The sequence below is a fragment of the Petrotoga sp. 8T1HF07.NaAc.6.1 genome, from assembly GCF_016772115.1.
Taxonomy (GTDB): domain Bacteria; phylum Thermotogota; class Thermotogae; order Petrotogales; family Petrotogaceae; genus Petrotoga; species Petrotoga mobilis.
Window position 1 is genome coordinate 1 of the sequence record NZ_AUPG01000006.1, and the last position, 57,671, is coordinate 57,671.

57 protein-coding genes, 1 pseudogene and 1 riboswitch (1 of these 59 running past the window's edge) are annotated in these 57,671 nt (G+C 33.0%); of the genes and pseudogenes, 37 read left to right on the forward strand and 21 right to left on the reverse strand.

The genetic code is table 11. The features are described 5' to 3' along the window. The 19 genes from NAAC61_RS05110 to purD form a co-directional block, all read left to right on the forward strand. A partial coding sequence (locus NAAC61_RS05110; RefSeq protein WP_273542573.1) for a transketolase C-terminal domain-containing protein occupies positions 1-640 on the forward strand: 640 nt, incomplete at its 5' end. Then, positions 637-1,398 carry a ribonuclease III gene (gene rnc / locus NAAC61_RS05115; RefSeq protein WP_012209731.1) on the forward strand — a complete coding sequence of 254 codons (762 nt, stop codon included), beginning with the start codon at positions 637-639 and terminating at the stop codon, positions 1,396-1,398. The genes NAAC61_RS05110 and rnc, both read left to right, overlap by 4 nt. Continuing rightward, a complete protein-coding gene (locus tag NAAC61_RS05120; protein ID WP_202695482.1) occupies positions 1,385-2,251 on the forward strand; it encodes a radical SAM protein in 867 nt (288 codons plus the stop codon). Before rnc ends, NAAC61_RS05120 begins: the two co-directional genes overlap by 14 nt. 50 nt (positions 2,252-2,301) lie before the next feature. Next, the gene (locus tag NAAC61_RS05125) at positions 2,302-3,264 is read left to right on the forward strand and encodes a radical SAM protein (protein WP_103064825.1); all 963 of its coding nucleotides are present in this window, start codon (positions 2,302-2,304) and stop codon (positions 3,262-3,264) included. Positions 3,265-3,293: 29 nt separating this feature from the next. Next, a complete protein-coding gene (locus NAAC61_RS05130; RefSeq protein WP_202695427.1) occupies positions 3,294-4,931 on the forward strand; it encodes a sigma-54 interaction domain-containing protein in 1,638 nt (545 codons plus the stop codon). 28 nt (positions 4,932-4,959) lie between these two features. After that, positions 4,960-5,412 (forward strand): flagellar export protein FliJ, encoded by a 453-nt coding sequence (fliJ, locus tag NAAC61_RS05135; protein WP_012209736.1) that lies wholly within the window; start codon positions 4,960-4,962, stop codon positions 5,410-5,412. Then, positions 5,405-5,857 carry an arsenate reductase ArsC gene (locus NAAC61_RS05140; protein ID WP_012209737.1) on the forward strand — a complete coding sequence of 151 codons (453 nt, stop codon included), beginning with the start codon at positions 5,405-5,407 and terminating at the stop codon, positions 5,855-5,857. The genes fliJ and NAAC61_RS05140 overlap by 8 nt, the downstream gene beginning before the upstream one ends. Before the next feature lie 83 nt (positions 5,858-5,940). After that, a riboswitch (purine riboswitch) is annotated at positions 5,941-6,042 on the forward strand. 81 nt (positions 6,043-6,123) lie between these two features. Then, a complete protein-coding gene (locus NAAC61_RS05145; RefSeq protein ID WP_121515450.1) occupies positions 6,124-6,543 on the forward strand; it encodes a 5-(carboxyamino)imidazole ribonucleotide mutase in 420 nt (139 codons plus the stop codon). Beyond that, positions 6,533-7,249 carry a phosphoribosylaminoimidazolesuccinocarboxamide synthase gene (purC, locus tag NAAC61_RS05150; RefSeq protein WP_202695428.1) on the forward strand — a complete coding sequence of 239 codons (717 nt, stop codon included), beginning with the start codon at positions 6,533-6,535 and terminating at the stop codon, positions 7,247-7,249. The genes NAAC61_RS05145 and purC overlap by 11 nt, the downstream gene beginning before the upstream one ends. Next, a complete protein-coding gene (gene purS, locus NAAC61_RS05155; RefSeq protein ID WP_012209740.1) occupies positions 7,246-7,518 on the forward strand; it encodes a phosphoribosylformylglycinamidine synthase subunit PurS in 273 nt (90 codons plus the stop codon). The genes purC and purS overlap by 4 nt, the downstream gene beginning before the upstream one ends. A gap of 14 nt (positions 7,519-7,532) precedes the next feature. Continuing rightward, the gene (gene purQ / locus NAAC61_RS05160; RefSeq protein ID WP_443146885.1) at positions 7,533-8,207 is read left to right on the forward strand and encodes a phosphoribosylformylglycinamidine synthase subunit PurQ; all 675 of its coding nucleotides are present in this window, start codon (positions 7,533-7,535) and stop codon (positions 8,205-8,207) included. Beyond that, positions 8,185-8,499 (forward strand): hypothetical protein, encoded by a 315-nt coding sequence (locus NAAC61_RS10675; protein ID WP_337919743.1) that lies wholly within the window; start codon positions 8,185-8,187, stop codon positions 8,497-8,499. Before purQ ends, NAAC61_RS10675 begins: the two co-directional genes overlap by 23 nt. Positions 8,500-8,516: 17 nt before the next feature. After that, positions 8,517-10,367, forward strand: coding sequence for a phosphoribosylformylglycinamidine synthase subunit PurL (gene purL, locus NAAC61_RS05165; protein WP_237729781.1), 1,851 nt, complete (start codon positions 8,517-8,519; stop codon positions 10,365-10,367). 4 nt (positions 10,368-10,371) lie between these two features. Further along, positions 10,372-11,736: an amidophosphoribosyltransferase gene (purF, locus tag NAAC61_RS05170; RefSeq protein WP_202695430.1), complete on the forward strand. Its 1,365-nt coding sequence runs from the start codon at positions 10,372-10,374 to the stop codon at positions 11,734-11,736. A 238-nt stretch (positions 11,737-11,974) separates the two neighbouring features. Further along, the gene (purM, locus tag NAAC61_RS05175; RefSeq protein ID WP_012209566.1) at positions 11,975-12,943 is read left to right on the forward strand and encodes a phosphoribosylformylglycinamidine cyclo-ligase; all 969 of its coding nucleotides are present in this window, start codon (positions 11,975-11,977) and stop codon (positions 12,941-12,943) included. Positions 12,944-12,970: 27 nt separating this feature from the next. Next, a complete protein-coding gene (gene purN, locus NAAC61_RS05180; protein ID WP_012209565.1) occupies positions 12,971-13,549 on the forward strand; it encodes a phosphoribosylglycinamide formyltransferase in 579 nt (192 codons plus the stop codon). Positions 13,550-13,616: 67 nt separating this feature from the next. After that, a complete protein-coding gene (gene purH / locus NAAC61_RS05185; RefSeq protein ID WP_337919746.1) occupies positions 13,617-15,143 on the forward strand; it encodes a bifunctional phosphoribosylaminoimidazolecarboxamide formyltransferase/IMP cyclohydrolase in 1,527 nt (508 codons plus the stop codon). Positions 15,144-15,206: 63 nt separating this feature from the next. Further along, entirely contained in the window at positions 15,207-16,850 is a 1,644-nt protein-coding gene (locus NAAC61_RS05190; RefSeq protein ID WP_202695431.1) for a sensor domain-containing diguanylate cyclase, read from the forward strand. A gap of 38 nt (positions 16,851-16,888) precedes the next feature. Next, entirely contained in the window at positions 16,889-18,175 is a 1,287-nt protein-coding gene (gene purD, locus NAAC61_RS05195; protein WP_202695432.1) for a phosphoribosylamine--glycine ligase, read from the forward strand. Positions 18,176-18,182: 7 nt separating this feature from the next. Here the strand turns inward: purD and NAAC61_RS05200 are convergent, their stop codons facing one another. Both NAAC61_RS05200 and NAAC61_RS05205 read right to left on the reverse strand, forming a co-directional pair. Continuing rightward, on the reverse strand, positions 18,183-18,470 hold the full coding sequence (locus NAAC61_RS05200; protein ID WP_202695433.1) for a hypothetical protein: 288 nt from the start codon (positions 18,468-18,470) through the stop codon (positions 18,183-18,185). Positions 18,471-18,847: 377 nt separating this feature from the next. Then, on the reverse strand, positions 18,848-20,497 hold the full coding sequence (locus NAAC61_RS05205; RefSeq protein WP_202695434.1) for an IS1634 family transposase: 1,650 nt from the start codon (positions 20,495-20,497) through the stop codon (positions 18,848-18,850). A gap of 307 nt (positions 20,498-20,804) precedes the next feature. Here NAAC61_RS05205 and NAAC61_RS05210 point away from each other — a divergent pair, with 307 nt between their 5' ends. The 7 genes from NAAC61_RS05210 (at position 20,805) to NAAC61_RS05240 (ending at position 27,769) form a co-directional block, all read left to right on the forward strand. After that, the gene (locus tag NAAC61_RS05210; protein WP_237729783.1) at positions 20,805-21,866 is read left to right on the forward strand and encodes an L-threonylcarbamoyladenylate synthase; all 1,062 of its coding nucleotides are present in this window, start codon (positions 20,805-20,807) and stop codon (positions 21,864-21,866) included. Positions 21,867-21,883: 17 nt separating this feature from the next. Continuing rightward, positions 21,884-22,651 carry a type III pantothenate kinase gene (locus NAAC61_RS05215; RefSeq protein WP_202695435.1) on the forward strand — a complete coding sequence of 256 codons (768 nt, stop codon included), beginning with the start codon at positions 21,884-21,886 and terminating at the stop codon, positions 22,649-22,651. Between the two features lie 85 nt (positions 22,652-22,736). Further along, complete coding sequence (locus NAAC61_RS05220) at positions 22,737-24,011, forward strand: B12-binding domain-containing radical SAM protein (protein ID WP_237729784.1); 1,275 nt, start codon at positions 22,737-22,739, stop codon at positions 24,009-24,011. Between the two features lie 116 nt (positions 24,012-24,127). Beyond that, on the forward strand, positions 24,128-24,382 hold the full coding sequence (locus tag NAAC61_RS05225; protein WP_012209557.1) for a type II toxin-antitoxin system Phd/YefM family antitoxin: 255 nt from the start codon (positions 24,128-24,130) through the stop codon (positions 24,380-24,382). A 142-nt stretch (positions 24,383-24,524) separates the two neighbouring features. After that, the gene (locus tag NAAC61_RS05230; protein ID WP_202695436.1) at positions 24,525-25,625 is read left to right on the forward strand and encodes an ABC transporter ATP-binding protein; all 1,101 of its coding nucleotides are present in this window, start codon (positions 24,525-24,527) and stop codon (positions 25,623-25,625) included. A gap of 87 nt (positions 25,626-25,712) precedes the next feature. Then, complete coding sequence (gene cas6, locus NAAC61_RS05235) at positions 25,713-26,498, forward strand: CRISPR-associated endoribonuclease Cas6 (RefSeq protein ID WP_202695437.1); 786 nt, start codon at positions 25,713-25,715, stop codon at positions 26,496-26,498. A gap of 47 nt (positions 26,499-26,545) precedes the next feature. After that, complete coding sequence (locus NAAC61_RS05240; protein WP_012209554.1) at positions 26,546-27,769, forward strand: 6-phosphofructokinase; 1,224 nt, start codon at positions 26,546-26,548, stop codon at positions 27,767-27,769. Between the two features lie 64 nt (positions 27,770-27,833). Here the strand turns inward: NAAC61_RS05240 and NAAC61_RS05245 are convergent, their stop codons facing one another. The 4 genes from NAAC61_RS05245 to NAAC61_RS05260 are packed head-to-tail and all read right to left on the reverse strand — an operon-like array spanning position 27,834 to position 33,003. Continuing rightward, on the reverse strand, positions 27,834-28,397 hold the full coding sequence (locus NAAC61_RS05245; RefSeq protein ID WP_202695438.1) for a S41 family peptidase: 564 nt from the start codon (positions 28,395-28,397) through the stop codon (positions 27,834-27,836). Next, positions 28,376-31,030, reverse strand: coding sequence for a S41 family peptidase (locus NAAC61_RS05250; protein ID WP_202695439.1), 2,655 nt, complete (start codon positions 31,028-31,030; stop codon positions 28,376-28,378). The genes NAAC61_RS05245 and NAAC61_RS05250 overlap by 22 nt, the downstream gene beginning before the upstream one ends. Positions 31,031-31,051: 21 nt before the next feature. Then, positions 31,052-32,401, reverse strand: a complete 1,350-nt coding sequence (locus NAAC61_RS05255) for a D-alanyl-D-alanine carboxypeptidase (RefSeq protein WP_202695440.1) — start codon at positions 32,399-32,401, stop codon at positions 31,052-31,054. Next, positions 32,398-33,003, reverse strand: a complete 606-nt coding sequence (locus tag NAAC61_RS05260; RefSeq protein WP_202695441.1) for a TetR/AcrR family transcriptional regulator — start codon at positions 33,001-33,003, stop codon at positions 32,398-32,400. The genes NAAC61_RS05255 and NAAC61_RS05260 overlap by 4 nt, the downstream gene beginning before the upstream one ends. Positions 33,004-33,569: 566 nt before the next feature. Here NAAC61_RS05260 and NAAC61_RS05265 point away from each other — a divergent pair. Further along, entirely contained in the window at positions 33,570-34,754 is a 1,185-nt protein-coding gene (locus NAAC61_RS05265; protein ID WP_202695442.1) for a hypothetical protein, read from the forward strand. Between the two features lie 147 nt (positions 34,755-34,901). Here NAAC61_RS05265 and NAAC61_RS05270 read toward each other — a convergent pair whose 3' ends face one another. From NAAC61_RS05270 to NAAC61_RS05285, 4 genes are all read right to left on the reverse strand, one after another. Beyond that, positions 34,902-35,069, reverse strand: coding sequence for a hypothetical protein (locus NAAC61_RS05270; protein WP_158245460.1), 168 nt, complete (start codon positions 35,067-35,069; stop codon positions 34,902-34,904). Then, positions 35,063-35,443 (reverse strand): transposase, encoded by a 381-nt coding sequence (locus tag NAAC61_RS05275; RefSeq protein ID WP_121959776.1) that lies wholly within the window; start codon positions 35,441-35,443, stop codon positions 35,063-35,065. The genes NAAC61_RS05270 and NAAC61_RS05275 overlap by 7 nt, the downstream gene beginning before the upstream one ends. Before the next feature lie 3 nt (positions 35,444-35,446). Beyond that, positions 35,447-35,695 carry a hypothetical protein gene (locus tag NAAC61_RS05280; RefSeq protein WP_146026698.1) on the reverse strand — a complete coding sequence of 83 codons (249 nt, stop codon included), beginning with the start codon at positions 35,693-35,695 and terminating at the stop codon, positions 35,447-35,449. 210 nt (positions 35,696-35,905) lie between these two features. Beyond that, entirely contained in the window at positions 35,906-36,235 is a 330-nt protein-coding gene (locus NAAC61_RS05285; RefSeq protein WP_121959778.1) for an IS110 family transposase, read from the reverse strand. A gap of 133 nt (positions 36,236-36,368) precedes the next feature. On the opposite strand from NAAC61_RS05285, the pseudogene NAAC61_RS05290 reads away from it, so the two are divergent. Beyond that, positions 36,369-36,806, forward strand: a pseudogene (locus NAAC61_RS05290) (transposase); the annotation flags it as partial. Positions 36,807-37,454: 648 nt separating this feature from the next. Continuing rightward, positions 37,455-37,667, forward strand: a complete 213-nt coding sequence (locus NAAC61_RS05295; protein WP_103064845.1) for a hypothetical protein — start codon at positions 37,455-37,457, stop codon at positions 37,665-37,667. Between the two features lie 253 nt (positions 37,668-37,920). Here the strand turns inward: NAAC61_RS05295 and NAAC61_RS05300 are convergent, their stop codons facing one another. Continuing rightward, positions 37,921-38,253 (reverse strand): transposase, encoded by a 333-nt coding sequence (locus tag NAAC61_RS05300; protein WP_158245177.1) that lies wholly within the window; start codon positions 38,251-38,253, stop codon positions 37,921-37,923. A gap of 351 nt (positions 38,254-38,604) precedes the next feature. Between NAAC61_RS05300 and NAAC61_RS05305 the strand changes: the two genes are divergently transcribed. The 8 genes from NAAC61_RS05305 to NAAC61_RS05340 all read left to right on the forward strand — a co-directional run bounded on the left by NAAC61_RS05305 (position 38,605) and on the right by NAAC61_RS05340 (position 46,616). Next, the gene (locus NAAC61_RS05305; protein WP_123821463.1) at positions 38,605-40,104 is read left to right on the forward strand and encodes a B12-binding domain-containing radical SAM protein; all 1,500 of its coding nucleotides are present in this window, start codon (positions 38,605-38,607) and stop codon (positions 40,102-40,104) included. Positions 40,105-40,125: 21 nt separating this feature from the next. Then, positions 40,126-41,313: a B12-binding domain-containing radical SAM protein gene (locus NAAC61_RS05310; RefSeq protein WP_202695443.1), complete on the forward strand. Its 1,188-nt coding sequence runs from the start codon at positions 40,126-40,128 to the stop codon at positions 41,311-41,313. Positions 41,314-41,425: 112 nt separating this feature from the next. Further along, on the forward strand, positions 41,426-41,716 hold the full coding sequence (locus NAAC61_RS05315) for a hypothetical protein (protein ID WP_202695444.1): 291 nt from the start codon (positions 41,426-41,428) through the stop codon (positions 41,714-41,716). Further along, a complete protein-coding gene (locus NAAC61_RS05320; RefSeq protein ID WP_103064849.1) occupies positions 41,697-42,749 on the forward strand; it encodes a glycosyltransferase family 4 protein in 1,053 nt (350 codons plus the stop codon). The genes NAAC61_RS05315 and NAAC61_RS05320 overlap by 20 nt, the downstream gene beginning before the upstream one ends. 319 nt (positions 42,750-43,068) lie before the next feature. Next, positions 43,069-44,319, forward strand: a complete 1,251-nt coding sequence (locus tag NAAC61_RS05325; protein ID WP_202695445.1) for an MFS transporter — start codon at positions 43,069-43,071, stop codon at positions 44,317-44,319. A gap of 23 nt (positions 44,320-44,342) precedes the next feature. Then, entirely contained in the window at positions 44,343-45,398 is a 1,056-nt protein-coding gene (rsgA, locus tag NAAC61_RS05330) for a ribosome small subunit-dependent GTPase A (protein WP_103065772.1), read from the forward strand. Between the two features lie 38 nt (positions 45,399-45,436). Continuing rightward, entirely contained in the window at positions 45,437-46,135 is a 699-nt protein-coding gene (locus NAAC61_RS05335) for a PIG-L deacetylase family protein (protein WP_202695446.1), read from the forward strand. 118 nt (positions 46,136-46,253) lie between these two features. Then, positions 46,254-46,616 (forward strand): transposase family protein, encoded by a 363-nt coding sequence (locus NAAC61_RS05340; protein WP_202695447.1) that lies wholly within the window; start codon positions 46,254-46,256, stop codon positions 46,614-46,616. Positions 46,617-47,434: 818 nt separating this feature from the next. Here the strand turns inward: NAAC61_RS05340 and NAAC61_RS05345 are convergent. From NAAC61_RS05345 to NAAC61_RS05390, 10 genes are all read right to left on the reverse strand, one after another. Continuing rightward, on the reverse strand, positions 47,435-48,355 hold the full coding sequence (locus tag NAAC61_RS05345; RefSeq protein WP_103065769.1) for a tyrosine-type recombinase/integrase: 921 nt from the start codon (positions 48,353-48,355) through the stop codon (positions 47,435-47,437). A gap of 29 nt (positions 48,356-48,384) precedes the next feature. After that, complete coding sequence (locus NAAC61_RS05350; protein ID WP_103065768.1) at positions 48,385-50,118, reverse strand: phospho-sugar mutase; 1,734 nt, start codon at positions 50,116-50,118, stop codon at positions 48,385-48,387. Between the two features lie 107 nt (positions 50,119-50,225). Continuing rightward, positions 50,226-50,915 (reverse strand): L-serine ammonia-lyase, iron-sulfur-dependent subunit beta, encoded by a 690-nt coding sequence (gene sdaAB, locus NAAC61_RS05355; protein WP_012209547.1) that lies wholly within the window; start codon positions 50,913-50,915, stop codon positions 50,226-50,228. 53 nt (positions 50,916-50,968) lie between these two features. Continuing rightward, positions 50,969-51,844 carry an L-serine ammonia-lyase, iron-sulfur-dependent, subunit alpha gene (gene sdaAA, locus NAAC61_RS05360; protein ID WP_012209546.1) on the reverse strand — a complete coding sequence of 292 codons (876 nt, stop codon included), beginning with the start codon at positions 51,842-51,844 and terminating at the stop codon, positions 50,969-50,971. A gap of 28 nt (positions 51,845-51,872) precedes the next feature. Then, entirely contained in the window at positions 51,873-53,045 is a 1,173-nt protein-coding gene (locus NAAC61_RS05365) for a MalY/PatB family protein (protein WP_012209545.1), read from the reverse strand. Further along, positions 53,042-53,863, reverse strand: coding sequence for a bifunctional 5,10-methylenetetrahydrofolate dehydrogenase/5,10-methenyltetrahydrofolate cyclohydrolase (locus NAAC61_RS05370; protein ID WP_012209544.1), 822 nt, complete (start codon positions 53,861-53,863; stop codon positions 53,042-53,044). Before NAAC61_RS05370 ends, NAAC61_RS05365 begins: the two co-directional genes overlap by 4 nt. Positions 53,864-53,900: 37 nt before the next feature. Then, on the reverse strand, positions 53,901-55,565 hold the full coding sequence (locus tag NAAC61_RS05375; protein WP_012209543.1) for a formate--tetrahydrofolate ligase: 1,665 nt from the start codon (positions 55,563-55,565) through the stop codon (positions 53,901-53,903). A gap of 184 nt (positions 55,566-55,749) precedes the next feature. After that, positions 55,750-56,010 (reverse strand): JAB domain-containing protein, encoded by a 261-nt coding sequence (locus tag NAAC61_RS11325; protein WP_081429298.1) that lies wholly within the window; start codon positions 56,008-56,010, stop codon positions 55,750-55,752. A gap of 148 nt (positions 56,011-56,158) precedes the next feature. After that, positions 56,159-56,524, reverse strand: a complete 366-nt coding sequence (locus tag NAAC61_RS05385) for a hypothetical protein (protein ID WP_041534148.1) — start codon at positions 56,522-56,524, stop codon at positions 56,159-56,161. Then, on the reverse strand, positions 56,514-57,671 hold the 3' portion of the coding sequence (locus tag NAAC61_RS05390) for an AlbA family DNA-binding domain-containing protein (RefSeq protein WP_202695448.1). The gene runs 300 nt beyond the window's last position; only the last 1,158 of its 1,458 coding nucleotides appear in the window; its start codon lies beyond the right edge, outside the window; it ends in the stop codon at positions 56,514-56,516. Before NAAC61_RS05390 ends, NAAC61_RS05385 begins: the two co-directional genes overlap by 11 nt.

Genomic DNA, 57,671 nt, shown 5'->3' on the forward strand with positions numbered 1-57,671 from the left:
CGGTATCGATGTTGGAGAAGATGGGAAGACTCATCATGAAGTCAATTATATTGGGATAGTCAGAAGTTTATACCATACTAAATTGATCGTACCTTGTGATGCCAATCAAACTGATAAAGCGATTAGGTACGCTGCAAAAGTTCCTGGCAACTTTGTAATCGCTATGGGAAGATCTAACTTGCCAATCTTGTTAGATGAAGAGGGTAACGTTTATTACAATAACGATTATAACTTCGAGTATGGGAAGTTGGATGTTTTTAGAAAAGGTAGAGACCTAACAGTATTCACATATGGAAGCTTCGCTCATTTAGCGGTGGAAGCTGCTGATAAGTTGAAAGAAGAAGATATACATATTACAGTTATTGGTGTACCCACTCCTTTAGAATTTGACCTTACTCAAGTGAAAGAATACGTAGACAATACTATAGTATTAACCTTAGAAGATCACAACGTAGAAAATGGTTTATCCAATGAACTGTCAAAAGCTATGATCAGAAATTCTTTGAAACCTTCTTATTTTGAACCTATGGGATTAAAAGAATATGCACCGTCTGGAACGATCAAAGATTTGCTAAGAGTTCATGGATTTGATGTAGAATCGTTGGTAAAAAAGATGAAAGGATTAATTGAGAGCAAATGAAGCATGAGGATGATTTAAAATTAACCTTGCAAGAGGAACAAAATGTAAAAAAAGCAAAAAAGGAGCTCCTATTGCCACCATGCGTGAAAGAGAGCGTGTTGTTCGAAGCGTTGTGTCATAAATCATACGTTTTTGACAACGAAAATATTCAAAGAAAACTTGATTCTAATGAAAGGTTAGAATTTCTCGGAGATGCCGTTTTAGAGTTAGTTATCTCCGAGTTTCTTTACAATAATTATCACCTTTCTGAGGGAGAAATGTCAAAGGCGAGGGCTATAATAGGAAGCGAAATTATTTTAGCAGAAGTTGCTTTAAAGTTAAGGTTAGACGACTTTATTTTTTTAAGTAAAGGTGAAGACAAACAAGGTGGGCGAACGAAAAAGTCAATTTTATCTGATACTATGGAGGCTTTGTTTGCTTGTATTTATCTTAGCTGCGGTTATGAAAAGGCAAAGAAGTATATTATAAAAAACATGAAGGAGTACATCGAGAACGCTGTTGAAGGGAATATTTTTCTCGATTATAAGACGAAGTTACAAGAATTAACTCAAGAAAAAACAAAAAAATTGCCTGAATATGTGTTATTGAGTGCTTCTGGGCCCTCACATATGAAAAGATACAAGGTAGCAGTAAAATTAGATGATGAGATACTAGGAATAGGCGAAGGCTTTTCAAAAAAATTTGCGGAACAATTAGCAGCAAAAATTGCTTGTGAGAAGTTTTTGGATTCTATTGGTGGAAATGATGTCGTTGATTAAAGAAATTGAATTCGTTATTTTAAAGAACACATCTTCAGTTTCACTAACAGGGAATTATTGCTACCTGAACTGCAAACATTGTGGCCGCCATTATCTAAATAATATGGCAAGAGTAAAAGATATTGAAGATTTAGTAAAAAAAGGGTTCACTTCTTTTTTAATTAGTGGTGGATTATTGGAAGATAGAAAGGTCCCAATAACTACTTTTGAGGATACACTATATACTCTAAAAACTAAATACAATTTGAAATACAACGTGCATACAGGGTACGTAGATGAAAGTGACATACATGTTTTAAAAAAGATCGCGGATACCGTATCTTTTGATCTGGTTGGAGATCAGCAAACGGTAAAAGAGGTTTATGGGAAATTTGATTATGATAAGATGTGGACTTCTTTCGAATTACTTGTAAAAAATGATTTCGTTGTTAAACCACATATTACCATAGGTTTGAATAAAGGAGAATTTTCTCATGAACAAAAAGCAATTGAAAAATTAAAGAAATTTGGAGATCGGATAGATGAAATTATATTTCTAGTTTTTATACCCACGGTTGGAACTGAATTCTATTCTTATCAACCTCCAAAAGTGGCTGAAGTTGTTTCTTTTCTTTCAAGGGTAAGAAACGATTTTTCACATAAAAAGTTAACCTTAGGTTGTATGCATCCAAAAGGAAAATATAGAGAAGAACTACAAACCGAGCTTTTGGGTATTGTAAATAAAATTGTTCAACCTATCGGCAAAGTTATAGAAAAAGCCGTAAGAGAAAATTTCCAGATTAGCTATAGTTACGAATGTTGTGCGTTCTCCTCCAACGGTCGGGTGGGGAGCGGGGCTAGAGGCGCTATATAAAGTTTTAGAGTTTCTAAAAGGCTGCATGATGAGTGGAGGTATATTGTAGAATGGATATTTTACCTTCTTACATGAAGTTATATGAATCAGGTGAACTTCATAGAAGACGTGATTATTTGATCAAACGCTTAGAAGAATGTGATCTTTGCCCTCGTCAGTGTAAAGTAAATAGGCTAAAAAATGTGGGATCTTGTAGGGTAGGGAATGAAATAAAAATTTCCGAATACGTTCTTTATCCGGGAGAAGAGCCTGTATTAAAAGGAGAAAATGGTGCAGGTGGTGTCTTCTTTAGCAATTGCACGATGAGATGTGTGTACTGTCAGAATTTCAATTTCAGTCAGTTGGGTTTCGGAAAGAAGATTTCTACTGAAGAGTTGGGAGAAATTTTCTTAAAATTGCAGAATGAAATGAAGGCCGCTAATTTAGATTTGGTAACAGCAACTCCATACTTACCTTTTATTTTTGATGCTTTAATATATGCAGTAGAAGGGGGATTTCGCTTGCCTATAGTATGGAACTCTTCATCTTATGAAAGTATAGAGACTTTGAAGTTAATGGAAGATGTCGTTGATATTTATTTGGCTGATATAAGGTATACTAGCAATATTGTGGGTAAACGATATTCAGGGGTAAAAGATTACTGGAGTAATGCCAAATTAGCTGTTAAAGAGATGTATCGTCAAATTGGAGAAACTTTTCTGGTAGATGAAAAGTCTAATATTTTAAAAAGAGGAATAATAATTCGTATTCTAGTATTACCGAATTTAATAAACCAAGCAAAAGAAGCCTTAAAATTCTTAAAGTATGAAATCTCGGAAAAGATACATGTCAGCTTAATGGACCAATATGTTCCGGTTTATAAGGCTAAAAATTTTGAAAAGTTATCAAGATATTTATATAAATCAGAATATCAGGAAGTAGTCGATTATTTGTATGAATTAGGGTTTGAAAATGGTTGGATTCAGACTCACAATTTAAAAGAAGATAATGAAGTTTTTTCAACGTCACAATAAACATTGGTGACTATCCGAGGGGTGATTTCATGAAAGAAATAGAACTAATGAGGTACGTTCTTGATCAGTTACAAGATGGAGTAATGGCAATAGATGAAAGGGAAAGAATTTTTTACATAAACGATGCCGCCTGTAGGGTTTTAGGTGTTGATAAAGAAAAAATAATTGGACAAAATGTAGTTGAAAATGTTCCTAATACTAGATTGCACGTTGTTTTAAGAACAGGTGAACCAGAATTCGACAAACTACAGAGTTTAGGGGATAAAGTAATTTTAACTTCTCGTATCCCTATAAAAAATGATAATAATGAAACTATTGCTGTTGCCGCTGTTTTTAGAGATATCACTACATTACAAAAGTTAGCTGAAGAGATCACTAATTTAAGAGAAATGGAAGCTCTACTGAGTTCCATAATTGATTCCACTTCAGATGCAATTTCTGTCGCAGATCAAGAAGGTCGTGTGACTATGGTCAACAGAGCTTACACAAGAATCACAGGATTAACACCAAGAGAGGTCATTGGTAAACCTGCAACTATAGATTTGGCAGAAGGTGAAAGTTTACATATTCAATGTGCAAAAGAGAAAAAACCTATATACAATGTAAAAAAAAGATTAGCCACGAACAAAAAAGAAGTAGTAGCAAGCGTTACCCCACTTTTTGTTAAAAATGAGTTTAAGGGAAGCGTCGCCGTTATTCATGACATTTCCGAAATTCAAAGATTGATAAACGAATTAGAAGCTACAAAAAGGATGTTGAAAAAAGAAAGTGCCACACATACCTTTGATGATTTAGTCGTTAAATCTGAAATTATGAAAGATGTTGTTGCCCAAGCAAGTAAAGTAGCCTCAGTAGACGTCAACCTTTTATTAATAGGCGAATTTGGAGTAGGGAAAGAGGTACTAGCACAAGCTATTCACAACGCAAGTGCGAGGAAAGAGGGACCGTATCTCAAATTAAACTTTTCTTTGATCCCAAGAGAAAGACAAGAAGAATACCTTTTTGGGGAGAATAGCTATCTGGCACAAGCGAATGAAGGGACCCTTTTTTTGGAAAATATTGATCTCATGGATATAGAAATGCAAAGAAAACTTTTAGCTTTCCTTAAAGACAATGTTTTTGATACCAATTATTACGATTTTATTCCTGATGTTAGGTTCATTTTTGCAACTACTGAAGATTTAAAGATTCTTTCTGGTTTGGGTAAATTTTCTAAAGAGCTTTTATACAAAATTTCAGTAGTAAATATAGAAGTTCCACCGTTAAGAGAAAGAAAGGAAGACATTCCTGAACTTGCTCAGCAACTATTACATAATCTAAATAGAAAGTATGGAAGAATAGTTTATGGATTTACTGAAGATGCCTTGAAGAAATTGATGAATTATTCGTGGCCTGGGAACATAAGAGAGTTGGAAAACGTTATTGACCGGGCTATGTTGGCAATGGACAACAGCGATTCCATAGTTACTTCCACGCACATTCCCGATTTGATAGAAAAGGTTGAAGAAGTCACAGGAACGCTTAAGGAAATGACAGAAGATTTCGAAAAAAAGATAATTCTGGAAATCCTTGAAGCAAGTCACGGTAATAAAACAGAAGTTGCCCGAAAATTAGGCTTAACCGTTAGGAACCTTTATTATAAGCTGGATAGATACGGAATTAAGTGAAATTTTTATGTGAATAGGGGGATGAACATTGAAGTTTGAATTTCGTCTAGAGCGATTGAAAGACCTAAAAAAAATTTTAGAAGATAATGCAAGAATGGAATTGGGTAAAAAAAGTAAACAAAGGCAATTAGTTGAAGACGAAATCAAACAGATTAGCAATAAGATTGATACCTTTTCAGATGAATTTACAAAAGAAGTAAAAGATACCATATCGATTACTAAATTATCAAACATGATAGAGTATAAAAATCATTTAAATGAGCAATTATCACAACTACATTTAGTATTACATGAAAAACTGCAAGAAGAAGAAATTGCCCGACAAAATTATTTAAAGGCCAAGAACGAAAAAGATATCCTTCAAAAACTTAAAGATAAAAGATTTGACGAATTTAAAATTCAGGAAAAGAGGGCGAATATAAAAGAACTAGATGAAATTGCTAGATTAAACCATCAACCAAGGGAGGAGAATTATGAATAAGATCAAAGTTTTGTTTTTGTGTTCGAGAAATTCTGCAAGAAGTCAGATGGCTCAGGCATTTTTGAAAAAATACGGAAATGATAAGTTTGAGGCTTACAGTGCAGGTTTAGAAGCAAGTGAAATTCATCCTTTGACCATAAAAGTCATGGAAGAAAAAGGAATATCTATGTCCGAGCAATACTCAAAAAGTTTGGATATATACTTGAACGATAGATTTGGTTTCTTAATAACCGTCTGTTCAAAAGCAGAAAAAGAATGTCCTTTTTTTCCGGGCGTTAGTATAAGATTATATTGGCCCTTTGACGATCCAGCCGCTGCCAAAGGTTCTGAAGAAGAACAATTAGAAGTATTTCGAAAGGTAAGGGATCAAATAGAAAAAAAGGTAATTGATTTCGTGGAAAATACTGATAAATACTCTAATATAAAAGATAATTTTCGAGTGTAAAAACCTTTTTGCATATACTTTATTTTTCAAAGAATTAACCTTCAGCTAAAGTTTGTTTGCTATAATAAATTCATAAAAAAATTAATAAAGAAAAAACCTCTTTCTGTATAATGCCGATAATAAGGTTCGGCAGTTTCTACCAAGCAGCCGTAAACTGTTTGACTACAGTAAGAGGGGTGTGAGATTTTGTATTTCAATATCCTACCTCTCTACTGTATGAGAGGTAGGATTTTTTATTTCAAGATTTTAAAAAAGGAGAGATAACTTTGAGTAAGAAAGTCCTTTTGATATCTGGAAGTCAATCAGATGAGATTTTTGTAAAAACAGCCATTGACCTCTTTGAAGAATGGAAGATAAGTTACGACTATAAGGTGTTTAGTGCTCACAGAAATTTGAAAGAGCTAACAAAATTTATCGAAGAACTTCCAAGTAACGAATATTGTGTCATAATAGCTGTTGCCGGCCTTTCTGCTGCCTTACCTGGTGTAATCGCTTCATTAACTAATCTCCCCGTTGTTGGTGTCCCCAGAGATGTAGGTCCTTTAAATGGAATAGATGCATTACTTTCTATGGTACAGATGCCTAGTGGGGTTCCTGTTGCAACGATGGGAATTGGAAGTAGTGGTATGAAAAATGCAGCATACTTTGCAAAAAGGTTGATAGAAGGTGAAAAAGATGGAAGATAAGAAAAATTTTGAGCTTTTATACGAAGGGAAAGCCAAAAAAGTATACAAGTTCGATGAGCAGAAGTTATTGATAAGATTCAAAGATGATGTGACAGCATTCAACGGATTAAAAAAAGATCAAATCCTTAACAAAGGAAAAATCAACAAAGAAATTTCTAAGTTCTTTTTTGAAATGCTGAATAATCAAGGTATAAATACCCATTACATCAACGATTACGATGAAAACTCTTTCGTTGCAAAATGGACAGATTTAATTCCTCTTGAGGTTATAATTAGAAATTACACTGCCGGTAGTTTTTGTAAGAGATATGGAGTGAAAAAGGGATTGATGTTTGATTATCCTTTAGTTGAATTTTCTTTGAAAAATGACGAGTTAGGGGATCCCATGATTACCAAAGATGCTATCCTTCTTTTGAAAATTACCACAGAAAACGTATTGGATGAAATCACTTCTATTTCTAAAAAAGTCAACAATATTTTAAGTGATTATTTAAAATCTAAAGGAATTATTTTGGTGGATTTTAAATTAGAGTTCGGAATCAGTAAAAACGATAACAAAGTTACGTTGATCGATGAGATCTCTCCTGATACGTGCCGTTTTTGGGACGCAAATACTATGGAATCTCTTGACAAAGATGTGTATAGGGAAAATAAAGGTGATCTTATCAACGCCTACGAAGTAGTACTTGGGAGGTTAGATATATGATGATTAAAGAGGAGCAGAAAACCTTCCGATTTGAAGTAAAAGTAAAGTTAAGAGAAGGAATTTTAGACCCACAGGGAGCTACTACTTTCAAGGTTTTAAGAAGGTTGAATTATAACGTTGAAAGTGTAAGATTTGGAAAAAGTATAGAATTAGAAGTAAAAGAAGATAGCTACGAAGCAGCCAAAGATAAAGTCAGAGAAATAGCTTATAAAATTTTAACCAATCCAGTTTTAGAGGATTTTGAAATCGTCGATTTGAATAGGAAGTGAAGAGTGTGAAGAATGTGAATTCGTTAACGGCTGGAATTATAGTTTTTCCAGGTTCAAACTGCGATAGGGATGCAAATTTTGCTTTAACGATTAACGGTTTTGATACAAAATACATATGGCATGATTTCAATCAATTACTGGATTTTGATTTGGTTTTTATTCCAGGAGGGTTTTCCTATGGAGATTATTTAAGGGTTGGGGCGTTGGCAAGATTTTCTCCCGTAATGAGCTCTGTAGAGAAGTATATATTGAACAAAAGAGGATTGGTTTTAGGGGTTTGTAATGGTTTTCAGATACTAACAGAAGCAGGGATATTACCCGGGGCATTAACCGTTAACACCTCTCATAGATTCATATGTAAAGATGTTGAAGTTGAAGTTGTAAATTATGATACACCGTTTATCAATGATGTTCAAAAAAAGATTTTAATTTTACCTATTGCCCACAAAGAAGGCCGATATATCAATGATAATAAGCTTGATCCTAAAAATATTGTATTAAAGTATAAAGAGAATCCCAACGGTTCATTTGACGATGTAGCAGGCATAATAAATGAAGAATACAATGTCTTTGGTTTAATGCCTCATCCGGAAAGAGCTTGTCATAGTGTATTAGGTAATGAGGATGGTAATTACATTTTTCAATCTATCAGGAGGTATTTGTCTAGTGCAGAATCAATTAACAATTAAAGAGATAGCATTGGAATTAGGTATTTCAAGAGAAGAATTTGATCTCATCGAAGAAAAGTTGGGGAGAATACCCAACGAATTTGAAACCTATCTTTTTTCTGCTCAATGGTCTGAACATTGTGGTTACAAGCATTCTAAACATTATCTCAAAAAAATTAATGAATCTTATGAAAGCGAAAATGCAGGATACGTTCAGATTGGGGGAAAAGCTGTTGTTTTTAAGGTTGAAAGTCACAACCATCCTTCTGCTGTAGAACCTTATCAAGCGCAGCCACTGGTATCGGTGGGATAGTTAGAGATATATTAGCTATGGGAGCAAGGCCCATAGCACTTTTAGATTCGTTAAAATTTGGTAATATTTGCGATCCAAAGGTGAAGAACATTTTCGAAGGTGTTGTTTCAGGTATAAGCGATTACGGTAATTCCATCGGTGTTCCTACGGTTGGTGGAGAGACTTCATTCAATGAAATATATTCAACAAACCCTTTGGTAAACGTGATGTGTATCGGTATTGCTAACAAAAATCATTTGGCATCTTCCCATGCTGATGGTCCTAATAGACTTCTTGTATATGTAGGATCTAAAACTGGACGTGATGGAATACATGGAGCCTCTTTTGCATCAAAAAAATTGAGTGGAAAAGATGACAGGCCCTCTGTTCAAGTTGGAGATCCCTTTACCGAAAAGAATCTAATCGAAGCGACACTTGAGATATTGAAAATAAAAGGGGTAAGAGCTTGTCAAGATATGGGTGCTGCTGGTGTTCTTAGCTCTACTTCTGAAATGGCTTATAAGGGTGGAGTTGGTTGTGAACTTTATTTAGATAATATACCGAAAAGGCAGGAGGATATAGAACCTTGGGAAATAATGCTTTCTGAGTCTCAAGAGAGGATGCTTTTTTTGGTTAATCCTGGTAAAGAAAAAGAAGTAGAAGCCGTATGTAATAAGTACTTGATCGATTTTGCAGTTATAGGAAAAACAATTTCTACCCCTCATTACGTTGTGAAAGAAAATAGCGAAGGCAAGGTTCTTGCTGATCTTCCAATAGATATCTTAGTTAACGCCCCTGAATATTATAGGAACAACACCATTCCTTCTACTTATATATTGAACAAAGCAAAAAAATACCCAAAGACAAAGATAAAGGATATAGATAAAATATTAAAGATATTACTGTCAAACCACAACATATCTAGTAAAAAATGGATATATCAACAGTACGATTATAAAGTTGAAACGAATACAATATTTATACCAGAACAAGCCGATAGTGCTGTACTTTGGTTAAAAAAAACTCAAAAGGCTATTGCTGTTACGATTGACAGCAACGAACTTTACACCTATTTAGATCCATTTGAGGGTACAAAGAACGTTGTATACGAAGCTGCGAGAAATCTAATCTCTGTTGGTGCAAAGCCTTTAGCTATCACAGACAACCTTAATTTTGGTGATCCTGATGATCCCGAAGTATCATGGCAATTTGAAAAAAGTATTGAAGGCTTGATTGAAGCTTCAAAAGAACTTTCTACCCCAGTGGTTAGTGGTAACGTCAGTTTTTACAATTCGTATCATGAAACATCGATTTTCCCTACCCCAGTTATTGGTATGATTGGGGAAATTAAAGATATAAAAAAAATAGTTAACCTAAAGTTCAAAGATTGTGGTGATGTAGTATATTTAATTGGAAAAACAGATATCAATGTTGATAAGATAGGTGGTAGTTTTTATTTAAAAGTTCTTGAAGGGTTTGTAGGTGGAGAGATAGACTTTGTAAATCCAATGTATGAAAGATATTTGCAAAACTTTATATTAGATCTAATAGAAAAAGGTATTTCAAAAAGTGTGCATGATGTTTCAAAAGGCGGTTTGCTCACTGCTTTGGCGGTGTCCTGTATATTGAGTAATCGGGGTTTTAAAGGTATTTTAGATGCTTCCATAGAAGGACTTTTTGGAGAGAATCAGGGCAGGTTCATCGTGTCTGTTAGGAGTAAAGATTCCCGTACATTTGAGGATATGGCAAAATCATCTAATATCAACTTTAAGAAATTGGGAGAAATAAAATCCAGTGATGACGGTATCGATATCGGGAGTGCATATTTTGATTTAAAAGAATTGAAAAGTATCTATTTCGATAGTATCTCGAAAAGTGTGGAGGAATAATAGAATGTTGATGGAGAATTGTGGTTTGTTTGCCGCATATTCAAAGGCCGAAAAGTACAACGTAAGTGGCAGAATTGTGGAAGGTCTTTTGGCACTTCAACATAGAGGCCAAGAATCTGCAGGGATCTCTGTATCAGATGGGACTAAGATTACAACTTATAAGGGCAAAGGCGTAGTCAATAGAGTTTTCGGGGGCGGTGTATCAAAAAAAATTAACGGTTATTTTGGGATCGGGCACGTAAGATATTCAACGAAAGGGGTCTCTAATTTCACAAATGCTCAACCGCTTACTATAAAGTATAAAAATGAATTTTTTTCCATAGCTCACAACGGTCAAATTGAAAATGGTCCTGAAATGAAAGAGAAATACGAAGAGCAAGGCTCCATATTTATGACAACTACAGATACGGAACTTTTTCCCCATCTTTTAGTTAAGAAGCTAAAAGGCTCTCCTTCAAGTTGGAAAAGTGAAGAAATAGGTAAGTTAATTGCTGAAAATATATCTCCTTCTTACTCACTACTTTTTCTTTTTACAGATAAAGTCATTGCTTTTAGAGATCCTTTCGGATACAGACCGTTAAGTATTTGTGAAACTGAAAATGGAATTTATATAGCTTCGGAAGATAGTGCTTTCAAATTTTTTCCTCTTAGAAATGCTAAAATTAGAGAAATAAAGCCCGGTGAATTAATTGAAATAAAGGATGGAAAGATTAAAAGTCATTTAATATCTTCTAATAGTCCTAATAAGTTTTGCTTTTTTGAACACGTTTATTTCGCAAGACCCGATTCAAATATATTTGGTGATAATGTACACTTGATGCGTGAAAAGTTGGGAGAGTTGTGTGCAAAAGAGAATCCTGTGGATGCTGATATAGTTGTTCCGGTAATGGATAGCGGCTTTTCTGCTGCCTTAGGATATTCAAAAGCATCTGGTATTCCGTTAGAAATGGGGCTAATGAGAAACAAGTATGTTGGAAGAACTTTTATCGATCCAGATTTGCAAGAAAGAAAGTTGGGAGTCAGACGTAAACTTTTACCGATTAAAGAAGTTATAGACAACAAAAAAGTTATTTTAATAGATGATTCCATCGTAAGAGGAACAACGATGAAACATATAGTGAAGATGCTAAGGGAGAATGGAGCCAAACAAGTTCATATAAGAATAGCCTCTCCAATGGTTGTTAATACATGTCATTGGGGGGTTGATATTCCTACGAAAGAAGAATTAATCTGCGCAACTAAAACGGTCGAAGACATTAGAAAAATTCTTAATGCAGATTCTCTTAATTTTATTACTTTGCCGAATTTACTTACTTCTTTAGGTGAAAAGGGAAAAAATTACTGCTTTCACTGTTTTATAAAAGATTAAAATTTTTTAAATTATTGGGTAGCGGGGCAAAGGGTCGATAACAAAGACTAAACAAGGCTTACATGAAAACCATGCAAACAATTAATAAAAAAATCTGCTTTTAAAAAGGGTCACAGGGCGGAGCTCTCCCCCAGCCAGTTTAAGGGACCGCAGGTCCCTTCATAAAAAGGGTGGGATGCGGGGCGAAGGGGAGCAAATATCATAGAAGACACTATAACCAAAATTTGGGAGGTAATCCATGTTTTATAAAAACTCAGGTGTAGATATAGACAAAGCTAACGAATCAATTAAAGAAATCAGATCTTTTATTGGCTCCAATATAGGTGCATATGCAGGGATATTTCCTTTGAAAGATGTGCTACCTAATTATAAAAATCCTTTTTTAGTAGCTACTTCCGATGGAATAGGTACAAAGCTTCATTTGTTAAAAAAGTATGGAAGATGGGATATAGCTGCACAAGATTTGGTGGCTATGAATTTAAACGATTTGGTTTGCATGGGTGCAAAGCCTTTATTTTTTTTAGATTATTTCTCTACATCACACTTAAATAAGAATAATTTTGTCACTTTCATTCGGCATTTAAAAAATATTTTAGATGAATATGAGTGTGTTCTTTTAGGTGGAGAAACAGCCGAACTACCTGGTGTTTTTAAAAACAAGAGTGAAGATATCGCTGGTTTCGCCGTTGGAATAGTTGAAAAAGATAATATATTTGACTATTCAAAGGTAGAGCCAGGTGATAAGCTTATCGGTCTTTCTTCTTCTGGGATACATTCAAATGGCTATTCTTTGGTTAGAAAATTACTGGATGAAAGAAAAATTACCTTCACAGAAGAACTTTTAAACCCTACAAGAATATATGTTAAACAAACTTTAACGTTGATTAATTATATAAAAGGTGCTGCTCACATAACGGGCGGGGGAATAATCGATAACTTGCCCAGAATAATCCCTGATGGTTGTTGTGCAGATATAAAGGTTAATTGGGAGATTCCTTCTGTCTTTGAAAGTATTAAACAGTCAGGTGTCTCTGATGAAGAAATGTTCAAAACCTTCAACATGGGTATCGGTATGATTTATGTTGTTTCTGAAGACAATCTTTCTGAAGTTACAAAAATATTGGAATCTGTTTTGAAGGAAGATTTTTTCATTATTGGAGAAGTGAAGATGGCAAACGATTCAAACCAAAAAGTTAGGATCATTTAGTAAAAACGTTTTTAGGAGCGATATACTGTGAAAAAGATAGTAATTTTAGCCTCAGGTAACGGGACAAATTTTGAAGCTATATGTAAATATTTTTCGAAATCTGAAAAAATTAGTATAATTAAATTGATAACGGATAACAAGGAAGCTCAGGTAGCAGAAAGAGCAAAAATATTGGGAATAGATTATGAAATAATAGATTATAGCACTTTCAAATCAAAAAAAGAGTTCAATGATTATCTTTTTGATCGTTTGAAAGCTCTAGATTTTGATCTAATGGTACTAGCAGGATACATGAGAATCTTACCAAGCTACATAGTTAGATATTATGACAATAAAATAATAAATATTCATCCTTCTCTCTTACCTAAGTACCCTGGTGTACGTTCAATAGAAAGGGCATATAATAATAAAGAAGAATACACAGGAATAACGATTCATTACGTTGAAGAGGAAGTTGATGGTGGGAGAATCATATTACAAAAAAAGTTAAAAGTAGACAAAAATTGGGACCTTGCAAAGTTAGAGGAAGAAATTCATAAGTTAGAACATCAATATTATCCTCAAGTAATTGAGAATCTCTTGAGCAATTCCGATGAAGATAGCTAAAGATTGAAGGGGCGATGAATAAAGTTTATAAAGGATAATTTATAAAAATAACATGGGAGGTATTAGAGTGATAAAAAGAGCATTGTTAAGTACTTACAAAAAAGAAAAAGTAGTCGATTTCGCGCAAACTCTTCAAGAACTTGGAATTGAAATTATTTCAACGGGTGGAACCGCTAAGAAACTTCAAGAGAACAGCATCGAAGTTACCCCCGTTGAAGAAATCACCAATTTTCCTGAGATATTAAATGGAAGAGTTAAAACTTTGAATCCTTTTATACATGGAGGTATTCTTGCAAGAAGAGAGAATAAGCAAGATATGGAAACTCTAGAAAATTTAAAAATAGAGCCAATAGATCTCATTTATGTTAATCTTTATCCATTTGTAGAAGTAGCTAACAAACGCGATGTTGACATGAATGAGTTGATTGAATTTATAGATATAGGCGGACCAACAATGATAAGATCTGCGGCGAAAAATTACAAAGATGTAATTGTAGTAGTAGATGAATCTGATTTGGAACAAATATCCGCTAAATTAAAGACACCAGAAGAGTTAGATGAGAATTATAGATTGTACTTAGCTTCAAAAGCTTTTAATTTGACCGCCTTTTATGATAGTTGTATAAGTAATTATCTAAATGCTCAATTAACAAATAAGGATGATTTTCAAGAATTTTTAACGGTTCCATTTGAAAAAAGTTATGAAATGAGGTATGGTGAAAATCCTCATCAAAGTGCCATTTTTTATAAAAATACTTTAACTTCTGGGGCTATGACTTCATTTGAACAATTAAACGGGAAAGAGTTATCCTTTAACAATTTGAGAGATGCAGATTCTGCATGGAAAGCGGTGAATGAATTTGAAGATACAGCATGTTGTTGTTTAAAACACAGTTCTCCTTGCGGTATTGCTTTGGGAGATAGTGTTATAGAAGCATACCAGAAGGCTTATTCATGCGACCCTGTTTCAATATTTGGTGGAATAGTTGCTTTTAACAGGAAAATTGATGTTGAAACAGCACTTGAGCTAAAGAAAATATTTCTTGAGATAATAATGGCTCCAGAGTACGATGAAGAGGCTTTAGATATTTTAAAAGAGAAAAAGAATTTAAGAATTTTGAAGATGAATTCTAAGCCTATTGATACGTATGAATATGTATCAGTTGATGGAGGGATTCTCGTTCAAGAAGTTGATAAACGGGTTATAAACGAATTTGAGGTTGTAACAGAAACTAAAGTATCAGAAGAAATCAAAGAAGAACTTTTGTTTGCATGGAAGGCGGTAAAACACGTAAAATCAAATGCAATAGTGGTTTCAAAAAACAAGGCTACCACAGGCATAGGGTCTGGCCAACCCAACAGGATTTGGGCTGCTACGCAAGCTCTAGAAAGAAGTAAGGATAAAGGAGGGGACGTTTTAGCTTCAGATGCCTTTTTCCCTTTTAGCGATGTGGTAGAAAAGGCTGCAGAATATGGAATAAAAGCGATAATCCAACCTGGAGGATCAATCAGAGATGATGAGTCTATTCAGGCGTGTAACAAATATGGAATAGCTATGGTATTTTCGGGAATGAGGCACTTCAAACATATATAATTTGTTTAAATTTTTAGTATACAAAACACCCATTTTTTGGTATACTATTAATGGGTGATTAAAATGAATGTAAAAATAAAATCTCTTATTTTACTAGGAATTACAATGTTATCTTTTTATTTTTTAAGAGCGGATTTTGAAAATATTGCTCTTATAGATGCTTTGATGGTAATAGCATTAACCGCCATTTCTGATAATATAAGAATTTATTGGAATTACAGCAATAGGTTAGTTTCTAACACCGTTGGTTTTGTATATGCTTTTATATTGGGGCCTCAATATATTTTAATTTCATCGTTGGTCATTCTTTTCAGTAAGACCAAACATCGAGAAATAAGTAGGAAGTTATACAGGACACTCGTGTTCTCCGCAAGCTATTCATTATCCGCTTTGATTTCTTATAGATTTAATCCACTTTTTTCTATATTTTTATTTTTGACTATTTCTAAAATTATTAACAGCTTAGTAGTTGAAGGTAGAAAAGATTTCAATTTTTCAGTGTTTATGTATGAATACCTTTATTTTTTGAGTCTTTTACCTTTTTCCTATTTGTATTTACAGTTTGAGTTTTCTCCTTTTAAGTACATAATAATTTCCGTGAATTTGTTGATATTAATGCTTTTTTATCTTATAATCAAAACGAGGAACGATAAAAAAAATCTAGCCTTGAGAACCCAAAGAATACGGAAATTAAATGAAGTGATTCTTAGTTTAAGTAATGTCATTAGGCAACTTTCCTTGAAAGTATCATCAGATAAAATTCTCGATCAAATAGCTGAAATAATGCAGAAAAATATGGGTTACTCATATGTTCTTATTAGTTTGTTTGACTATAAGAGTAACAAAGTTGAAAGAATAGCACAGCGGGGACTAAAAAAAGAAATGTATGAAAAAATTAAAACTCAAGAGGTTCCTATATCTGAAGTTCTTAAATTCATGGTTGAAAAGTATAATTATAAAGATACCTACTTTATTCCAAACGCAGATAAAATAAACGGAACTTATACCTTTCAACCTAGAGAGGAAGTGAGTATAGATTACTTAGAAGATAATCAAAATTTGTGGGATCCTAATGATCTATTATTATTGGCTTTGAGAGATGAAAGAAACAACATTATAGGGTATATATCTCTTGATTCACCTGAGAATAATTTAAGACCTTCTAAAGAAGAGTTGAACATTTTATCGGGTTTTGCTCAGTTAGTTTCACTGGCGTTGGAGCATTCACAAAAATTCATGGAGATTAAAGATCAAGCTGATAGAGATAGTTTAACGGGACTTTATAATCATTCCAAATTATTTTATGATTTGGACAATTTCGAAAAGAATAAAGAAAATATTTGTGCAGTATTTATAGATCTGGATGATTTCAAGGATATAAACGACAAATATGGTCATAAGTTTGGTGACGAAATACTTATAAAGTTTTCTCAATTAATATTGAATACTGTCAGAAATAAAGACAGGGTTTATAGATATGGTGGAGACGAGTTTATAATTTTATTGACTGGTATTTCAACAGAGATTGGTATAAAGATTGTAGAAAGGATTTATGATGCAACACAAAATTTCGAACCAAAGATAAGTTTTAGTGCGGGATTAAGTACTTGTGAGGAAGTAGTTAATAGTTATAAAGAGATCATCGAAATTGCAGACAGAAAAATGTATTTATCAAAAAAACAAGGTAAAGGTAATTTGATGGTGTAGTAGATCTTTCTTTTTGATGTTGGGAGGGAAATAAAATAATGAAAGTATTGGTAGTAGGCAAAGGTGGCAGGGAACATGCGATAGCTTGGAAGTTGTCACAAAGTGAGGATATAGAAAAGGTGTTTGTAGCCCCTGGAAACGACGGTATATCTATGGAAAATAAGTGCGAATGTTTAAAAATAGAATCCATCGAAGAAATTATAAATTTTGTTAAGAATAATAATATAGATATAACCATAGTTGGCTCAGAAGAGTATTTAGCAAGGGGAATAGTTGATAAGTTTGAGGAATCAAATTTAAAAATAATCGGTCCCAACCAAAAAGCTGCTCTATTAGAAAGTAGTAAGATATTCGCAAAGAGTTTTATGAAAAGACATAACGTTCAAACAGCATCTTTTAACACATTTGTTGAGTTGAAAGATGCTCTTGAATATTCTAAGAAGGCTTCGTATCCATTTGTGATAAAAGCCGATGGTTTAGCTTCAGGGAAAGGTGTTTTTATATGTAATTCTTACGAAGATTCTTTCCTAGCAATAAATGAACTTATGAAAGAAGAAAAATTTGGTGAATCTGGTAAAAAAATTGTTATTGAGAAATTCTTAAAAGGTTTTGAAGCCTCTGTTTTCTTGTTGATGGATGGTGAAAATTATACATTTTTTATTGTTTCGAAGGATCATAAAAAACTGTTGGAAAATGATCAAGGCCCGAATACCGGAGGTATGGGAGCGATAACACCTCATCCTGACATTGATGAAAAAGTGATGGAGTTAATCTTTCAAAAAATCGTTAATCCAACTGTCAAAGGTTTAAAAGAAGAGAGGTTATTATATAAGGGATTTTTGTATATAGGATTAATAATAGAAGAAGAAACACCCCGAACGGGGTCAAGGAAAAACACCCCGAACGGGGTCAAGGATGAACCCTATGTTTTGGAATACAACGTGCGGTTAGGAGACCCTGAAGCCCAATCTATTCTTTATTTATTAAAATCTGATTTTATTGATATAATAAACGCCATTGAAAAAGAAAGAGTCAACACTACCAAAATAGAGTTTTATGATGGTTTTTCTTTGTGTCTTGTGCTTAGTAGCTTCGGTTACCCTTTTTCCTATTCAAAAGGTGAAAGAATCACAATTAAACCTGGAATAACATCGAAGATCTTTTATTCCGGCGTTAAAAAAGATGGTGAGAATTTACTTACCGATGGTGGTAGGGTACTATCGATAGTAAATAAGGCAGATACCTTAGAAGAGGTACGAAAAATTGTTTATGATGAAGTTGAAAAAGTACATTTTAAATCAAAGTACTATAGAAAAGATCTCTAGTTAGAATTTAGCCGCTTTTGTTAATTTTATGACGGCTTAAGGATTCTTCGACCTTTAGATATCCCTTTTTCATAGCTTTTTTACTCACCTGTACGTTAAATTGGTCGCCTTTGATTTTTTTCATCTTTTCTTCTATGCTTTTTGAACGTTCAGAGTCTTTTTTTAAGATGTTTTCTATGATATTTTTCACGGAGGTTTCAGTTTTAAATGGTTCTAATTGTTTAAGTAATTCAAATCTTTCTTCTAACAATTTTGAGAAAGTCCCAAAATCATCGGTTTTTAGCGAGTCATCCAACGCTTTTTTCTTTTTTGTTTATTTCATTTATTATTTCTTCCAACATGGTCTTTCTAGAGGCCATTTAAAATCCCCCTTTTTATCCCACTTTTGTTGAATTATATCACATTTTTTCTAATTACTTAGTAAAATGGTAAATATTTGTATTTAGAGACATTTAACAGAGATTAGAGCTCATTATAATCGATTATTTCACTTTTTCGATGTTTTCTTGTATAATATAAGTTGGAGACTTTTCTCCTGAGTTTGACAGTTACAAAAACGTAAGAATTCTAAAACAGGCATGAATAATTGCAAAAAAGCGTTTTTTGCTTTCTCTGTTTTCCAAAAGTGTCACTACATGCCTTTCTTTTCCTTTGTTTATCGGTGTTTTAGTCTTATGCTTTCACTTTGCTCTTTTCTAACCCTTTAATTTCCTTATTTTCGTTCTGTAGTTTTAGTTTCTCTATGAATTCCTCATATGGGGTTACCACTTTTGGAATTGGTATATTAAGTACCTTCAATATCTTCTGAGCCAAAAGATTCATGTTAGTCCTAATGGCAAAATGTTGCTCGTTGAGTTTAATATCTATGTATTCCATGTTTTTAATCGCTTCTCTTATCTTTTCGTGTGAGTATTCTATATTATTTCTTTCTAGTTCTAATTCAAGCGTTCTTTGCATTATGTAAGATACGAAACTCATCACTATGTGTCCCTTTATCCTTTTCTGTGTCCAATGAAATATTGGTCTTGTCTCAAGATAATTCTTTAGTGTTCTGAAGCTTTCTTCCACTTTCCACAAGGTATGGTATTGCTCTAATATCTGTTTTGGATTCAACTGTGTGTTGGTTATTATTCCATAGTATCCGTCATATTTTTCGTCTTTTTCTATCTTTTGTATATCAAGTGTATAATCTACTTCGTTCTTTGTCTTTAAGTACTTTTTTGCACCTCTTTTGCTTTTTGTTTCTATGTTCCCATCTTTCAACATTTTTTTCGCTTTTTCAATCAATCTAATCCTGTCTTTTCTATCTTTTTCTGCCCTTTCCTCTGAATGTATTATGAGTAATCTTTTACCTTCGTATTCTATTTCTCTGTATTCAATCCCTTTTGCTATTTCAGTGAATCCTCCATCGAATATATCCACCTTTTTTAACTGTTTTATCGATTTACCCACTATGAATTCGTAATCAGAATTCTCTACTATTTCCATATTGGTTCTACTCATCATCCCTCTATCACAAACCACTATTACCTTTCCCAACTGATATCTCTTTTTCATCACCTCTATCGTATCTTTGAACGTATGTCCTTCGAACGTGTTACCTGGGTATATATCAAAACTAACCGGCATCCTATCCCTATCTATCGACATCCCTAAAACTACCTGTGATTCGTTGAACTTCTTATCTTTCGAATACCCCATCTGTAGTAACTCGTTCGTTTGTTGTGTCTCAAAGGCTAACGTCGTTACGTCGTAAAACACTAAGTCTACTACAGAATTAAATAAACTTATCCTTTGACTGTACAGATGTTTCTCTAACTCTTCCTTCTTCTGCGCTAACACATCTAGCGTCCTGTACATCCATTGTAAGGCTATCCCTTCTTCGTCTGTTTCTGCCTCATCTATTCTTTTGAATCCGTAATAATCTAACTCGTTGAATATTCCCAACTTACTTTTTGGTTCTATTATTCTGTTCATAACCATTATTTTCAACAAATCTTCCACATCGAACCTCGCCTTTTTATCCATCTTTTCAAAGAACTTATCCATCTCATACCTTTCAAACAATCTATCAACTATTACCTTTATCCCATAATTCTTCTTATCAGGTGCTTCCTCAACACTATTCAAATTCACATAACCTTTTATATCATATATCTGTACGAGTTTATCGACAATATTTTCCACTTCTTTTCTACTGATAGTATCGATTCTACCCAAATTAGCGATAATCTTTTGTTTATTCTTACCGTTTTCACGATAACTTTCTACTATTCTTAAGTATTCTTTCCCTTGATTGTTTTTTACGGTTCTAACATACATCCAAATCATCTCCCGACTTCATAATGTCTTTAATATTATACCACATAACTATTATGAAGTCAAGAAAATAATATAATTAAAAGAGAAAAAAGTGTCACTACATCAAAAAATTTTTTTCAAAAAAATAGGTGTTTTATCTCCTCAAACCCGCTTTCTTCCGTTTTGTTTACTGAAAATTCATCTCTCAACTGTCAAACTCAGGAATATTTGTATTTAGAGACATTTAACAGAGATTAGAGGTCATTATAATCGATTATTTCACTTTTTTGATGTTTTCTTGTATAATATAAGTTGGAGGTATTTTTATTTGCCAAACGGAAAAGGAGAATTTATTATGGAAACCAAAGTTATCGAAGTGGATCCATTAAATATCGAAGAGGAAAAAATTAAAGAAGCAGCTCAAGCAATCAAAGAAGATAAAACAGTCGTTTTTCCTACTGAAACGGTTTACGGTTTGGGGGCAAATGGTCTTTCAGAAAATGCAGTGAGAAAGATTTTTGAAGCTAAAGGTAGACCTTACGACAATCCTTTGATACTCCATGTATCAAACGTTAGATCTTTTTTAGAGTATACTTATATCTCTTATGCTCTTTTAGAAAAAATAGAAAGGTTATTACCAGGTCCGATTACTTTTGTATTGAAGAAACGGGAGGTTGTTCCAGATATTGTGACAGCTGGAAAAGACACCTTGGCTATTAGAATGCCAGCCCATCCTGTGGCTTTAAAATTGATAGAGTACGCTGAAGTACCAATTGCTGCACCAAGTGCTAATATTTCAGGTAAGCCTAGTCCAACAATGTCGGAACATGTTTTAAAGGATATGCTTGGGAAAGTTGACTATATAATTATTGGAGGTAAAGTAGAGTTTGGAGTAGAATCGACGATAATTGATTTAACTCAAGGAAAGATACCAATAATATTACGTCCAGGTCCCATTCCACCTGAGAAATTAAAAGAGATTTTTGGAGATATTATTATTCCTGATTTTGTATATGGAAAAATAGAACCGGACTATATAAAATCTCCGGGTATGAAATACAGGCATTACGCTCCTAACACCCCTGTTATTTTGGTTGAACATGATGATGCAAATACTATGGTAAAAAAGGTTTTAGAGGAAGTGAAAAGTTATAACAATCCTTTAGTTCTCTGCCTGAAAGAACATGTTGGATATTATAAAGATCATAATATTAATTTTGACACTATAGGTAGTGAATCAAATTACTATGAATTTGCGGTTAAACTTTTTGAAATGTTAAGAAAATACGATGAAAAAGTTGATGCCATGATTATCGAAGGTATAGAAGATAAAGGTATAGGTATAGCAGTTATGAATCGTCTAAGGAAGGCAGCCTACCAAATATTATAAGAAGGGAAGGGGTAAAATTGGAACTTTTATTTGATGTGGGTAACTCTTATACGATGGTTGGGATACACGAAGATGGTAAGTTTTTGACTTGGAGAATTGGACCAAGTAGCTTTGAGTCGGAGGATGGTTTATTTGTTATTATTTCAAATTTATTAAATCGAGTAAATGTTGATTTAAACAAGATAACCTTGGCAGGCATTTCTTCTGTGGTTCCCAATGTAAACTTTATTTTAGAACAGATGCTAAAAAAATATTTTAATGTTGAAATTATTTTTGTTGGTACGAAGAACAAAATTAATAATATAGCATATTTAGTAGATTATCCCAAAGAAGTTGGAGCGGATAGAATATGTAACGTTATTGCATGTAAACAAGAATATGGTGACAACGTAATTGCTCTAGATTTTGGAACCGCTATAACCGTAGATGTCTTAGAAGGAGGGAATTTTGTTGGTGGTGCGATAATTCCTGGATTTAAGACCGCCATAAGCTCATTGTTTTCAAGAACCGCTCAACTTCCGAAGGTAGAGATAAAGATTCCTGAATACCATTTGGGGAAAAATACTATCGACAATATTCAAATAGGGGTAATAAAAACAACGTTATACGGGATAGAGAGACTTATAGACGAAATAAAAAGAGAAAGGAACAAAGATTTTGTCGTTGTAGCAACTGGTGGAGATATGAGTTTCCTTTCGAGTAAAACATCTTTTTTCAAGCATTACGACCCTTATTTAACACTAAAGGGAATATTATATTATTCAAAAGAAATAAAAAAATTGTGATAGGAGGCAACGATTTGAACTTCTTGGTTGTTAATCCTTGGATCTACGATTTTGCAGCATATGATTTTTGGCTTAAGCCTTAGGGTTGTTATACATAAGTGAGGTACTAACTTATTTAGGTCACAGCGTAACTTTTATCGATCTGCTAAACAGGCATGATGATGATTTAATTTCAAAATATCCTCCAAAAGATAAAAAGTACGGAACTGGTAAGTTTTATAACGAAGGCGTTGAAAAGCCGGATATATTAAAGAATATTCCAAGAAAATTTAAAAGGTATGGATTACCTTTAAAATTGTTTGAAAGTAAATTAGAAGCTATAAAAAAACAGAACAAAGTTGATGCAATTTTGGTGGGAATCACTTTAACATACTGGTACTACGGTGGAGAAAAAACTATCGAAATTTTGAGAAATATCTTCCATTCAACTCCTATCTTTTTAGGTGGAATTTATTCCACGTTGTATACAAAGCATGCAGAAGATAATTTTTCCAAATTTCGAGTCAATATTTCTCCAGGAACAGGCATGTCTCCTTTAAAGACAGTTTTGGAAGCACTAAACGAAGATACCACAAAATTAGATAACTTCAACTGGTTTGAAGAAATCGATCTTACCTACGATTTTTATGATTCCTATCTTACTTACGTTGTTTTGGTTTCTTCAGTAGGTTGTCCCTTTCACTGTACGTATTGTGTAACTCCTAAGATGTGGAAATTTCAATATAGAAGTATAGACAAAATAATAAATAATATAGAGTGTATTCTTAAAAAAAGACCTTATGTAAAGGATATCGTTTTTTTTGACGATGCGTTTTTATTAAGAAAAGATATTAAAGAATTGCTGAAGTACCTTTCTAAATTTGACGTTCGATATCATTTGCCCAATGGTATACATGCTCGGCGTGTTGATGATGAAATAGCTTTGTTATTGAAAAAAGCAAATTTTAAGACGATAAAGCTGGGATACGAAAGCTATGATTTTAATATTCAAAAAGGGACAGGGTTTAAGGTAACTAATAACGATCTTGTAAAAGCGGTTACATGTCTGAAAAACGCTGGTTTTGATATGAACGATGTTTATGCTTACGTCTTGGTAAATCTACCATCTCAGAATAAGAATGATGTAATACAAGCTGTTGATTTCTGCCATTCGCTCGGAATAAAGGTGAATTTAAACGAATTTACTCCAATTCCTGGCACGGTTGAATACGAAGAACTTGTTAAAAAAAATGCTATATCTTCAAATATAGATCCTTTGCTTCTAAACAACACAATTATCCCTTATTGGTCGAGTTTTGGCCTTTCTATTGCCGATATTGAAGAAGTAAAAAGATATACCAAAGCCAAATATACCAATTAGATGAGATTATTTGGCATTAGAATGAATTAGAATTGATTATGCCCAAAAATCTTTAAATTCCTTGGGTTGACAAATTAGAATAAATTGACTATAATTATAGTCAAGGGGTGTGAGATATGTATTTAAAAGACTTTACTTTTTATAGCTTAGCCGAAGCGAAAGCAAAATTATCTCAAGTTGTTGATGAAGTTGAAAACAAAGACATTGTTATTACCAAGAATGGTGTACCAAAGGTTGTTTTATTAGATTATGATAAATTTGTTAAGCTCATGGAATTCGTCGATGAAGTGAGGGATATTTCTCTTTTTGAGATAGAAAACGTAGAGGAATATCATCGGATTAAGGACTTTTTTAAAGATTTTGATTACTGAGTTCATCATTCTTTTTGGTTGACTCTGCAGGTATGGCATAGACTCTTTTTTCCTTATGGGTTGGCTGCGAGGCGAAGGGGCGCTAACACAAGTTTTAGTGTTATTAAAGACAGAATAAATTAAAAGATGGAGGTGTACTTTAATGGCTCAAGTTGTATTAGAAAAGGTTAACAAGGTTTATCCAAATGGATTTCACGCAGTAAAGGATGTAGAATTTGAAATAGAGGATAAGGAGTTCCTTGTATTACTTGGACCTTCAGGATGTGGGAAAACTACTACTTTAAGGATGATTGCGGGATTAGAAGACATTACTGAAGGAACAATAAAAATAGACCAAAAAGTTGTAAATGATGTGGAACCAAAGGATAGAGATATTGCGATGGTTTTCCAAAATTATGCTCTTTATCCACATATGACTGTTTACGATAATATGGCTTTTGGATTGAAATTGAGGAAAACCCCTAAAGACGAAATTGAAAGGAGAGTTAGAAACGCCGCAAAAATTCTCGGGATCGACCATTTGCTAGATAGAAAACCAAAACAGTTATCAGGGGGACAAAGACAGAGGGTAGCAGTTGGTAGAGCCATAGTAAGGGATCCTAAAGTTTTCTTGTTTGATGAACCTCTTTCAAACTTAGATGCTAAACTAAGGGTCCAGATGAGAGCTGAACTTAAGAAACTACAAAAAAGGTTGGAAGCTACTATTGCTTACGTTACACATGACCAAGTGGAAGCTATGACTATGGCTGATAAAATTGTTATAATGAATGAAGGATTAATTCAACAGGTTGGTGGACCTTTTGAGGTATACAATAACCCAGCTAACATTTTTGTTGCGGGATTTATTGGGACACCTCCAATGAATTTCTTGAATGTAAAAGTAGCAAGAAATAACGGCATCTGGTTCAAATCAGAAGGAATATCTATAAAAGTACCAGATGATAAAGCCCCTTTACTTGAAAATTATATAGATAAGGATGTTATATTTGGTGTTAGACCAGAAGATATTTATGACAAAAATTTTTTCGAAGGTGCTGAAGAAACTAATATTTTAAAAGCTCTCGTTGACGTTGTTGAACCTTTGGGGAGTGAGACTTTACTCCATTTAACGATTGCTGGACAATCTATGACTGCAAAGGTAAGTCCTCAAACACAAGCAAAATCTGGGCAGAATTTTGAAGTCGCAATTGATTTAAAAATGATACATGCATTCGATAAGGAGACCGAACAAGCTATATTTTAATTTCTTTGAGTCAATAAACCCTTTGTGCGTTTGTCACAAAGGGTTTTATCTAAAAATTCAATATTAATATTATATGGGGGGATTCTATTGGTTATTAAGTTGGTTTTTGGAGCTTTAGAAGGTGACAAAATCGATCTTCCTGTTCATTACAATAGACCTTTGCAAGGACTGTTTTACTATTTAATGTCTGACACTGTGCCGAAGTACCACGATTTAGGAACAAGATCTGAAGATAGGAAGTTGAAGCTTTTCACTTTTTCAAGGATTTATCCCCACAACTCCTTTAAAGTTGTAAATAGAAGAATGGTATTTAAAGGCTTTTTCAATATTTATTTTGCCTCGCCAATTGATAAATTAGTAAAAGCGGTTTTACATTCCATAAATGAACAAAAGGTCGTAAGAATAGAAAAAAATTATTTTACTTTAATGAAGTATGAAGTTATTAATAATGAAGTTGATGAGGAAATGCTTGTTAAAACTCTCTCGCCTATTACAGCATATTCAACTATCATTCTACCAAACGGGAATCGTTACACTCATTATTTTTCTCCCTATTCATCAGATTTTAAAAAATTGATAGAAGAAAACCTCAAAAGAAAAGCTTCAGCATTAGGTATTGTAATAAAAAACAATAATTTTTATATTGAACCTTACGGTATAACGGAAAAAAATGAGAAATTACTTTTTTACAAAGATATTATCATAAAAGGATGGACTGGATATTTCATTTTAAAAGGTGAAACTCAATTGTTGAAATTAGCGCTTAATTCAGGATTGGGAGCAAAAAATGCACAAGGTTTTGGAATGATCCTTTCTGTTGAAAAGAATTCTATAAGAGAAAGAAGTTTTCTGGAACTTGCAGAAGAAGGCTGAAATATAGGTAAATTGTAATTTAAATTAAAAGTTCGGGGGTGTAATTATTGAACAAAAAAAATATTTTATATGCACAATCAGGGGGAGTTACAAGTGTCATAAATGCTTCTGCATATGGACTGATAAGTAAGGCTTTAAAGGATCCACAAATTGATAAGATATATGTGGGAATAAATGGTATCACTGGAGTCCTTGAAGGGAAATTATTCGATTTAACAAAAGAATCTTTTGATAAAATAAATAATTTGAAAACCACACCTGCAAGTGCCTTTGGTACTTGCAGACATAGGTTAAAAGAAGGAGACGAAGAAGGTTTTCAAAAACTTTTTAAAACGTTTGAAGATTATAATATTAGTTATTTCTTTTATAACGGTGGTAACGATTCAATGGATACGGCCCATAAAATCGATGAGTATTCAAAAAAAATTGGTTATGATTTAAAAGTCATAGGTATTCCAAAAACAATAGATAACGATCTATACGGCACCGATCACTCTCCGGGTTATGGTTCTGCAGCAAAGTATTTGGCAATTTCAATGTTGGAAGCAAGTATAGATACGCGTAGTATGGCAAAAGATTCTACAAAAATTTTCATAATGGAGACAATGGGGAGACATGCAGGCTGGCTTACCGCAGCTACTTCGTTGGCAAAGTTGAATAGAGATTTTGGACCTCATATCATTTTGCTACCCGAAAGGATTTTTGAAGAAGATCATTTTATAGACAAAGTTCAAAAAGAAGTAAGTAAGAATGGTTACTGTACGATTGCTGTCTCTGAAGGTATTAGGTATAAAAGCGGGGCTTTTGTTTCTGATATGGGATACACCGATAGTTTTGGAAACAGGCAGTTGGGAGATGTAGGAAGAGTTGTTGCCAACATTATTTTAACAAGGTTAGGTTTGAAAGTACATGTGTCTATCCCGGATTATCTTCAAAGAAGTGCTGGACACATCGTTAGTAAGACTGATCAAACTGAAGCGGTTATGGTAGGGGAAAAGGCCTTAGAATATGCTCTGGATGGTATATCAGGATTCATGGTAACAATTAACCGCCTTTCGAACAACCCTTACAAGATAGAATTTGGGAAGGTTCCCTTATTTGAAGTGGCAAATAATACCAAATATTTACCTGAAGAATATATTTCTGTTGATGGTTATGGTGTGAATGAGAATTTTATTGAGTATGCTAAACCTTTAATCCAAGGAGAAAGTTATCCGCTTTATGAAAATGGTATTCCTAAATACGTATCTTTTCCAATTGAAGAGAGATAAGAAACAGATCTTAATTTAAACTAAAAGCCGAGCAGTACGCTCGGCTTTTGTATTATTTAATAATTTATGGCTTTTTGATATCATTTGGAGCTATTGGTGGATTTTCTTTCAGTTCTTTTAGTACAATCTCTATAGCCATATCGAGTTGCGTATCTTTATTTTCTTTATAATCTTTTGGGGTAATATCTATTTCAATGTCCGGATCGGTTCCATAATTTTCAACATCCCATCCAACATCTTTAAACCAAAAGGCCATTTCTGGTTGAGTTGTTATGGTATGATCAACAAGTGGATTTCTGGGCCAGATTCCAATCACTCCCCCCCACGTTCTCTTACCTATAAGTTTCCCTAGTTTCATTAATTTGAAGGAGTGACTAAAAATATCCCCATCTGAACCAGCAAACTCGTTCGTTATAGCAACCATTGGGCCTCTTACACTGTCATATTGATAGGCTTGGGCTTCTCTATATGGTGAGAGATCGTATCCAATAAACTTTCTATTCAATTTATCCAAGATCATTGAAGATACAAAACCACCACTGTTGACTCTTACATCGATTATGAGTCCATCATATCTGACTTCGCTTAAGAAGTTTCTGTGAAATTCTACATATCCAGTGTATCCCATATCTGGGATGTGAATGTATCCAATCCGTGAATCAGTTTTTCATGAACATATTTCTTGTTTTTTTCTACCCATTCTCGGTATCTTAGAGGTGTTTCATCTTTTAACGTTTTGACAACATACTTTCTCTTATGATCAATATTATCGCTGCTTGATACCACTATTTCAACATCTTTACCACTGTAATTCACCAAAAATTCATTGGGTATTTTATCCTTTATTTCTATGCCGTTTATCGCTAATAGGTAATCTCCTTCTTTTACCTCAACCCCTGGTCCAAGTAATGGGGGTTTATTTTTTTCGTCCCATATGTCTCCCTTTACGATGTGACTAATCTTGTATAGATTTTTATCTTCATCGAGTATCAAATCTGCTCCTAAATATCCAATTTTGTAAACTGGTTTGGGTTTGTATTCTCCTCCCATCTCGTAGGCGTGTGATGATTTTAATTCGCCTTGCATTTCCCATATTAAATCAGAAAATTCTGTTCTTGTTGCTATTCTTTCAACTAGAGGATAATACTTTTCTAATATCTTATCCCATTCAATTTCGTCTAGTTTGTCCTTGTTCCAAAAATAGAACTTTTGTAGGCGCCAAGCTTCACAAAGCATTTGTCTCCATTCTAACAGTGGTTGAACTTCCACATTGATTCTGTGAAAATCTATCCAGCCGCACTTTCTTGTATACTTATTTTCACATTCTTTTTCTTGTTCTGGGGAGGGAGGATTGGTAGTTTTAAGAATTCTTAGTTCATCGTCTATCAGAATTGCGATTTTTTCTTTGTCCTCGGAAATTTGAAAATCTGAAATTCCCTCAAGATAAGTTTTTTCTTCTTTTTCTGTGAGATCGTAGTATTTCAAGGTTAATTTTTCATGTTTCTCGCTGAGCATATCTTCTTCATCTTCCAGTACACCACTTACAGGAGAAATAGCGTAAAAAACCTTCTCTTTAGCAGCTTGTATATTTACATATCTTTCTTCACTAACCGGGAAGGGTATAATTCTATCAGCGATGTTATCAAAATCAATATCAACTTTTATTTCTTCTTCTTTTTTCTCTTTCTCTTTCTCTTCTTCTTCTTTGATTATTTCCTGAAATGGAGAGCAAATATCTTTTTTTAGTGTTATAAGATAAGGCTTTGTTCCTTTTTCGAAAGCTAAATTCATTTGAAATCTATCTTCAATTGGGTTGAATATTCTATAAGATAGAAAATAAAGATATTTCCCTTCAGGATCAAAGACAGGGTCTACATCAAATAGAATAGGTTTTGTAACTTGGTGTACCTCTTCTTTTTCCTTATCAAATATCATAATAGCTGCTTGTTTGCTGTTTATAAATTTTGAATAAGCAATCCATCTACCATCTGGAGAGAAAGAATATCCAGCAAAGGGACCAATGTTACTTTTATCCACGTCGATCTTCTTATGGTTTCTCAAATCGATCAAGATAAGTTCGTTTCTTTGATTAGTTAACAGAATTTCTTCATCGTTAGGCGAGGCAACGATATTCATAACCCTTCCTAAATCATATTCTTCTAGTTTATCTATTAAATTACCAGTTTTTAGATCATACACCTCGAGATGTTCATAATTATTTTCATCACTTATTGTTACTGCCTTTTCTTCATCTTTTAGATTTAGGTATGTGGTAAGTCTATATCTGACACTGTTTTCTTTTCCAAGTTGTTTAACCGGACCGTACCAGTTGTTGTAATAAAAGCTTTTGCCTCTATGAGTAGTTATTAAATTCTCAGCATTTTTAGAAATAGAGAAACCTTCAAAATACTGTGTCGGGTTAACGAATTTTCTGTTTCTTTGGGGTAAGGTACTGTAGTATTTTATATTTACCTTTTCTGATACGTTATTTGATACATTCAAGATATAAATATCCGAACCGGCATGATACACAATATTTTTTCCATCCGATTTTGGGTTTCTGACATAAAAATCCTTATGATGTGTATGCTTTTTTAGGTCTTTCCCTTCAACTGTGCAGGAGTATATGTTAGCAACATCGTCATGGTCTGAGATAAAGTAAATTCGGTCTTGGATCCATATTGGATTGGCAAAGTTAGATTTTAAGTCGATCAATTTTCTGAAGTTGTAGTTTCCTTCCAAGTCTATCAGTAATTCGCCGGCTGTTCCACCTCTGTATTTTTTCCATCGAGCTGGATCTCCAGTTTTCCTTCCTAAAACAACACCTTTTTCTTTCCCAAACGAGATTTCAGTGGCTATACCAAAATCTAATTGTTTTAATTTCCTCTTATCTTCAACGTCTACTTCCCATAGAGATGTGATCCTTTTAAATGGTTGAGCATAGTTTGATGAAAAGATTATCTTTCCATTATGCCAACAAAGTACTTTGCTGTTTTGGCCTAGATATGTTAACCTAATTGGTACGCCCCCAATTGAAGGAATTATATATACGTCAGGTACTCCTTCATCTCTTCCAGTAAAAGCTATCCATTTTCCATCTTCAGAAAAAGTTAGATCGGAGATTTCTCCAACATTTGTGGTTAACCTTCTAGCTATACCCCCTGAAGAAGGAACTACCCAGATGTCATCTTCTGCAACAAAGGCTATTTGATCGTTGTAAATGGTCGGAAATCTGTAGTAACCGTTGAACTCTTCACCCATAAGTTCTTCCCCCTTTTGTTATTATAAGTTTTCATAGAGATAGTTGATTATGGAATTTTCAAACTCTTTTACCTTCAAAACATCAAAGGGAAAGTTATTTTCCATTAAGCTGAAAAGGTAATAATTCCCACTATTTGATTTGAAAATCCCACTGATGGCAGAATCGTAATATAAAGTTCCGGTTTTTGCATAAATTTCAAAATTGAAACGATTTTCAAGTGTACTTTTTTCGTATGGTGATGCTAAGTAATCAAACAAATTAGATTGATACTTTGAATATAGATAAAATAATGTATCAGATATCATCTTTGGAGATAACAAGTTGTACATAGATAATCCACAGCCATCTTTAATTACATAATTGGTCATGTCGTATCCTAAGGTTTCTTTGATTACTTTCTTAGAGTGATTTTCAGAATCTTCTATTTTCCCATTGCCATAAATAGCGCCAAGATTTCTAAAAATCTGTTCGGCTATCTGGTTATCGCTTGTTTCCAACATTTGTTGTATTATATTGATTAGTGGTGGAGAATGATTTGTATATAGAAGATTAGCGTTAAAAGGCACTTCATCATATCTTATTTCTCCCCAAAACTCAACACCTATTTCTTGTAAGAATAATGTTGTAAGAAAATTAATGTAATCCTTTATTTCATAATTTGTTTTATATTTAAAAGATTCATGACTTGTTTGCCAAATATTAATTGCCGCGATTTGTGGTTGTGGGTCATCCCACATCCAGCCTCTTCCAAAACCTTCTTCGGTCATGAAGGAATAATCGAAAATAATATCACCATATATCTTTTTTATTCCCCTATCCACCGTTGCCCTTTTTAGTATTTCTTTGTATTGTAAAGAAGTTAAAACGGGGTCTCCATATCCTTTTATATACAGATTTCCTCTGAAATGCGGTGATATTTCCCCTGTATGGTATATTTTAGTTTCGAATTTGTAATTATTCCCTAGACTTTCCAAGGCAACGAGGGCGGTAATTAATTTTGTGTTTGAGGCGGGAATGAATAATTTTTCTGAATTATAGTCGATAAGAACTTCACTCGTGCCAAGATCTCTCAATTCAAACCCAACGAATCCTTGAAAACTTTCAAATTTTGAAATTAATTCATTTTGGATTTGAGGAGTTATTGTTTTCGAAGGATGGATTGTGGGAACAGGTTCAGCAATTTTTGAAGGTTCTATTATTTGTATTTTTGATGAATCTTCGTTATCTCTAGCAATTGGAACTCGACTCGAAATTGGTGCAGCTATGACAACTGCACTAACATTAAAAAAAAGAAAAATAAATATTGTGAAACTCAAGACGGTCAAAAAATTACTAGATCTTAAGTGGTTTTTGGATTTAATATTATTCACTCCTTTTCAGAATTTATTTTATAAGCTAAGGCGGTTTCAATTAACTTTCTGTAATTATTAATAACTTCTTTAAAATCATGATCTTTGAGCATCAGACCCATGCCTTTTGTAATGGATGTAAGAAATTCTAAGATGTATTTAGCTTCGATATCCTTTCTTATTTGCCCTGCATTTTGAAATTCGGCAATCTTTTCAATGATTACCTTACCAAAACGTTGATAGTAGTAATCGTTTATGATGGAAGTGATTTCAGGGTGTTCAAAAAGATCATCTATGGGGTACTCTTTCATCAGAGATTGAACATCGAAGTTTAAGTTAGATAGAAAATCAAGAACTTCGTGGAAAGTGTCAAAATTATCTACGTATTTTTTAAAAGGGGTGAAGAAATCGTCCAATAAACTCTTAATAACAAAAATTATAAATTCATCTTTTTTTCCAAACTTTTTATAAACAGTCGATTTGCTGAGTTTGGCATCGTAGATAACCTTTTCATAATTGAAGTTAGTTATGCCTTGATTGAGTAGTTCCCCCTTTGCCAAATCGATTAATACTTCAATTTTATATTTTGTATTTTTCTTAGAAATTTTTTGCCTTTTAGCCATACATCTTCTCCAACTTATAAAATTTTAATAAAAGAGTGTAGTCTCTTTTCATATTAATATAGCTTCTTTTAATATTTCATCTTTTAACTCTTCTCTTATAGTTCTATCTGAAACAACATCAACTTTAACATTCAGTGGCCTTTCCATTTGTATTTCACCTTCTTTACTTTTTTGCCCTTTTAATTTCAACTTTGGGGATCAATTAATATTATAACATTCTTTGAGCATGAGAAGAAACTTTTAAATGGCTGTATAATAAAAATGGTTGATGAAATACTTGGAAAAGGGAAAAAAAAGATATCACTCCTCATAGAACAAAATAACAAAAAATAAAAAGAGAAAGAGGAGTGATATCATGAGTAACAAAATTATAGCACAAATACTGGGTATTGACAAAGGTTTCGCATTAGATCATATTAGATGTCCGTGAAAAAGATTGGTTAGATCATAATTCGATGTCTTTGAAATGATATCATATCCTTGACTCTTTTTGAAAGGAGACAAGGGAAAAATGGAGGCATTCGATATGGAACTAACCAGAAAACGCCCCAGAGGGGGTCTAAGGTTTGGCAGAAAAATATTTGAAATCAAGTAAAAAAGAGAAGTCAGAGATTATTTCAAAGTATTGTGAACTAACAAAAGTAAAAAGAGCTACAGCTGTAAAAAGGTTTGAAAGGTATAAGAATAGGTATCTGTTTCAAGAAAAAGATACTCAAAAGAATTCAAAAAAGAGAAGAGGACCAAAGAAGAAGTATGAATCTATTCATGAAGTGATATTGTGGAAATGTTGGGGATTATCTGGATGTATTTGTGCTGAAAAACTTCATCCGATGTTGGAAGTATACATCGAGGAATTGAAAAAGAATAACAGATTTTCATTGTATGAACTTTCAAAGACAGAAGAAGCAAAGAAGGTATCCTTAGGTACATTGAAAAGAATGGTAAGTAGATTTCCTAAGGTATCTACAAAGAAGCATAAAGGTAATGCGTTCATATATCAAAAGGTACCAATTTCAGCAAACTTTGGAAGATATGCCTTTGAAGAGGTAGGATATATTGAAGTTGATTTCGTAGAACATAATGGAGGATCTAGTGCAGGGCCCTTTGCTGTGACAGCTGTATATACGGATCTTTATTCACAATGGATATCAAGAGCTGCAGGGCTTGGTAAAAATCAAAGGAGCGTTGAGAATATGGATCTTCTTGCTCATACGAAGCTGCCTGTTGACATTATACATTATCATCCTGATAACGATAAAACTATACTTAAAGTGCTTTTTGAAAAGGTAAAAGGGAATAACGAAGTTAAACTTTCAAGAAGTAGACCTTACAAGAAAAACGATAACGCTCACGTGGAACAAAAGAACGGGGATAAGGTAAGAAAATTGGTGGGGTATTTCAGGTATGAGAGTGAAGAAGAGGTAAGTCTGCTCAACGAGATTTACAACAGAGCAGACTTACTAGATAACTTCTTCATAGCTAGCTTTAAACTAAAAAACAAAGTAAAGAACGACACGGGTAAAACAATAAAAAAAGAATACGAGAAACCTAAGACTCCATACCAACGGTTGCTTGAAAGCAATACTGTTAGCGAAAAAACTAAATCTCAACTAAAGAAAACATACGAAAGTTTAAACATGGTAAAATTGAGAAAAGAAACACCCCGAAGGGGGTTCAAGGAAATAAATATTCTTGTGGATAAATTATACAACATTCAACTAACAAAAAGCAAATCAAGTTCAAAGACATAAATACTATCTAACCAATACCCTATTTCGATGACACTTAATTATGATCTAACACGGGTTTTAAGTTAAAAGTCAAGTATGATAGTCCCCTATTTAATTAAAAAAATTTTAAATATTTTTTATTTAAAAAATCCTTATTCAGTTGTACTTCTAGGTTGAAAGTAGCGGTTGTTGTTTGTTCAGGTTACTATTTCTCTTTTTGATTTTTTTTGCTGTATAATTGTTATGAACGCTCATTTCTTGATTTTGTAATTTGTAATGATAGTTAGGATCATATTTTTTCCCGCTCTTTACCAGTGAATATATTATTCTCAACAATCCTTGAACCCCCTTCGGGGTGTTTTCCCCGCTACAGCTAACACAGCAACAGTATGTGATTTACCTCGAGTACGTAGTTTCAGGTAATAATTCTTGAAGTATTCATTGTTTAGAATAGCAACGGTGGCAGCGATGTAAACAGCTTTTCTTAGGTACCTGTTACCTTTTCTATTGATAAACCAACCTTTTTTCATTTGACCTGATTCCTCTGTACGAGGATCGATACCAACGAAAGCCATCAAGGCAGAAGCAGAATGGAATCGGTTGATATCTCCTGTTTCTGCTACAATATTTAAAGCTGATTCGTTGAAACCATCAAGAGATTGTATTAATTCTACCTGGTTTTTAATTACATCGTTTGATGAATTGTTCAAAGTTTATTTCAATTTTTCTTTGAAGAGCTTTTGATCTGATTCAAGTTTGAACAACAATTCTATTCTTTTTTGAAGAGCTAACTCATGTGCATCGTTGCCACTTGCTATTGAATTTTTAGAAAGTGTGATGATTTGGTCCAACTTATTTTCATCGAAATACAATTGATTATCTATCTTCATTGCATCGATAAGCTGTTTTTTGTTGGCTGTAGCGATCTTCCTTGCAGAAGGGAAGTTATACAATAAATTCATTAAACTCTTGGTAAAGATATTGGATTGAAAAGATTCCAATTCAGGAAACAAAATGTAGACATAGCGTTTGATTTCATTCTTAACCCTTGAAATCTCCTCAGAAAGGTTGACGATCTCGCGAGAGTATTGAGTGAAATTATCTATCTCCTTAGAAGAAGGAATCTTGTCTGGATATTTTCCTTGAACCTCCTTCGGGGCGTTTCTTTTTACCTAAATGGAGATCAGCTTGGAATCAATATTGTCGTTTTTAGAATGGCGAAGAGTTTCACTTTTTCTGAATTCTTTCAACAAAAGGGGATTAATGATATGGGCATCATAATCGTGTTTAAGTAGATAAGAAAACAAATGTTGATGGTAAATAGAAGTGGATTCCATACCAATTATAATCTCTCTTTTGCTGAACTTTTTAAGGATCTTGTCGAAAGTTGTGAAACCATTCATATTCTGTTTGAGTTTACCGCTAACGATTTTGGCCCTATCTGAATTCTGGACGTAGTAATGAAAAGAGTTTTTAGAAACGTCAATACCAACAAAATACATATTTTTTCACCTCGCTTTAGTATTGTTTGAGGATCCGCCTTTTACAATCATCCTTCTAATACGGCCTTGAAAGGTCAATCAAGTATCGGATTTATAGGCGGAAGGTGGGTAGCGAACAAACTTTTAAACGAACTTAAAAGAGAAGAAAAAGGTAAAGAGATTATACAAGACATTGAAGGAACATCCATATCTAAAAGAGTATTATAGATACCTACTAATGTTGAAATGGATGTATAAAGCAGAAACATATGAAGAAGGGAAAAGAAGATTACACATATTGATAGGGATGATGGAAGAAAGTGAAGATCCTCAGGTATGGAGATGGGCCAAAACATATATAAGGTGGGAAAAAGAAATACTCCAATATTTCGTTAATAGAACAACGACGGCTAAAGTAGAAGGACGTCATACACACATAAAATTAATAAAAAGAATAAGTTTTGGATTCAAGGAAGTTTTGAGATATACCAAAAAAGTTCTATTAGGAGTGATGCCAGAAAGATTCATAAAACTACCAAATTTCATCACAGAAGGAACAACATATTGTAAACAGTTATCCTTTCTGAGCTGAAATTATTCAACAAAAAAAGCTGTATTACCTTTTTCATCATCTCTTCAGTCTGTTCCATCAACCATATTTGACAAGGAGCCAAAAGTATTTGACATATTATTACCGAAATGTTATAATATTACCAAATGTTATAATACCCATTTCAGAAAAAATCAAATTGATGGTTAATAAATGATAAAGTAAGTTAAAATAAGAACAAAAAACAAAATAAGTACAAAAGATTTTTTATTAATGTATAAGCTTTCATCTCATTATTAATGACAATTGTATAATATTATTACCAAAAAACAAAGATATCCTATCAAACAAATTATACACCTAGGATGTAAAAATCAAATATTGAAGGTATTAAAAGTCGGTTACAATGCATGTTTTAGAATTTCGGAAGACACTATAAACATATTATAGACACTTTAGAAATAGAAAAATTTTGAAAAGGGGAGGTGGTTTTTATGAGGGTTAGAGAATAGGATAAGATGTCTCGCTTTTCAGAGAATTAGTAAAAAAGAGTTTCAAATACTGAGTAAAAGTGCAGAAGGAGAAAGGAGATATTTTGGGAAAAAATTGATTTTTAAAACCATGATGTAATGAGCATTTTAGAGTTTCTAAAGGCAGTATTAAACATATTATACAAGGAGGTAAAAAGTGATGCTAAGTAAAAGAAAAGAATTAGTTAAAGAAATTAAGAAAGGAGAAATAGAATTAACCAAAGAGCAAAGGATAAAGTTGGCAAAAGAGTTGGGTATCATATGTGATAATCTGATTCTTTCTTTAATACCTAAGGATTATGAAAATTTAAAAATCTCTGACTTAGGAGAAGATTTAATGATAGCTATGGGGAGAACTTACAGAGTAAGTTAGTTATTATGATGTCCCGGTGCCGAATCCTGTAGGTAAATTTTTTTAAAGCTTCTGCAAAGAGAAAGCAGGTTAAAGAAAGGCTAACCAAGGCAATAAAGTTAATAGTTTTATTTCTCGTGCACAGTATCGATTTATCAATTCTTTATAATGGTTGAAAGAAATTAAACGAATCACCTTCTCATCCTTTAATAAGAATATTATTTTTCATGTAATTAAGATATTTTTATGGTTCTATCACGAAAATAGTGGGTAATTAAGCTGGAGTTAAATTAAGTTTACCAAGGGCAATAAAGATAGTGATTTTTAAATTCTTTAATGTTTTAAAACCAAAAGCCCTTTTAGTAAATCCTCTAAGTTTAGAGTTCATACCTTCTATTTTACCGTTTGAGATATTCGTTTTTATGTGCAACAAGATACCTTCTATGTGATTTAAGAGAGTGTTAGCAGCTTTAATCATTTCGGGTATATTTGATTTCATTACCTTTTCATACCATCGTTTAAAATACTTAGCTGCATAAGAAGGTTTCTTGTAATCGAATATCTTTTTTAAACTCAAGTACCAATCCGTATGCTTGAACTGTGTCAAGATGTTGTTTTTCCTTGAACCCCCTTCGGGGCGTCTCATTGAGTCTAACTTTATCTTTCTCAGTAAGGTTGTTAGGATGTTTTAATAGCAAGTATTTTGTCCTTTTTTGTATCCTTCTTCTAAATGATACCAGATTATTTAATCATTTGTTCATATTTCATTTTTTCTACCAACACTTTTTGGAAGAGAACCGGATGTGGTATCGAACAAATTGTGCTCAAAGGAGGCAATTTTTTAATATTGAAGGTATTAAAAGACGGTTAAAATGAGTGTTTTAGAATTTTTGAAGATAATAATTTTAATTAAGAAAGGAGATGGAATTCTATTAGCAATTTTAGTACCTTGCAGAGCATGAAAATTGCCCTACTTCTTCCACCTGAGAAAGGAAGAATTATTTCACTAAAACCTACTTTCCCTTTAGGTATAGGGTATATTAAGGCTTTGTGTGAGAGAAATAGAATTCATTGTGATTTATTTGATTTTTCAGCTACTGAACTAACTACAGAGAAACTAATAATGAAATATGATCTAAAAGCTTATGATATCATAGGAATATCAAGTTATTCATTAATTTTTGATCAAACAGCATTATTTATCGATCAATTAAAAGATCGGAATAATATAATAATTGTAGGAGGACATCACGCCTCTCTAGCGGGAGATAAAATTTTAAAAGATTTTCCAAAAGTTGATTTTGCTATAAGGGGATTAGGTGAATATTCTTTTTTGTTTTTTGTCATCAATTTTGGTACTTCGCGTATGTATAAAACACCGGGATTAATTTATAGAGATAATCATAATATTATTAAAGAGAATTCAACCTACAATGTAAAATTTGACTTAGATAAAATCCCATTTGGAAATAGAGAGGATATAATTTATGATTTTAACAATAAAAAATTAATAGATGTTTCACAAAAGGTTTTAACGATTTGTTCAAGTCGAGGTTGTCCTTATAATTGCTCTTATTGTGTAAATTGTAAAAGCAATTATTGGTTAGCACGCTCTGTAGAAAACGTTTTGGCTGAATGTAAGTTAGAGTTTGGAAAATTAAAATATAGATGTGTGAGTTTTATTGATGATAATTTTTTTGTAAATCCATTAAGAGCTAAAAGAATAATTGAAGAACTAAGGAAACTATATCCGAACATAGAAATTAGTTTTCAAACGAGAAGTGATCAAATAGTTAATAATAAAACAACTATAATAGAGCTGGCAAATAGTGGGAAGCTTCATATTAGTTTAGGTATAGAATCAAATAGCAACGAGGTCTTGAAGCGTTATAATAAACAAACTGATAACAAAATAAACCAAAAAGCTATTGATATTCTAAGAAGTTGTAATATTGACATAAGCGTTTTTATAATCATGTTTGAGGCATTGGAATCTCTTAGAGATATTCGAATTTCGTTTGATTTTTTGAAAAATAACAATCTTTGCAATTATGATACAAGAGAAAATTTATATCAAACATTAATACCTTTTTATGGTACTACTTATTATAATAAATATCATCAATTTTATGAAGGTAGCATACATGGTAAAAGTGTGCCTAAATTCGTAAATAGTGACGTATCGAGTTTATATCATGCTATGTGTCAGTTTCAAAATGAATATGATGTATCTCTTAGTTCACTCGTACTTTCAATAAGCGAAAAAGAACCTAATTCTGGAGAAAATAGATTAGATCTATTTTTCTTTATACATATAGAGTATGCGGTATTTGAATACTTTTTAACAATGAGCGAAAAATTTGGGGTGTGTTCATATGATGAATTTAAAAAAAGTAAGTTATGTAAATTATTAGATAATAAGATCAAAAAATATTACCGACATATTAATTATAATTGATTTTAAGGAAGGGAACATAAATTGAGAAAAATTAAAATGGTTTTTGTTAGACCACCATTTGAAGGAATGGAAACTTATAAACCTCCACACTTAGGGATAGCGATGTTATTTTCTTATATTAATAAAGTTTTTGGCAATTCAGTAAAGTGCTTTTTGCTTGATGCGTTGCCTGACGAATTATCTACTGATGAAATTTCAAAAAGAATTTGTGAAATAAGACCAGATGCATTAGCTATAACAGTAAAAACAATGCAAGTAGTTCAATCTTTAGATATTATTCAAAAAATCAAAAAGAATATTTCTCCAATAATTATTTGTGGTGGGAATCATGTAAGTGTCGATCCTGAACTGTTTATAAAATGTGGCGCCGATTTTTCCGTCATCGGTGAAGGCGAGGAAGCATTAGAAATAATACTGAAAAAAGTCTTTTTTGAATGCAAAAATCTGGAGTACCCTCCTAATATCGTTATGAACTCCAAATATGATCAAGCTGAAAGAGAAAATATAAAAAAATGTATATATCTTTCAGATGATGTTGACAAATATGGAATTCCTAATTGGGAAATTTTTGATTTAACACGATACAATGAGAATATCCACATTAATAAAGCTTCACATGCTTTACCAATCATAGCTTCCAGAGGTTGCCTGTATAAATGTGATTTTTGTTCCACCCATCTAACTTGGGGTACGACGGTTAGGTATAGATCACCACATTTAGTGTTTAACGAAATTAAGAAAGAAATTGAAAAATATAACATTTCTGATTATCACTTTTATGATGATAACTTATTATTTAGCGATACATGGATGGATGAATTCCTTTGGCTAATTGAGAAAGAAAGGCTAAAGTTCAATTGGATATGTTTATCAAGGCCTGAAATCATTTGCAAAAATAGGCATCTTTTAGAAAGAATGAAAAAATGTGGTTGTAAAGGATTTGAATTAGGCTTTGAAACTCAAAATGAGGATTTATATAATAATATGAATAAAAAAAATAAAAAAACAGCTTTTATTGAAGCTTATAATTTGTTGAGTGAAAAAGAATTTGAAATGATTGAGTTTCTAATTATGTGTTTTTATGATGGAGAAACAATGAAAACTCTTTTTGAGACTTACGAATCCTTAAAAAAATATAAAAAAGAAAAAATCTTTGTTTATTTATTCTCGTTACTTTGCAACACCTTTCTTAGGTACAAAATTCAATGAGAACTTATGTGAGAAAGGAGTGATTTTAAGTAATAATCTCGAATACAAACATGCTATTTTTTTGAATTTTATTCCTTATAGCTTTTTGAATAGTTCCTTAGAAAATTTTAGGGTGAATGGTAAGACGCTAGCAATACAACTTTTATTTTCTCAAATTGATTATGTGATTCATAAAAATGAAGTTGCCACTTTATTGGACAAGATAAATACAGAAAAATTTGCTAAGATTTTTAACGAGGTGGCGGAAAATAGAGGCATTATACAAGATCTTTGCGATAGAATTTTATGTATCAATAATTATACTTGTTGTTTAGAAAGCATTTATGAATATGTAGGAAGAATGATTGAATTTGCTGTTGCTAAAGGAGCTATTAAATACAAAAATGAAAATCCTATTTTGTAATTCAAACAGTTTCCCTCCTTATCAATTATCGGGCGCAGAAGAAACAATGAATGATTTTTTGGAGTTTTTGGCGATGTTGGGCTACAATGTGTTAACTATTAATTGTAATGAAAGGTATTATTTGTATACTAAGCAATATGAAAAAATTATAAAAGGAAAATACGAAGAAGTGAATGATGTCTTTGGAAGATGCTTTTCCCCTAATAGAGAAAATTTTTATTATTATGCTTTGCCACTTATTAATAAATATAAACCAGATATTATATTTTCTCAATTAAACGGATTATATGAATTAAGTAGATATGCGGTAGAAAAAGGATGTAAAATTATTTATTTTTTTCACAGTCACTTTTCTTCAGAAAATATGATAATTTCAAATAATGAGTTCGATGTACTTCGGTCAAATACTGTTTCAAGAATTATATGCATTTCAAATGACATTCGTAACCGTTTACCTAGTGAGCTTCAATCAAAAACAACAGTTGTTTATCCTTTATTTCCTCAACAAAAATATAAATCTTTATCTGTAAAATATAAAAAAAAGCGAATACTTTTTTTTAATCCTATCAAAGTTAAGGGCATAGAAATAATATTATCTCTTGCCAAGATTTTCAAAAATGAAGAGTTTGTTATTTATGAAACTTGGGGACCTGCACCTTTGAAATATCAACAAGAAATTGATAGCATTCCTAATATTACATTAAAACAAAGACAACAAGATATAAAAAAGATATATGAAACTGGCAAAATTTATCTCCTCCCTTCTTTGTGTAAGGAAGGTTTTGGAAGAGGAATAGTAGAAGCTAATATAAATTCAATACCGATTTTAGCTAGTCATATTGGAGGTATACCAGAAGCAGCTGGCAATGAACAAATGACTGTAGAAAATCCCGAAGATATTCAAGAATGGTTAGAAAAAGTAAAATTGCTATTATATGATCCAAGTAAATACTCATATTATAAAGAAAAGGCTTTACAAAATTCCAAACGATTTGAAACTACCAATTTGGTTGAAGTACTTGAGCAGAGTTAATTGCAAAGAGTACAATATGTAAGGTTTTCTTGTGCCGAAAAGAGTTGCTACAGAAAAAATAAGGAAATAACATCTGAAATAAGTTCATAGGGAAAAACGTTGTATAATATATCTAAGTTTGAATAAAAACCGAAAAAGGGGTGGTTCTATGCTGAATATGAATATATTATGTATACTAATAGCAAATATTCGAAAGTCGGCTATCCCTTCGGTTTGTAAAAATAGACCTTTCTAAAAAGGTGAGTCTCTTTTTAAGATCCGATGGGATATAAAAAGTTACTCAATTGCTTATACACGCACTTTTTAGGAGGTCTAAAAGTTGAAAGAATTATTTCACAACAGGAATTATATGTTCTATTGGTTTAGCAGTGCTTTTACTATGGCAGCAAGCAACATTGTTCAATTTATGCTTTCATTGTATGTTTTGGATACAACAGGTTCTGCTACTCTTTTTGCAACTATGCTATCCATAACTATCTTTCCAAGATTGTTATTTTCCCCCATTGCAGGAGTTTTTGGGGATCGTTTCGACAGAAGAAACTGGATGTTTTTTTTAGGGCTTTGTTCAGGAGTCACAATAGCCTTATTTGGAATACTTCATGAATCAGGAATTATTTTAACTATTTGGATAATCTATGTATTAGTCATATTATTGGAAACATTTGAAACATTTTATAGTAGCTCATCCGTTGGAATAATACCCCTTATAGTAAAAAAAGAAGAAATAGGTGTGGCAACCTCTTTTGCAGATATTGATGAAGGGATAGTGGGGATTATTGGTCCTCTTTTAGCAGCAACGTTCTATGCCACCATTGGAGTAGGTGTAGGACTAATAATGGCAGGCGTTATATCATTCCTCGGATCTGTGCTTCTTCTTTTTATGCATACTCAGGATATTAAAGATGGTGAAGAAAACGTTAAAAATACAATTTGGAAAGATTTTTTAGATGGGGTTAACCTTGTAAAAAAAGAACCATTCTTAAGAAAATTAGTAATCCTCGCTCCACTGACAAACTTTTTCCTCACCTCCGCTTTCAACATAAGCTTAGTGTTTTTTTTAAGAAATAAATTGAATGTCTCTGATATAGTATTTGGTGGTTACGAGGCTATTTTATCGGTGATGGTTTTAATAGCTCCATTTATAGCCATGAAATTACTAAAAAAAGAAGACGCCGCTAATTTATTACCTCCCTTAATCTTCGGAATTACTATTGGTTTTACAGTCTTAGCCACCATTGTCATTTTCAATTACTTTCAAATTCTCGGTCAACTTTCAACAATAATTATCTTATGCATAGCTAGCGGTATAATTGTTTCCATAATAGAAATTATGAATATCGCATCATCAGTTATGTTTAAAACATTAGTCTCAATTAAATTTTTAGGAAGGGTTATCTCCATAGTCAATCTTCTTGCTACTATCTCTATTCCTCTTGGACAGATGATATATGGAATTATGAATGATTTTTATCCTATTTACTGGACATTAATATTATCAGCAGGAGGATTTTTCTTAATGTACTTTTTATCAGCCTCTATTTTAAAAGACATAGCAAAACCAAAAGAATGAATTTGTAATAAGGAGGATTTTTAATGGTTGAAGAAATAATGAAGAAATATGGTTATTTTAATTTTTTTAGAGATAGTCCAATTAATGATAATATTGGTAGAATCACCTTTGTCAGTAAAGAAAATTATCTTGTTATGACACCAAAGGGTGAATTGATTGGGAAACTTAAAGGGAGATACAGCTATGAAATTGAAGATGCAAAAGAATTCCCATATGTGGGAGATTGGGTTTCTATTCAATATACAGGTAATGAAAAAGAAGTTTTAATTGATCACCTTTTTCGAAGAAAAAATAGGATCTCCAGGAAAATGAGGGGTAAACAATTTTCAGAACAAATTATTGCCTGTAACGTGGATTATATAATTTTTTGTATGTCAACTGATGAGAATTTTAGCTTACGATTATTGGAAAAATATCTATATGCTTTCTCTTGCCCAAATTCTAAGAGCCTTCTTGTGCTTACGAAGAAAGACCTTGCAGAAAATGTTGAAAAGAATATTAAAAAAATAAAGGAACTTTATCCTAATCTTGAAGTGATAGCAACAAGTATCTACGAAGATTCTAGCATAAAATTACTTCTTCCTTACTTACTTGAAGGAACTACTTCCGTAATTATAGGTTCATCCGGTGTTGGTAAATCAACCTTAATCAATCACATTGCTGGTAAAGAGATATTCAAAACAAGAGAAATTAGTAAAAAAACTCAAAGAGGCAAACATACTACAACCTTCAGAAAACTTATTTATCTCGGAGAAGGATTAGGATGTATAATAGATACCCCTGGCTTAAGTTCGGTTTCTTTATGGAGTAGTTACAATTCAAACAGCGCTTTTTCAGACATCGAAGAATTGAGTTTACATTGCAAATTTAGGAATTGCACCCACACAGTTGAAAAAGGATGTGCTGTATTAAAAGGGGTAAAAGACGGAATAATAAGTGAGGATAGATATAAAAATTTCATTAAGTTAAAACGAGAAGAGAATTTTATGAAAAGTAAGATAGACTTCAACATCAATAAGAAAAGAAATAAAGAAATAGAAGAGCGAGAAAAAATGAAAAAGAGCAAAAAGAGAAAATAAAAAATTTATTCAAGCAGAGGAAAGGAGGTGACATATTTTTGATAAACATTCTTATCTTTTCTCCCCATCCAGACGATGCAGAAATTTCCATCGGTGGTTTTATTTTACTTCATGCTAATGAATATAAAATTAAAATCATCAATTTGAGTGCTGGGGAGCATTCAAGTAACGGCGATAAAATTGAAAGACTTAAAGAATCTAAATTTGTGGAAAATAGGTATAAAAATATTAGTACAAAATGTCTATTTTTTGAAGATGCTAATATTCAACATACCGTTATTGATCAACAAAAGAGAATTATTCGGATTATACGAGAGTATACTACGGGCGTTATTTTAACTTCTCATTATACTGATGAATATCCTGACCATTTGGAGTCTTATTTGTTAGTAAAAAATGCGATATATAAGGCTGGATTAAACATATATCCTGAGCTGGGCGAACAGCATACGTGTAAACATCTCTTTTTTTATTCTCAAAACTTGTATAATGGAAAGGGATCAATGTTTATAGATATATCTTCAGTAATTGAAGAGAAATTGAATATTTTGTCTAAATATAGAAGTCAACTTATTCAAGATAATTCTCGCGTTAAGACATATTCCAACACTCGAATTTTTCAAAAAGTTCTTGCTAAAGATAAATATTGTGGATCATTAATAAATACTGATTACGCAGAAGAAATAATTTCCTATAAAAAAATTACCATAAAAAATATATTTGATATTGTTTTCTAATCTAAACAAGCTTTTATTTGCACTTACTAAACGAAAAGTGGTTCTTTTCATCAACGATTGACTTGATTAGCCTCTGGTAATATAATTGATGAAAATCACTTAAAAGAGGATGAAGGGAATGGAAGAAATAGTTAAGTTGTTGGATGAGAACTTAGAATACGTTAAACATGAGGTATCAGGAGATAGAATAACGATTTGGGTGAAATCAACTAAAAAAGAAGTAACCTGTCCGTATTGTGGGAAGCCATCCAAAAAAGTACATTCAAGGTATGAAAGAAGCTTTCAAGATTTACCGATACAAGGTAAAAAAACAACGATAGTTGTAATAAGGAGAAAGATGTTCTGTGAAAACAAAGAGTGTAAGAAAAAGACGTTTGCTGAACCTCTTGACTTTGTGGAGCCAAAATTCAAAAGAACGAAAAGGTTGGAAAGAGATATGCAAGCGGTTAGAAATGCTATCATATATGAATACAACAATTGACTAGCAGAAGGTTCTGTGAATGAAGTAAAAGTTATCAAAAGGATAATGTATGGAAGAAACAAATTTGAGATGTTGAGACAGAAAGTTCTTTTTCTTGAGGATAATGGGTAGGGTTCAACAGTCAGTGGAAAGAACCAGTATGTTAGTTAGTGTAGCTTTGTGAATATATACAAAATGATATAAATATACAATGTATATAAAATGGATTCCTGGATAAAGAGGAAAAATTAAATTTTCATCTTAAATGAAGGTAAAATTTTTTATCTAACACGTCCTAAAGAAAAGGGTCTTCGTAAAACGCTTAATTTTGAGAATTAAATTTAATATATTAGTTTTCATATTTATTTAAAATTTCAAAGGCTCTCAGGCCTTCTTACAAAGAGGTAATGTGTAATTAGCATAGATAAAGGTTTTTAGAGGTTTAAATTAGTAACTTTAGATTGTTTAGTTCACTATGTCGGAAAACTTAGGTTTTCCGACATTAATTTCTTTTCTATTTTTTACTAAATTACTTACTTTTTTATTTGTCAATGGAAAAATTCATATTATTAATTTATTGTTGATCCGTTTTGTTATATTTTAATTTTCAAAGATCATATATACATTATATATTTTATTATACGTCATACATAAATTATATATTAGATATATTTATATTTAATAAGAATAATCTTTTTAATAGTAAATATATTATATCACTGTAAATATTATTATACAATGTAAAGTTAAACATATAATAAACAATAAAAATATTTTTTTCTTTATTAAAAAGTTCCCCGTTAAGTTGGGGAACTTTTTGAGAGGTAACTTTGAAATTGTTATATTTGATCCAGCACTGAACTATGGCTATCAGATCTTACGTATATCCCAGTAGTTGAGATGGTTGTATGTCCAAGTATATATCGAACTTCCTCCAAATTTTTTCCCGAGTTCAAAAGCCTTTTTGCGCATGTGTGTCTTAAAGCATGAGGAGTTGCGTTAATATAATTTATATTGTTATAGCCCTTTGTTCTTAATTGATCAATTTTATTGTTGGCTTTAATAACGTAATCTTTGAATCTTCTCTCCATAGTTCTAGAAGTTATGGGGACATCGTTGTCATTTGAAAAGATATACTTCTTACCTTGAGCCCCCTTTGGGGTGTTTTTTTCTGCAAAGGTTATTAACTGTTCTGCGTATTGTTTTGAAATCTTTAGATATCTTACTCTGTTTCCTTTCCCATTTATAACAAGCTCAGCATGATCGTTGTAAAAAATAATTTGCTCTTTTTCTAACCACAAAGCCTCTGAAATTCTTAAACCTGTTTTTAATAACAATGAATAAAAAGTTTTGTCAAATTTGTCTTCAATAACCGAGAAAAAAACTTTGATTTGACTTTCTGTCAAGCCTTTGGGAACGTCACTAGGGATCTTTGCATTTGCATCCTTCCAATATTTTTTACCAGATATTTCTCCATTTTCGTATAGATAGTTCAAAAAGGATTTTAAAACAACTATCCTAAGTTTTATGGTTCTTTGTGATAGATTTGAGATCTCTTCAAGATATTTTAGAAAGCATCCTCGGGTAAGACCATAAATTTGAACAAATTTTTTATAACTGTTCAATATTTTTTTGTATTCATATATGGTTGAGTCTGCCCTTCGCTTGACGAATTTCAGATATGATAAAAATTCTTGGATATATCCTTCGATTTTGTCTTTATCTTTTATAGAGTCTGATGTATTATCTATATCCATCATAGTTTTTTCCCCCAATAAGGTGTGAAACGCTAAACAACATGTTCTATGATGCTATCAACGGTATTTTTAATCAGATCGAGTTTTGCTTTTGATTTTTCTTTTTCTTTATCGTTTGAATATATGTATATTTTAAGTTTTGGTTCTGTTCCGGAAGGCCTAATTGCATACCATGAACCATCGCTAAACCAGAATCTTAAAACATCAGAAGAAGGTATATCGGTTATATCGTTAATTTCACCTGTTGTTAAATTGTATATTTTTCTTTTTAAATAATCCGCGTATTGTTCAAGTTTGAGATCCCCCATTTCTTTGGGAAAGTTGTTTCTGAATTTCTCCATTATCCTTTTAATTCTTTCTTGGCCTTCAACTCCTTCCAGCACAAGAGAATAATTGTTTTCCAACTCGTAACCATACTCCTGATAAATATCTTCTAATACCTCAATTAAATTCTTATTTTTTTTAGAGTAGTATCCAACCATCTCTGATATAAGCATAGAAGCAATAGTTCCATCCTTATCTCTCACAAAGGTGCCGTATATATAACCAATACTTTCTTCAAAACCAAAGAGAAACTTACTCTTACCTTCTTTTTCTAATTCGTTTTCTTTTCCACAAATATTTTTAAATCCAGTAAGTGTTTCAAGAACGGATACACCATATTTTTTTGCAATCCTTTTTGTGAGATCTCCCGTAACTATCGATTTTATGATAACAGAGTTTTCTTCCAAACTACCTTTTTTACTCTTGCTTTCTAGTATGTAATTAACCAAAAGGGCTCCAACTTGGTTACCGTTTAACATTTTGTAATTGTTGCCATCTAAAATTTCTAAAGCGGTTCTATCTCCATCGGGATCATTTGCTAAAAGTAATTGGGCATTTTTTTCATAACCTAATTTTTTTGCCTCTTCAAAAGCTACTTCGTATTCTGGATTTGGGTTGGCAACGCTTTTGAAATCTGGATCGGGTAGTTCTTGTTCTTTAACTATGAATACATTTTTAAAACCTCTATCTTTAAGTACCCTTCTGACAAAATTATTTGATGTTCCATTCAAAGGTGTGTAAACTATTTTTATATTTTTATCTAAATCTTCGTCCCTTAACGCCAAACCTTCCACTCTTTGAATGTATTCTTCATCGACTTCTTTTGAAATGTATTGAAGTAAATTCTTGTTAAGCGCTTCTTCTTCGCTTATTTTTTTTATTTTACTAAAATCGTATCCTATTTTTTCGATCTTTTCTATTATTCCATTGGCAACATCATCTAATATTTGAGACCCTTGATCCCAATAAACCTTGTAACCGTTGTAATCTTTCGGATTGTGACTAGCGGTAACGACTATTCCAGCAGTAGTTTTCAGATATCTGACAGCAAAGGATAAAACGGGCGTAGGCCTAATATCGTCAAATAAGTAAGTTTTTATACCATTAGCCGCAAGGATTAATGCAGATTCTTTTGCAAACTCCTTTGAAAAGTGGCGTACGTCGTAGGCTATCACAACACCCATCTTCATCCTTTCTTCACCAAAGTCTGTTATATAATCAGCAAGGGCTTGAGATGCTCTGCCCACAGTGTATATATTCATCATATTCGAACCTATACCCAGTTTTCCTCTCAATCCAGCTGTTCCAAACTCGAGATCTTTGTAGAATCTTTCTTTTATCTCTTCAGGATTGTTTTCAATACTTTTTAATTCTTCTTTTGCTCTTTCATCAATATATGGATTATTTAACCACTCGTAGTAGATTTTTTTGTAATCTCTCAAATTTAATTTCCTCCTTAGTTTTGGGTTTTTTACTATTTTTGGAAACTGTAAAAGCAAGCATTTGACTATTTTCTAAAACTTTCAATAGTAAGACATTTAACTTTTATTTAATCATTGCTTTTACCTATTTTTGAAATGGGTACATAAATATATTTGCTAAATAAAAAAGTCTTTCCGTTTTGGATAGATTCATAGAGTTCAGAATCTAAACTTTCATTTAATTCTACTATAAGAAGAACCTCATCGTCTTCTTTGATGGTTCTCATTAAATCAATATTATGCCCTTTGGAGTACAAAGCATTGGAAATATAAGCAATCATTCCTTTTTGCTCTTTGTATCTAAAAAGTAAAGTAGGATTTTCTGCTGTAAAAATAACAGAGGTACCATTAATATTAGTGATTTCAATATTTCCCCCACCGATAGAAGAACCGATTACATAAAAATAACTTCCATCGGGGTAATGAAACTCAATTTTTACAGTATTAGGATGGACGTCTTCCAAGTTAACAGGAATAAAATTATAAGTAATTCCTACCTCTTTGGCATGTAAAAAAGAATTCTTAATGCGTAGATCACTAGGCTCAAACCCTAATATTCCTCCAACAAGAGCCTTATCGGTTCCATGGCCTTTGTAAGTAGCTGCGAAAGAACCATGAAGAAAAAAATCCACATGATGATAGCCTACCCCGGCAATCCTTCGAGCTACTAAAGCAATTCTAGCAGCACCAGCAGTATGAGAACTAGAAGGACCAATCATAACGGGACCGATTACGTCGAAAATACCGAAGTTTTTCATATGATATCCCTTTCTTTATCTCTCTGATATTATTGCAATGAAAGTAACAAAGTTTAACCATTCTTAAGCAGAGAGTTTTTTATAGCACAACCTGTTGGAGTACCTGCTATACCACCAAGCCCTGTTTCTCTTAAGCTTTCTGGAAGAGCTTTTCCTACTTTGTACATTGCTTTTACCACTTCATCAAAAGGTATTAAAGATTTTACCCCTGCAAGAGCTAAATCTGCGGCAGACAAGGCATTTATAGCTCCTGAAGCATTTCTCAGAATACATGGGAATTCTACTAAACCAGCAATGGGATCACAAACCAGCCCCATTATATTAATGAGTGCAATAGAGGCTGCATGAAAGATTTGTTCATTGTTTCCTTCTGAAGCAAACACTGCAGCTCCCGCAGCCATAGCTGCCGCTGAACCACACTCTACTTGGCATCCCCCTTCAGCACCAGAAAAGGTTGCATTTTGACCGATAACTCGTCCAATCCCCGCTGCTACAAGTAGGGCATGGATCAAATCCTCTTCATTCAAATTTAAACTTTCCTCAAGAGTCATCAAGACTGCTGGTAATATGCCAGAAGAGCCCGCAGTGGGAGCTGCTACTATTTTTCCCATAGAGGCATTGACTTCTGCGGTTGAAAGGGCCATAGCCATCGCTTTATTAGGAATAACCCCTAAAAGGGTTTTACCATCCTTTTGATAATTGTTAACCCGTTGAGCATCTCCTCCCATCATTCCTGATAAACTAGGTACCTTTTTATTCAAGGTACTTTGAGAGGAGTGCTCCATGACAGATAAAATTTCTTTCATTTGTGAAAGAATTATTTCAGGAGCTGAACCAGATGATTTGGATTCTTCTTCTATAACTACTTGATAGATTGGCTTTTTTTGCTTTTCACAAAGTTCTAATAGTTGCTTTGCAGAGTTATACATTAAATTCTCCCTTTTACTTTTTCTATTTTTATAAATTTTTAAAAGCATCGTAAATATTGTTGCATGCATCTTTTAACATAGATATGGGACATCCAATATTCATTCTAAAAAAGCCTTTACCTTCTTCTCCAAAGATGCTACCTTCTTCTAAACCAACTTTTGCTTTGTTTACGAGTATATCTTTGACTTTTTGCTCATCTCCATATGCCCTAAAATCTAACCACATTAAATATGTTCCTTCTGGTTTTTGCAATTTTACTTTAGGTAGTTTTTCATTGAAGAAATCGTACACGTAATCGATATTGGCTCTCAAGTAATTTAGTAAATCATCAAGCCAATCTTCACCTCTTTCATAAGCAACTTTAGCTGCAACCATTCCAAAGATATTTAAATTATCACTTGAAAGACTCTCAATAACATTTTTGTATTCAGTTCTTAATTGTTCATTTGGGATAACAGCAAACGAGGCTTTTAAGCCAGCTAAATTGAATGTTTTACTTGGGGCATAAAAAGTTAAAGAACCCTCTTTTATATCTTGTGAGATCGAAAATATTGGAATATGTTTGTTGGGAGAAAATACTAGATCTGAATGTATTTCGTCGGATAACAAAAGAACGTTATGTTTAATACATAATTGAACTAACTTTTCTAATTCTTCCCGTTTCCAAACTCTTCCCACTGGGTTGTGCGGATTACATAAGATGAATAATTTCGTTCTTTTGAGTGATAATTTCTTTTCTAAATCATCAAAATCCATGCTATAATTTCTGTTTTCAAATTTTAGAGAATTTTTTATTATCATTCGGCCATTGGATTTGATGATGTTATAAAAAGGATAGTAAACAGGTGTTTGAATTACAACGTTGTCTCCTGGTTTGGAGTAGGCAAGTATGGCTATTTTTAAGGCGTCAACCACACCGTCAGTAGTCACTATCCACTCTTTTTTTATCTCGATGCCATGTCTTGCCTTGATCCAATTTATAAAAGGAACAAAGTAATCTTCGTCTAACATTGGATATCCAAAAATTCCATGTTCTGCTCGTTGTTTTAATGCTTCAATTACTTCAGGTGGAGATTTAAAATCCATATCAGCTACCCACATGGGGATAACATCATCTCTACCATAAAGACTTTTGACACCGTTCCATTTTACTGACTCTGTAGATTTTCTGTCCACAATTTCGTTGAAATTATTCTTCAAAGTTGCATATCTCCCTTTTTATTGTTAGCCGCTCTAAAAACATTTCTCATTAGAATAGCTGTTGTGACGCTTCCAACACCACCGGGTACAGGTGTTAACTGGCATATTTCTGAGACATCTTTATTTACATCACCCACTATTTTTCCATCCACTACATTTATTCCCACATCGATCACGATCATTCCTTCTTTTACAAAAGTACTATCAACGAAATTAGCCTTACCTATTGCTGCAACCAAGATGTCTGCTTCTTTGGTTATCTCTTTTAAGTTCTTAGTTTTTGTATGTGTGACCGTGACAGTGGCATCCCTTCCGTGTCTTTGAAGCATTATTGCAGCGGGTTTCCCTACCGTTGTACTTCTTCCAAGGATAACGATATTTTTACCTCTAACGTCAGTTGTATCTTCTATTATTTTCACCACCGCTTCTGCTGTACAAGGTACAAACAATTCTTTTTCGTAAAACATAGAACCGATGTTATGTAAACTTACCCCTTCAACATCTTTTTCTGGATTGATATATTTTGCTATATCTAATTCAGTGTATCCTTTCTTTAAAGGTCTTGCAATAAAGATTGCATCAGTATCATCGTCTTCATTATATTTTCTTAAATCGTTAGTCAAATCATTACTTTCAACAATTTCTAAGTTGATTCCAAATTTTTTTGCATTTCTTTTTTGAGAGTTAAGATAAGATTTGGTAGATTCATCGGGTTCAACAACTAAACTTACTAATTTGGGTTCATAAGGAACTTTTTCTTTAAGTGATGATATTTCTGCCTTTATTTCATCAATAATATTGTCTACTTCAATTAACATAATGTGATACCCCCCAAATTCAATTTATTCACCGTGCTCATGACAATCCGGATATGTTTCCTTCATTGTCTATGTCCATATTCACTGCATTGGGAACCTTTGAAAGGCCAGGCATTCTCAATATATCTCCAGCCAATGCAACAATGAACCCTGCGCCCGCCGAAAGTTCAAAATCTCGTATTGTGAAAGTATAGTCCTTTGGAAATCCAAGTTTTTTAGGATCGTCGGATATAGAATACTGGGTTTTTGCTACAATTACAGGGAGATTTTCGTATCCGTATTTTTTCAAAAATTTAATTGTTGATAAGGCCTCCGAAGAATATTCAACCTTGGAAGCACGATAGATATTTTTTGCTAACTTTTCTATTTTCACTTCTAAAGGATCTTTAAAATCGTAAATACTTTTCAATTCGGATTGTTGTTCACTAACTTTTACCACTTTTTCAGCTAAGTCTATAGCACCTTCTGAACCTTTCTCAAATCCTTCGTTGACACTTACTTCTACACCTAATTTATCACAATAATCTTTTACCATATTGATTTCTTCATCCGTATCTGAGTAAAATTTATTTAAAGAAACAACCACAGGAATATTGTACTTTTTTAGGTTTTCAACGTGAACCTGTAAGTTAGGCAATCCTTTTTCTAAACTTTCAAGGTTTGGCGTATTCAAATCCTTTAAGTTTTGTCCCCCATGGTATTTTAAAGCCCGTATTGTAGCTACCAAAACCGTAGCTGATGGTTTTAAGCCAAAAGTCGGAGAAACAAAATCATAGAATTTTTCTCCTCCCAAATCAGAACCAAAACCTGTTTCGGTTACAACGTAATCAGAAAGCTTCAAGGCAAGTTTTGTTGCTAAAATAGAATTGGTTCCATGAGCGATATTTGCAAAAGGCCCACCATGAACAAAGGCAGGTGTATTTTCAATTGTTTGAACTAAATTAGGATTAATTGCGTCTTTTAAGAGTACAGAAAGAGCCCCAGTGATTTCTAAATCTTTTACAGTTACTGGTTCTCCCTTTTTATTTTTAGCAACTACTATATTAGATAATTTTTTCTTTAAGTCTTCCAAATTTTCTATCAAACATAGTATTGCCATTATTTCTGAAGCAGCGGTGATTATAAAACCGTCTTGTCTGGGATAACCGTTTTTCTTTCCACCCAACGCAACTATTATTTCTCTCAAAGCCCTATCGTTCATGTCCATAGTTCGAGGCCAAGAGACTTGGGTTGAATCTATATCATATTTATTGTACTTTATGTAATCATCTAAAATTGCTGATATTAGGTTATGGGCTGAGGTAACGGCATGAATGTCTCCTGTGAAATGTAAGTTTATGTCTTCCATAGGAAGTACTTGAGAGTAGCCTCCACCTGCTGCTCCCCCTTTTATACCCATTACTGGACCCAAAGAAGGTTCTCTTAGAGTTACTATTGACCTTTTGTGGATTTTGTTTAAAGCCATGGATAGTGAAATACTTGTTGTAGTTTTTCCTTCACCAGCAGGCGTTGGAGTAATAGCAGTTACCATTACTAAATTACCGTCATTTTTGAAGTTAAGTTCATTCAAATATTTGTGGGAAACTTTGGCAATGTTCTTTCCGTAAAGATTGTAGTACTCCTCTGGAATATCCAGCTCGTTTGCGATTAAATCAATTTTTTTTAGCTTTGCAGATCTTGCAATTTCGATATCAGAAAGCATTGTAAAACTCCTCCTTTTTAATTATTTTGAAATACAGTCTTCTATGATATTTGATAATACAATATATGCATAAACAAACAACTATTTTCTTTTAAAATAAGTGGGTGGTAGAACGCCAAAATCTTTACGGGAAAAAATACGATCCTAACTATCATTATAAATTACCAAATCAAGAAATGAAAGTTCATAATAAACCTCTATCTTTCATGCTCAAATGTCCCCTTTTCGATATGATTAAATGGTCCAATACTTTAATACCCGAAATTGATACGGCCTCAACAAGTTGCTTTGTCATAAAAATATCTTGATTACTGGGTTCTAAGACCCTAGATGGATGATTGTGGACAAGAATTACGGATGCTGCTCGATCTGTAATTACGTCTGCAAAAACTTCTCTCGGATGTATATAGAAATTTCTGGTCGTGCCTTCTCGGTAAAGCCAAATATATCTACAACTTCCTCCTTGGTAATCACTACTGCTGTTTCGGGGGCATGTGGATTTTGTCGTCTAGAGCACCAAGGATAGAGGCGATTTTTTGTTGCACCAAATACCGTTCCAGTTTCAAGACTCTTCCATTTGCGTTCATAATATTTCATAAGAAAATACAGAAATTCATTGTTACCATTATCCAATCTAAGAGCCGAGACTCCCCTAAACCAATACAACAGTCTTCGATTGCTTCGTTTATTTCGCCTACAGGAGCCCTCACAGTTAAAAGGACATCCCCTTTAATGGCAATTTTCTTTGGATCAGTGCAATAAACACTAACTGTAGGATATTTTCTACCGAAGTCTCTCCTTCCCTGATAAAAAGGCAGCCCATTTCCAACTTCGCTATAAGTTTCTGATTTAGGAGATTGCCCCATATTTATCTGCCTAACCTCCTGAAGTCCTTTAAAATCCCACTTTTCTGGAATCTTTCCAATTTCTGTTTCATTAAATTCTTGCTCAGAACCCATACCCCGCCTCCTCTATCATCTTCTTTCCCTTCTCTGTCAGAACATATTTTCCTGTTTTGGGTGCGCCCTCGAACCTTATAAGATTTACATCTTTTAGCATTGCTATATCTCTTTCAGCAGTGGCTGTTGATACATTAAAGAGCTTTTCTATATCTCTGCGGGTGATAGATTTCCGTGCGTGGATTTCGATCAACTCTTTTGATAATCTCAATTTTACTCCCTCATTTACTCCATCACCTACTCCCTCATTTACTCCATCATAAGCACGTTTCAAGAGCATTTCACTATCTGTAAGTTCTGTTATAACTTGTGGCTTCCTATCGAATATAATTGTGAAGAATGATTTAAACTCAAACCCTGGCTCGCTCAACCCACTGGTCGCCAACAAATCCCTTATACGATTGATACCTGAGCCTGCTTTCTCTACTTCACCCATTCTGTGAAAAAGGTCAGCGATTATCTTGTTTCTGTGGACACTCTTCTTACCGAGGTCCTCGGGGTGCATCCCCGGTGGCAGCCCCCCGGGATCCGAAATCTCTACCCTATCCCTGTATATCTCTACAGTTATCCACGCAGTATCAAAATGGTAATCTCTATGGATAATGGCGTTAAGGATGGCTTCGCGTAGTGCTTCCTCTGGAATTTCTAAAAATTCTTTCCTTTTTAATCCCTTAATCTCATATCTTAAAGGCAAGTGCATTTTTAGGAATATCATTGCCTGCTTCACATTTTCCATGAGATTTCCTTTCAACTCTTTTCTATCGAGGATCTCCAACTTATCAGTACCTGCAAGAAGTATACAATCTACAATGTTGTGTCTCAGAAATCGTATCGGCTCTTTGGCAAAGAATAAAACCCCTGCATTATTGAAGATTAATCGTTCTCTAGTTTTCCTTGCAACACCAATATTTATCAGTAAGTCTTCACTTGACATTCCGGCCGAGGTTATTTTTGCGCTATCCAGAAAGTACCTGAATGCCTCCTCGTCAAAATCATCCGGATAACGAAAATCTTTACATGATTTCTCATCCCACCTCACCTGTCCCACTGAGTAGAGAAACTCCACAATTTCGTCTCTTTTCATCTTCTGGGTGCTAGCGCCGCTTCTAAGAAAGAACCCTGAAGCGCAAGAATAAGGCTTATCCTC

What these genes read in the sequence shown, in the direction of transcription:
- rnc (WP_012209731.1), top strand. Translation starts at nt 637, where the DNA reads ATGAAGCATGAGGATGATTTAAAATTAACCTTGCAAGAGGAACAAAAT.
- NAAC61_RS05120 (WP_202695482.1), top strand. Translation starts at nt 1,385, where the DNA reads ATGTCGTTGATTAAAGAAATTGAATTCGTTATTTTAAAGAACACATCT.
- NAAC61_RS05125 (WP_103064825.1), top strand. Translation starts at nt 2,302, where the DNA reads ATGGATATTTTACCTTCTTACATGAAGTTATATGAATCAGGTGAACTT.
- NAAC61_RS05130 (WP_202695427.1), top strand. Translation starts at nt 3,294, where the DNA reads ATGAAAGAAATAGAACTAATGAGGTACGTTCTTGATCAGTTACAAGAT.
- NAAC61_RS05140 (WP_012209737.1), top strand. Translation starts at nt 5,405, where the DNA reads ATGAATAAGATCAAAGTTTTGTTTTTGTGTTCGAGAAATTCTGCAAGA.
- purC (WP_202695428.1), top strand. Translation starts at nt 6,533, where the DNA reads ATGGAAGATAAGAAAAATTTTGAGCTTTTATACGAAGGGAAAGCCAAA.
- purS (WP_012209740.1), top strand. Translation starts at nt 7,246, where the DNA reads ATGATGATTAAAGAGGAGCAGAAAACCTTCCGATTTGAAGTAAAAGTA.
- purL (WP_237729781.1), top strand. Translation starts at nt 8,517, where the DNA reads ATGGGAGCAAGGCCCATAGCACTTTTAGATTCGTTAAAATTTGGTAAT.
- purF (WP_202695430.1), top strand. Translation starts at nt 10,372, where the DNA reads ATGTTGATGGAGAATTGTGGTTTGTTTGCCGCATATTCAAAGGCCGAA.
- purM (WP_012209566.1), top strand. Translation starts at nt 11,975, where the DNA reads ATGTTTTATAAAAACTCAGGTGTAGATATAGACAAAGCTAACGAATCA.
- NAAC61_RS05190 (WP_202695431.1), top strand. Translation starts at nt 15,207, where the DNA reads ATGAATGTAAAAATAAAATCTCTTATTTTACTAGGAATTACAATGTTA.
- purD (WP_202695432.1), top strand. Translation starts at nt 16,889, where the DNA reads ATGAAAGTATTGGTAGTAGGCAAAGGTGGCAGGGAACATGCGATAGCT.
- NAAC61_RS05205 (WP_202695434.1), bottom strand. Translation starts at nt 20,497, where the DNA reads ATGTATGTTAGAACCGTAAAAAACAATCAAGGGAAAGAATACTTAAGA.
- NAAC61_RS05225 (WP_012209557.1), top strand. Translation starts at nt 24,128, where the DNA reads ATGTATTTAAAAGACTTTACTTTTTATAGCTTAGCCGAAGCGAAAGCA.
- NAAC61_RS05230 (WP_202695436.1), top strand. Translation starts at nt 24,525, where the DNA reads ATGGCTCAAGTTGTATTAGAAAAGGTTAACAAGGTTTATCCAAATGGA.
- NAAC61_RS05245 (WP_202695438.1), bottom strand. Translation starts at nt 28,397, where the DNA reads ATGGGATACACTGGATATGTAGAATTTCACAGAAACTTCTTAAGCGAA.
- NAAC61_RS05250 (WP_202695439.1), bottom strand. Translation starts at nt 31,030, where the DNA reads ATGGGTGAAGAGTTCAACGGTTACTACAGATTTCCGACCATTTACAAC.
- NAAC61_RS05260 (WP_202695441.1), bottom strand. Translation starts at nt 33,003, where the DNA reads ATGGCTAAAAGGCAAAAAATTTCTAAGAAAAATACAAAATATAAAATT.
- NAAC61_RS05280 (WP_146026698.1), bottom strand. Translation starts at nt 35,695, where the DNA reads ATGAATTTATTGTATAACTTCCCTTCTGCAAGGAAGATCGCTACAGCC.
- NAAC61_RS05285 (WP_121959778.1), bottom strand. Translation starts at nt 36,235, where the DNA reads ATGTATTTTGTTGGTATTGACGTTTCTAAAAACTCTTTTCATTACTAC.
- NAAC61_RS05295 (WP_103064845.1), top strand. Translation starts at nt 37,455, where the DNA reads ATGCTAAGTAAAAGAAAAGAATTAGTTAAAGAAATTAAGAAAGGAGAA.
- NAAC61_RS05305 (WP_123821463.1), top strand. Translation starts at nt 38,605, where the DNA reads ATGAAAATTGCCCTACTTCTTCCACCTGAGAAAGGAAGAATTATTTCA.
- NAAC61_RS05320 (WP_103064849.1), top strand. Translation starts at nt 41,697, where the DNA reads ATGAAAATCCTATTTTGTAATTCAAACAGTTTCCCTCCTTATCAATTA.
- rsgA (WP_103065772.1), top strand. Translation starts at nt 44,343, where the DNA reads ATGGTTGAAGAAATAATGAAGAAATATGGTTATTTTAATTTTTTTAGA.
- NAAC61_RS05340 (WP_202695447.1), top strand. Translation starts at nt 46,254, where the DNA reads ATGGAAGAAATAGTTAAGTTGTTGGATGAGAACTTAGAATACGTTAAA.
- NAAC61_RS05345 (WP_103065769.1), bottom strand. Translation starts at nt 48,355, where the DNA reads ATGATGGATATAGATAATACATCAGACTCTATAAAAGATAAAGACAAA.
- sdaAB (WP_012209547.1), bottom strand. Translation starts at nt 50,915, where the DNA reads ATGAAAAACTTCGGTATTTTCGACGTAATCGGTCCCGTTATGATTGGT.
- sdaAA (WP_012209546.1), bottom strand. Translation starts at nt 51,844, where the DNA reads ATGTATAACTCTGCAAAGCAACTATTAGAACTTTGTGAAAAGCAAAAA.
- NAAC61_RS05370 (WP_012209544.1), bottom strand. Translation starts at nt 53,863, where the DNA reads ATGTTAATTGAAGTAGACAATATTATTGATGAAATAAAGGCAGAAATA.
- NAAC61_RS05375 (WP_012209543.1), bottom strand. Translation starts at nt 55,565, where the DNA reads ATGCTTTCTGATATCGAAATTGCAAGATCTGCAAAGCTAAAAAAAATT.
- NAAC61_RS05385 (WP_041534148.1), bottom strand. Translation starts at nt 56,524, where the DNA reads ATGGGTTCTGAGCAAGAATTTAATGAAACAGAAATTGGAAAGATTCCA.